Below are 56087 nucleotides of genomic sequence, written 5' to 3' on the forward strand. Positions count from 1 at the left end.
ACTGCCCAGCACCGAGCGCAGCGAGTCGCCGAGCTGTTGCAGTTGGGCAGGAGAAAGCGGAACGGCCGTGGTGACCGTCGCGGTGGTCTCGCCGCGGCGGCGAGCCAGCTCGGCGAGGAAGGCTGATGACATCGCCGGCAGATCGCGGGCGCGACCGTTGGCTGCCACGGTGCCGATGAAGTTGCGCGTCAGTCCGGAAATGCCCGCGGCATCGAGTACGGCGAGCAAAGCCTTGCCCTGCAGGGCGCGCGAGATGACCGGACTGGCGACGAGGCGGTTGAGGTCCGCGCTCTCCTCGAGAAGCCTGCGAAAGGTGGCGAGATCCTGTGCGACCTTGTCGAGGGACTTGGTTTCATCTGCCAGATCAAAAAGAGCACTGGCATAGCGTCCGGCGACGCCAGATACGGCCGAGGATGCGGTGGTCACGTCGAGAGCCTCTCCCCTGCCGCGGAACGCGGCCGGCAAGCCATTGAATTCACACGCTTTTCGCTAGCAGAACGCCCCGCGTCGCTTGCCGCCCCACCCCGGAAAAGCGCGCGTTGCTACCATGCTGCATTTCCCGACGCAACGTCCGCAAAGCACTGTTCTACAGCGGTTTTTCGGCGCGGGGGTCGCGGCGGGGTCTCAAAGGAAGGAATAGGGGTCGACATCGACCTGCAGGCGAACTGAACCCGGCAGCCCGATTTTCTCCAGCCAGGCATGCAGCAAAGGCTGCACGGCGACGTCACGGGCGGCCTTGAGCAGGAAGCGCCGCCGGTGCCGGCCGCGCAGCAGGGCCAATGGTGCGACCGACGGCCCCAGGACCGTGACGCCCTCCTGCTGGGGCACCTGGCGCGCCAGTGCGGCGCAGACATTGTCGACCGCGACGGGGTCCGGCCCGGAAATGATCAGCGAGGCCAGCCGTCCATAGGGAGGCATGCCCGCCGCTGCCCGATCGTGAAGCTCGACCTCGACGAACCGGTCGCGATCCCCCGAGACCAGCGCCTGCATCACCGGATGCTCCGGATTGTGCGTCTGGATCAGCGCCCGGCCCGGCCGGCCGTCGCGTCCGGCGCGACCGGCGACCTGATAGAGCAGTTGGAAGGTCCGTTCGGCCGCGCGCAGATCCCCGCCGTTCAGGCCGAGATCGGCATCGATCACCGCCACCAGGGTCAGATTCGGGAAATGATGCCCTTTTGCCGCCATCTGCGTGCCGATAAGGATGTCGATCTCGCCCTTCTCCATGCGGTCGACGGCCGCCGACGCCTCGTCGCGGTTCATCAGGCTGTCCGAGGTGAAGAGTTCCAGCCGCGCCTCGGGAAAGAGCTCCAGCGCCTCCTCCGCCAGGCGTTCGACGCCGGGACCGCAGGCGACGAACTGGTCGACCGCCCCACAGTGCCGGCAGGTGTGGGCCGGCGGCTCGGAGTAGCCGCAATGATGGCAGACCAGGGTGCGACGAAACCGGTGCTCGACCAGCCAGGCCGAGCATTGCGGACATTCGAGGCCCGAGCCGCAGGCCCGGCAGAGCGTAATCGGCGCATAGCCACGGCGATTGAGGAACAGCAGCGTCTGCTCGCCGGCCGCCAGCGTCTCCTTCATGGCCTCGACGACCGGCTGCGACAGCCAGCGCGCGCGCGGCGGCGGCGTGCGCCGCAGATCGATCGCCGACAGGGTCGCGAGCCGATGCCCGCCGTGGCGGCCCGGCAGGTGCACTTCGCCGTAGCGGCCGCTCTTCACGTTGACGACGCTTTCGAGCGAGGGCGTCGCCGATGCCAGCACGATGGGTGCGGAGGCAAGACGCGCGCGCACCACGGCCATGTCGCGCGCGTTGTAGACGACACCCTCGTCCTGCTTGAACGAGCCGTCGTGCTCCTCGTCGACCACGATCAGGCCGAGTCTGGCGAAGGGCAGGAACAGCGCGGAGCGTGCACCGACCACGACCCCCACCCTTCCCTCGGCGATGGCGCGCCATGTCTCCCGGCGCTCCAGGCTGGTCAGGCCTGAATGCCAGGGCGAAGGCTGCGCGCCGAAACGATCCTCGAAGCGCTTCAGCCACTGCGCCGTGAGCGCAATCTCGGGCAGCAGCACCAGAACCTGCCGGCCGGCGGCCAGACAGGCGGCAATCGCTTCGAAATAGACCTCGGTCTTGCCAGCGCCCGGCACGCCATCGAGCAGGGTCGCCGAGAAGGCGTGAGCCGTCACTTTTCCGACGAGCCCGTCGGCGGCGATCTTCTGGGCCGGCGACAGGGTCGGACCCGCATGCAGCCCGTCCGGCTGCGGAAAGGATCGACGGACGATGCGCTCCTCGGCGTCCAGCAATCCAAGCGATGCCATGCTCTTCACAACCGACGCGCCGACGCCCGCGAGATGCGCCAGTTCCGAAGCGGTCATCGACGGCCCGTCCTTCAACTGCTCCAGCACGCGACGGCGCGCCGCGGTGAGCTTGAGCGCGGTGTCGCCAGTCGGCGCGGCCGGCCGATAGACGAGTTCGGTCTTGGGCGCCTCGAGCGCCGAGGGCACGCTCATCGCCATGCGCAGCACGGCACCTGCAGGCATCAGCGTATAGGCCGACACCCAGTCGACGAAGCGGCGCATCGCGTCGGCCATGGGCAAGGCGGGAAGGACGGCGATCACATCGCGCAACTTCTCCGGCGCGACGTCGCCCGTGCCCGCGCCCCAGACGACGCCGATCGTTTCGCGCTTGCCGAGCGGCACGACGACGAAATGTCCCGGCATCACCGGCATGCCCTCCGGGACTCGATAGTCGTAGGCATCGGCGAGCGGCAGCGGCAGCAGGACCTTGATCGTGTTTTCCACCGGTTCGAGACGCGACGACGCGATCCCCTTGGCTTGTGGCTCCGAAGGGGAATCGCTAGAAATTGTGGTAACAGGCGAGTCCGAACCACTGGCCATTGGGGTAGTTTATATGAAGTTCTTCGTCGATACCGCCGATGTTGCCGATATCACGGATCTCGCGGCCTCCGGCCTGCTCGACGGCGTGACGACCAACCCCTCGCTGATCGCCAAGTCCGGCCGGCAGATGCTCGACGTCATCAAGGAGATCTGCGCCATCGTCCCGGGCCCGGTCAGCGCCGAAACCGTCGCGACGGACCACAAGACGATGCTCGAAGAGGGTCGCAAGCTCGCCAAGCTGGCGAAGAACGTCGCCGTGAAGGTGCCGCTGACGCCGGACGGGCTCAAGACCTGCAAGGTGCTGACCTCCGAAGGCACGATGGTGAACGTCACCCTGTGCTTCTCGGCGGCCCAGGCCCTGCTCGCCGCCAAGGCCGGCGCCACCTTCGTCTCGCCCTTCGTCGGCCGTCTCGACGATATCGGCCAGGACGGCATGCACCTGATCGGCGAGATCATGACGATCTACCGCCAGTATCCACACTTCAAGACCGAGGTGCTGGTGGCCTCGATCCGTCACACCCAGCACGTGATCGCGGCTGCCAAGCTCGGCGCCCATGTCGGCACCCTGCCGCCCAACGTGCTGCGCCAGCTCTTCAAGCACACGCTGACCGACAACGGTCTCAAGGCCTTCCTCGACGACTGGGCCAAGACCGGCCAGTCGATCCTTTGACCCGGAGACGGGCGCATGGCCAATGACGGGACGATTCCGGCGCCCGACGGCTCCGGCCGGCAGGTGAAGCTGATCACCGCCGACGACGTCGTGGCCTATCTCAAGGCCCATCCCGACTTCTTCGACAAGAACGGCGAACTGGCCGCCGAGATGGGCGTGACGCCGCGCGTCCAGGGGCCGGGCGTCATCGACATGCAGCAGGCGATCCTGAAGCGCCTGCGCGGCGAGATCGAGAAGCTCAAGGTCGAGCGCACCGAGATCATCGCCAACTCCAAGCAGAACCAGATCGTCCAGAACCGCATCCAGGCGGCGGTCATCAGCATCATCCAGGCGACGACCTTCGAGAAGATGATCCATGTCGTGACGCACGAGCTGCCCGAGCTGCTCGACGTCGACTTCATCACCCTCGCGATCGAGGCCAATGCCGACGCCCCCAAGCGCGTCCCGGTGCGCGGCGTCTACGTGCTGGCGCCGGGGGCCATCGACGCGGCCATCGGCCCGGACAAACATGCCCGCCTGCGCTCCAGCATCGTGGGCGAGGAGGCGTTCTTCGGCGACGTCGCGCGCTTCGTGAAGTCCGACGTGCTGATGCGCCTGCAGGTCTCGTCGGGCTCGCCCGACGGCGTCATGTGCTTCGGCGCGCGAGATCCCGAAGCCTTCGGGCCCGAGATGGCGACCGAGCTGTTGTTCTTCCTGTCGAAGGTGCTGGAGAACACGATTCGCGCCTGGCTCGACCTGCCCGAGTAGCATCGCCGTGAGGGTCGCAGACGCACTGGCGGCGTGGCGCGACTGGCTGAAGAGCGAGCGCCGGCTCGCCGACCATACGCTCATCGCCTACGAGCACGATGTCGCGACCTTCCTCGGCTTCATGGCGACCTATCTCGGCGAGACGCCGACGCTCGAGGCGCTCGCCCGGCTGAAGCCCGCCGAGTTCCGCGCCTGGCTGGCCGAGCGCTCGCGCCAGGGGATGGCGCGCTCCTCGACGGCCCGCGCCTTCTCCTCGGTGCGCTCCTTCTTCCGCTTCCTCGACAAGAACAAGCTCGCCCACAATGCGAGCATCGCCACCATCCAGACGCCCAAGCTGCCGCGCTCCGTGCCGAAGGCGCTGAGCGAGCGCGACATGGAGGATCTGCTCGCGGCCGAGCCCGAGCAGGAACGCGCGCCGTGGATCGACCTGCGCGACGCCGCCGTGCTGATCCTGCTCTACGGCGCCGGCCTGCGCATCGGCGAGGCGCTGGCGCTCACCAGGGCGGAGGTCGACGAGCTGCTGAAGAGCGGCCGCGATACGCTCGCCGTCACCGGCAAGGGCAACAAGACCCGGTTGGTGCCGCTGCTGCCGCAGGCGCTGCAGGCGCTGAGGAAGTATCGTGACGCCTGCCCGTGGCTCGCAGCGGCGAAACCCTCGGATCGCGTCTTCATGGGCGCCCGTGGCGGCGCGCTCGATCCCGCCATCGTGCAGAAGCGGGTACGCGAGATCCGGCGCGATCTCGGCCTTGCCGAAAGCGTGACGCCGCATGCGCTGCGCCACTCCTTCGCCACCCACCTGCTGGGTGCGGGCGGCGACCTGCGCACCATCCAGGAGCTGCTGGGCCACGCCTCGCTGTCGACGACCCAGCGTTACACCGACGTCGACGCCGCGCGCCTCGCCGCGGTCTATCGCGCCGCCCATCCGCGCGCCAAGGGCTGACCATGCCTCAACACATCGGCATCGTCGCCTGCTCGGCCGAGGGCGCGGCGCTCTGCTACAAGACCATCTGTGTCGAGGGCGCGGGCTTCATGGGTTCGCACGCCCATCCCGAAATCTCGCTGCACACGCATTCCCTGGCCGACTATGTCGAGCGGCTCGACCGCGGCGATCGCGCCGGCGTGGCCGAACTGATGCTGTCGTCGGCGCACAAGCTCGCGCGAGCGGGAGCTGATTTCCTGATCTGCCCCGACAACACCATCCACCACGCGATGAGCCACGTGCTGCCGCACTCGCCTTTGCCCTGGCTGCACATCGCCGAGGTGGTCGCCGCCGAAGCGTCGGCGCGCGGCTACCGGAAGCTCGGCATCACCGGCACGCGCTGGCTGGTCGACAGCGAGGTCTATCCGGAGAAGATCGACGCGCAAGGGCTTGCGTGGCTGCGGCCGACCGAGCCTGAGCGCGACGCCCTCAACCAGATCATCATGGATGAGCTGGTGCAGAGCCGCTTCACGCCGCAAGCCATCGCCACCTTCCAGCGCGTGATGGACCGCATGAAGGAAGAAGGCTGCGACGCCGTCGTGCTGGGCTGCACGGAAATCCCGCTGATCATGAACGACGGCAACTCGCCGCTGCCGACGCTCGATTCGACGCGGCTTCTGGCGCGTGCAGCGCTGCGACGCGCCGTTACAGGGACTTCCGGAAGATGATCTCGCCGTCGTCCTTGCGCCCGATCTCTTCCCAGCCGTTGGTCCGGTAGAAGCGCTCGGCCCGCGTGCCGGGGCCGGTGGTCAGCGTCGCCGCCGCGAAACCCGCCGCCCGCAGATCCTCGCAGGCCAGCGGCAGCAGGGCGCGGCCAAGACCGCGGCCCTCGAAGTCCGGATGGACGAAGAGCCCGAAGATCGTGCCGTCGCGCGGATCGGCGACGGAGAAGCCCTGCACCGTGCCCGCCTCCTCCCACACCCAGAAGGCCGCGTTCTCGAAAATCCAGTTGGCGGTCGTCTCGACCTTGCTCACGGAGGCCGCACTGAGCTGGTTCTCGCGGACGGCGAGGCGAACCTCCGAAATTCGGGGGCGGTCGGCGCTGGTCGCTTTGCGGATCATGAAGGCCTCGGGAGTCGACGAAGCGCGCGACGTTACACGGCCCGTTGCAGAATTCCAGCGTCGCGCTCCTGCGGCCGAGATGGCGGTTCGCGCTCAAGCACGGAGATCTGCCGGTCGATTTCCGCAACGACCGTCTTCGAGAACGGCCCGAGGTGCAGGTAGAGCATGAGCTGGATCACCACGACCTCGAGGGCGGCGGGATTGTGCCGGGCGATGTCGACGAACGTCCGCCAGAAGTGCCGGGCGAGCAAGGGCCGCACCACGGTCATTCTCCACATCAGCCGCAGCAACGTGTTTCGATCGCGGGGCGTGACGACCGGTCGGGCCGTCACCGGATGGCTGGGCCGTCGCAGGTTGAGGCCCGATCGGCGGACGCGCTCGAAGTAGGCGCCCGGCCGGTAGACGGCTTCGAGAATCGCCTTGTAGTCTTTCAGGATGTCGATGCGAGGCCGTCGGGTCACGAAATTGAGCCCTGCGGTGCATTGATCGCCGAGGCCCTGATCGGCGAAGGGCAGAAGGCGACCCTCCTTCTCCAGCCGGCGGGTCAGCTGCGTGGTGGGCAGGGCGGTCAGCAGGCCGACCATGCAAACCGGAATGTTGGTGGCCTCGATGCACTCGATCATCTCCGCGGCCACGCGAAGCTCCTCGGTGTCGAAGCCGACGATGAATCCTGCGATCACCATCATCCCCGCCGCATGGATCTTGTGTACACTCTCGGCCAGGCTGCGGCGCGTGTTCTGCTTCTTGCGCGTCGAGACGAGCGTTGCGGTATCGGGACTCTCGATGCCGACGAAGATGGCAAAGAAGTTGGCCCGCTTCAGCATGTCGAGGAGCTCGACGTCGTCGGCCAGGTTGATCGAGGCTTCGGTCGAGAACATGAAGGGATAGCCGGTGCTCTTCTGCCAGGCCTCGAGGGCGGGAAGGAACTGCTTCAGTGCCTTCTTGTTGCCGATGAGATTGTCGTCGACGAAGTCGACATGGCCGCGATAACCGGCATCGTGCAGCGCCTGCAGCTCCGCCAGCATCTGCGGCACCGTCTTGGATCGCGGCACGCGGCCGAACAGCTCGATAATGTCGCAGAATTCGCAGTTGAACGGACAGCCGCGCGAGAACTGCACGCCGACGAAGAGATAGTGGCTGAAATCGATCAGGTCGAAGCGCGGGATCGGACTCTTGGTGATGTCGGTCTTGAACTTCTCGGCCTCGAACCGCCCGGTCCTGGCGCCCGACTCCCACGCCTCGACGAACTGTCCGATCACGCCCTCGGCCTCGCCGACGACGAGGAAGTCGGCATGATCAAAGAGTTCGGGACTGGACATGGCGTCCGGCCCTCCGACGACCACCGGCTTGCCCTGCGCCTGAGCCATCCGGATGATCTCGAGCGAATCGACGCGCTGCGGCAACATCCCGCCGGTCATGATCAGGTCGGCCCAGGCGAGGTCGGCCGGGTCGAGCGCCTCGGCATTGCGGTTCACCAGCTTGATGTTCCAGTCGCGCGGCAGCAACGCGGCCAGGGTGATGAGACCGAGCGGCGGCGCCGGGCACCGCACCCCGTGGAGATCACACGCCGCCTGCAGGCTCCAGAAGGAGTTCGGATTGAAGCGCGGGAAGATCATGAGAACATTCGGTGTCGTCACGGCCGCTCCTTCGCCTGGGATCAGGGAAAAGCATCAGCAATCGTCGATCGAATGGCGGTTCGTCAGCTTGCTTACATAAGTCGTAGCGTCGAACTCTCCGGAATTTGAACACACGGGGGCCAACGGCACAATCGCCGCGTCCGCCTGCCCTTACAGTCGTTACGAGGCGTTATCGGGCCGCTTCGTAGACGACATGCAGCGCGCCGCCGCTGCGCGGCTCGCAGGACTTCAAGGTCAGCTTGAGTTCCGGCGTGCCCGGCGCGATGAGCGGGATGCCGTTGCCCAGCACGATCGGCACGATCGCCATCTCCAGCACGTCCAGCTTGCCGGCCGCGATCATGCCGCGGATCACCTGTGCGCCACCTTCGACCCATACCCGGGCATAACCACGCGCTTCCAGCTCGGCCGCCACGACCGCGAGATCGCCCGAGCGCGCCTCGACGGCGCCCGGCGCCTCGACCAGCGGACGATGGGTCATGACGATCGTCGGCTTTTCGCCGTACGGCCACTCGCCGAAGCCGCGCATGACCTCGTAGGTGTCGCGTCCCATCAGGATCGCATCGATGCCCGCCATCAGGGAGTCGAAGCCGAAGTCCTGCGGCGGGTAACTCTCCAGCCAGTCGAAGGAGCCATCGGCGCGCGCGATCTTGCCGTCGAGCGACATCGCGATATGACAGTGCCAGATCGTCCTTCCCATGTGCCCTCTCAAACTAGAGTCTTTCCGAGCGGGATGGAACATACCCCACAGCCTCATGCTGAGGAGCGCTCCAATAGGAGCGCGTCTCGAAGCATGGGCACGAGCACCGCGTCCGCTGCCCGCCCTTCGAGACGGCCGCGATGCGGCCTCCTCAGGGTGAGGTAAGGGGGGACAACATGAGACGGAAAGACTCTAGAACAGCACCGTCAGGCGCAGCGAGAAGACCGCCGCCATCTGCTGCGTCGGCGCCAGGGCCGGCTGGAAGTAGAGCTGCACGTCGGGCGTGATCAAGAGGTGTCTCACCGACCACGACCAGTAGAGTTCGACCATCGTCTCGCTGGGGTTCACATAGGTGTCGGCATAGAGCGTCTGGTTGACCCTGTTCCACGCGATCCCCAGACCGATCTGGTCGAGCGGCGCGCGGCCCAGCGGGTTGTTGTAGACCGCACCGCCGGCGATCGACGACTGAATGGGCTGGCTGGAATTCCAGACGGTGTTGGCGCGCAGAAACACGCCCCACTTTTCGCCGAAGGGCTGGGCGGCGCTGAAGGAAAGCCCCGAGCTGGCCTGTGGCTGCATCTCGACACTGGGCAGGTTGTAGTAGAGCAGCGAGTAGCTGCCCTGGCCGAGCTTGCCGGCAGTCGGCGACCAGGCGCCGTAGAGAAACCAGGAATACTGGCCCTGCCCCACCGTGTTGAACTGGATGTAGTTGGAGGCCAGGACGTTGTTGGCGTCCTGGAAGCCCACGGCAAAGGTCAGCTCCTCCGTCGGGTTGACCTGGATGTAGGCGCCGAGACTGCCCTGCGAGTAGTTCTGGCTGCCGTTCTGGGCGAGCGAGTAACCGATGAAGTTGACCTGCTCGTTGTTGGAATAGGCATTGCTGTCGAAATTCGAGAAGGGATACTGACCCACCGTCACCGACACGAAATCGCCCGGGAAATCATGCGTGTAGCTCACCTGTGCGAAGGTGAGCTGGTTGTCCGGATAGTCGTTGACCTGACTGTTGAGGTTCAGCCGGTTCTGCAGGCTGGTGCCGGTCTGACCCGACCAGTATTGCGTCGCGAGGTAGGCGAACTGGAAGGAACCGGCGCCGATCCCGGGATCGTCAAACGCCTTCCAGTTCACCGCCGGTGCAAACTGGGCCTGCACCGCGCCATAGTTTCTGCCCGGCGCACCCCACTGGCTCAGCACCGACGAGGTCATCGAATAGAAGATGCCGGTCGTATCCTGGATCTGCTGCTTCGCACGGGCGTAGCGACGGGCGGCGTCGTCGAAGGGCTGTTCCAGGAAGTACTGCTCGCGCGCCTCGGCCGCGCGCAGCCTGTTGTGGATCTTGCCGACGTGGCGCACGCCGTCGTCGTCATCGTCGTCGGCCGCCTCCTGGGCATCGGCTGCCGCAAATGGCAGGACCAGGGCGACCAGACCACCAATCCAAATCGTCGAACGCATGCCGCTCCTGCCGGCCCGCTCTTACGGCGTCAACGCCTTCTCCAGGAACGCTTTCACGTCGACCACGAACTGCTTCCAGGCCGGTTCGTGCGCGCCGTAGTGCGCCCCGCAGCAACCGCCGGGCTTGCTGCGGTTGCCAACGCCGTCGAGATAGCGGACCGGCAGGCCCAATGCGTCGAAGCTGTGATGAGCGTTTTCGTAAACTTTTGTTTCGACCAGCTCCCGGCCACGCACGACACGCTCCAGCACCGCACGGCACTGCGAGACCGGCGTCCAGTCGTCGAGCGCGCCCATGGCGAAGAGCGTGGGCTGGCGCACCGCGAGGCGCGGCCCCAGCGCATCGGCCAGCGCGCAGTCGGGATAGACCAGCACGACGGCGCGCGCAGCGGCCGGCGTCGGATCCTCGGGCCGGCCCGACATTGCGCGCAGCATCGCCACGCCGCCGCCGTAGGAATAGCCCATGTAGGCGAGGCGCCGCGGATCGATGCCCGGCTGCTTCGCGAGCCAGGCGAGCGTCGCGTCGATGTCGCCGGCCCGCGCCTCGGCGGCGGCCTGCGTCGGCCAGTTGCGGCCGCAGACATCCTTGAGGCCGCGCGCCGAGAAACTGTCGACCACCAGCGCGGCATAGCCCCAGGAGGCGAGCAGCCCCGCCATGCGCGCCGTGTTCTGTCCCGGCCCGCCGCAGCCATGGAACAGCGCGACCGCGGGAACCGCCGCCGTCGCCTGGGCCGGACGGAAGAGCTGCGCCGACAACTGGACCGTGCGCCCCCCTTGCTCTACGGGAACGCGGACGTTCTGCTGCGCCAGCGCGGGCGATGCGCCCAGTATGGCCAGCAGGATCATCAGCCTTGCGATCATCGACCGGACCGTAAACCAAGCAAGAGCGGAGACAACAGGTGGATTGCACGTGAGCGAGACGATCTACACCATCTCCACCTGGGTGATCCCGGCCCTCCTCGCCATTACGCTGCACGAGGCCGCGCACGGGTTCGTGGCCTTGCGCTGCGGCGACAAGACCGCGTGGCAGCTCGGCCGCGTGACCCTCAATCCCTTCAAGCACATCGACCCGGTCGGCACGATCCTCCTGCCCGGCCTGCTGATCTTCCTGCGTGCACCCTTCCTGTTCGGCTACGCCAAGCCGGTGCCGGTGAACTTCGGCGCGTTGAACAATCCGCGCCGCGACATGGTGTGGGTCGCCGCCGCGGGCCCCGCCACCAACGTCCTGATGGCCCTGGCGGCGGGCCTGCTGGCGCATCTCGCCATCCTCCTGCCGCCCGACGCCGCCGCCTGGGCGATCCGGAACATCGAGAATGCAATCCTGATCAATGTCCTGCTCGCGGTGTTCAACATGGTGCCTCTGCCGCCGCTGGATGGCGGGCGCGTCGCCGTCGGGCTGCTGCCCGACAGCCTCGCGCTGCCGCTCGCCCGCCTGGAGCCCTACGGCATGCCGATCCTGCTCGGCCTGATCTTCATCCTGCCGCTGATCGGCAACCAGCTCGGCATCGACCTCAACGTCATCGGCTGGCTGCTGAGCGAGCCCGTCGGCTGGCTGGTCAACCTCGTGATACGCGTCACCGGCAACGGCTGAGCGCGCCGCCCGGGCCACAGACGGAAAAAAAGAACTCCGCGCGGAATAATCGGCCCGTCCCTGGCGTCTCTCCCCTGCAGACCAACAGCTGCATGGGAGTTGAAGATGTTGAAATCGATCGTCGCCACCGCCGCCGCCCTCGCGATCTTTGCCGCCGGTAGCGCCTTCGCCGCCGAGCCTGCCTCGGCCACGCCGCCGGCGATGAAGAACGGCATGTTCGTCACCGCGAGCGGCATGACGCTCTACACGTTCGACAAGGACGCCACGCCGGGCAAGTCGGTATGCAATGGCCCGTGTGCGACGAACTGGCCGCCGGCCCTCGTTGCCGACGGCGCCAAGGCCTCGGGCGACTGGACGATCATCACCCGCGACGACGGGCTGAAGCAGTGGGCCTACAAGGGCAAGCCGCTCTACGCCTTCGCCAAGGACACCAAGGCCGGCGACAAGACGGGCGACGGCTTCCTGAACGGCGCCTGGCACGTCGCCAAGTAAGGCCGCGCGTAACACCGGTGGTGTGGCGCCGTCCCCGGTTCGGCCGGCGCCACTCCTTCCTGTAGAGTAAGCCCATGGCCGATGCGGAAGCCCTGCTCGAACCGCTGATCCCGGCGCTGCGCCGTTACGCCTACGCGCTGGTGCGCGACCACGATGCGGCCGACGACCTGGTGCAGGACACGCTGGAACGCGCGCTGTCGCGCTGGACGCTGCGGCGGAGCGATTGCGATCTCCGGGCCTGGCTCTTCACCATCCAGCGCAATCTCCATGTGTCGGCGCTGCGGCAGGACCGCCGGCGCGGACCGCATGTCGAGCTCGACGAGTGGACGACACCCAAGGCCGTGGCGACGCAGGAAAGCGGCAGCGAGGTGCAGGATATTCTGGCGGCGCTCGATCAGTTGCCGGAGGAGCAGAAGTCTCTGCTGCTGCTGGTCGGCGTCGAGGATCTTTCCTACGACGACGCGGCGAAGGTCATGGGCGTGCCGATCGGTACGGTGATGTCGCGGCTGTCGCGCGGCCGGCAGCGGCTGCGCGCGCTGCTCGAGACGGGGCGTGCCACGCTCCTGCGGAGAGTGAAATGACGGACAAGGCGTTTTCGATCGGCGAGGACGAGCTGCAGGCCTTCATCGACGACCGGCTGGAGGGTGATCGCCGCGCCGCCGTGGAAGCGCATCTGGCCGCCCATCCCGAACTCGCCGAGCGCATCGCCGCCGAGCGGCGCCAGCGGGCGATCCTGCGCAGCCGCCTCGAGGCCAAGTTCGCCGAGCCCGTTCCCGCGCGCCTCCGCATCGCCAACCTGCGCGCCGCGCGTCGCAGCTTCCGGGCCCGCAGTTGGACCAGCGCCGCCGCCGCGGTCGCCCTCTTCGTGGCCGGCGCGACGGCCGGCTGGTTCGCCAACACGATCGCACCCGCACCGCTGGCGCCGACCCCGACCGCCAGCGTGGCGCAGGGCGCGCACGCGGCCTATCGGACCTTCGTCGTCGAGGTCGCCCATCCGGTCGAGGTCGGCGTGCAGCAGGAAGCGCACCTGCTGCAGTGGCTCTCCAAGAGGCTCGGCCGCAAGCTGGCCGCGCCCGACCTCTCGCCTTTCGGCTACAGGTTGATGGGCGGCCGCCTGCTGCCCGGCGGTAACGGCGCGGCGGCCCAGCTCATGTACGACGATGCGAGCGGCCGGCGGCTCACCATCTACGTGCGCGCGACGGAAGGTAAAGAGACGGCTTTCCGTTTCCAGAAGGAAGGCGAGGCCGCAACCTTCGCCTGGATCGACCAGGGCTTCGGCTTCGCGGTGACGGCGACCGCGACCCGCGACGAGCTGCTGCCGATCGCGGAGGCGGTCTATCGCGGCTTCGAGGGCAAGAGTTGAAGCCTCTTCCGCTCGCGAAGTTTCACGCTGAACTTCAGCAAACAACCTCATCCTGAGGAGCGAACGCAGTGAGCGTCTCGAAGGATGGGCACGAGCACCACGTCTGTTGCCATCCTTCGAGACGGTCGCTTCGCGACCTCCTCAGGATGAGGTGGTGTAGTTAACTCAAGAAGAAAAGATCCTATCCCTCACTTCGACGGGTCGGTGTGATCTTCGAATTTCTTGAGGTGGCGCGGCGCCCATTTGTGGTCACGCGCCTTCACGATCCATTCGTCGAGCTTGGGCCAGCGCCGGCGTGCCGACGTCACCCATCGACGGCCGGTCTCGAATTCGGTCGCCAGCAGGTAAAGCGCCAGCACGAAGAAGATCCAGCCCTGCAGGATCGGAATGAACCCGCCCACCACCGACATCACGAGGCAGGCAGCGATCGCAAGCGCCATCAGGGGCTGGCGCATGGGAAGCTAGAGGTGGATCGGCTTGTCCCAGGCGGCGAGGGCAGCTTCCTTGAGCGCCTCGTTGACCGTGGGATGGGCATGACAGACGCGGCCGATATCCTCGGCCGAAGCGGAGAACTCCATCGCCATCGCGGCCTCCGCGATCATCGTCCCGGCCTCGGCGCCGAAGATGTGGACGCCCAGCACCTTGTCGCTCGCCTTGTCGGCTAGAACCTTCACGAAGCCCTCCGTGGCGCCGTTCGCACGACTGCGCGGGTCGGCGGTGAACGGATACTTGCCGACCTTGTAGGCAACGCCGGCCGCTTTCAGTTGTTCCTCGGTCCTGCCGACCCACGCCACCTCGGGCTGGGTGTAGATGATCGAGGGAACGAGGTCCCAGTTCACATGCCCCTTCTGGCCCGCAAGGGTCTCGACGCAGGCGACGCCGTCCTCGCTCGCCTTGTGCGCGAGCATCGGCCCGTCGATCACGTCGCCGATCGCGTAAATGCCCGGCACCGAGGTCTGGAAGTGGCCATCGACGGCGATGCGGCCGCGCTCCGTCATCTTCACGCCCGCCTTCTCGAGGCCGAGGCCCGCGACATAGGGACGGCGGCCGATCGACACCAGCACGACGTCGGCTTCCAGGGTCTCGGCGGCACCGCCCTTCGCCGGCTCGACCGTGAGCGTCACGCCGGCGTCCGTCGTCTCCGCCTTGGTGACCTTGGCGCCCAGCTTGAACTTGAGGCCCTGCTTGGCGAGCGTGCGCTGGAGGAACTTGGTGACCTCGTCGTCGACACCGGGCGTGATGCGATCGAGGAATTCGACCACCGTCACCTCGGCGCCGAGGCGGCGCCACACCGAGCCCAGCTCGAGCCCGATGATGCCGGCGCCGACCACCACCAGGCGCTTCGGCACTTCGGAAAGCTCCAGCGCGCCGGTCGAGGAGACGATCCTCTTCTCGTCGATCGCGACGCCGGGCAGCGGCGTCACTTCCGAGCCGGTGGCGATCAGGATGTTCTTTGCGGCGAGCGTTTCCTTGACCGCGCCATCGTCGCCGACAACCGCGACGGAACCCGCCGCTTCGATGCGACCCGCGCCGGTATAGGAAGCGATCTTGTTCTTCTTGAACAGGAAGGCGACGCCCTTGGTGGTGGCTTCGACGACCTCGTTCTTGCGCTTCATGAGCTGGGCGAAATCGAGCGTCGGGGCCGCCACGACGACACCGTGCGCGCCGAGATCGTGGCCCGCCTCCTCGAACAGGTGCGAGGACTGCAGGAGCGCCTTGGAGGGAATGCAGCCGACGTTGAGGCAGGTGCCGCCCAGCGTCGCGCGCTTCTCGACCACGGCGACCTTCAGGCCGAGCTGTGACGCGCGGATCGCGGCGACGTAGCCGCCCGGGCCGGCGCCGATCACGACCAGATCGAAGGATTCGTTTGCCATGAGCGCACCGTGATTATCGAGAAATCGGTGTCATCCCGAGCGCAGCGAGGGACCCTTGGTCGGGACTGCGAAAGGTCCCTCGCTGCGCTCGGGATGACAGGTTGTTGAAACTAGACGCCGAGCAGCAGCCGCTCGGGATCCTCGATGCATTCCTTGACCTTGACCAGGAACAGCACGGCCTCGCGGCCGTCGATGATGCGATGGTCGTAGGACAGGGCCAGGTACATCATCGGCCGCGCCTTGATCTCGCCGCCGACCACCATCGGCCGCTGCTGGATCTTGTGCATGCCGAGGATGGCCGACTGCGGCGGATTGAGGATCGGCGTCGACATCAGCGAGCCGTAGACGCCGCCGTTGGAGATGGTGAAGGTGCCGCCCGTCAGGTCGGCGATCGACAGCTTGCCGTCGCGCGCCTTGCGACCGAGATCGCCGATGCCCTTCTCGATACCCGCGAAGTCCAGCGCGTCAGCGTCGCGCAGCACCGGCACGACCAGACCCTGCGGCGAGCCGACGGCGACACCGATGTCGTAGTAGTTCTTGTAGACGATCTCCTCGCCCTCGATCTCGGCATTGACCGCCGGCAGCTCCTTGAGCCCCGCGATGCAGGCCTTCGCGAAGAACGACATGAAGCCCAGCCGCGCGCCGTGCTTCTTCTCGAAATCGTCCTTCAGCCGCTCGCGCAGGGACATCACCGCGGTCATGTCCACCTCGTTGAAGGTGGTGAGCATGGCGGCGGTGTTCTGCGCCTCCTTGAGGCGGTTGGCGATGGTGCGCCGCAGGCGCGTCATCTTCACCCGCTCCTCGCGGGCGGCCTTCGGGCGCGGGCCGGCCGGCACGGCGGGCTTCGCCGCGGCGGGCGCCGGGGCCGCGGAGATCGACGAGATCGCGGCCAGCACGTCTTCCTTGGTGGCGCGGCCGTCCTTGCCGGTCGGCTGGATGGCAGCCGCCGGCACGCCCTTCTCCTCGGCGAGCTTGCGTGCGGCCGGACCGGAGGCAGCGAGATTGGCGCCCGACGGGGCCGCGGCCGGCGCCGGCGCGGCGGCAGGTGCCGGAGCCGGCTTGGGCGCCGCCGGGGCAGCAGCCTTCGGCGCGGTAGCGCCGGCAGCTCCCGCCTCGATGTGACAGAGCACGCCGCCCACCTGGACGGACGCGCCTTCCTCCACGGCGAGGCCGGCGATGGTGCCGGCCACACTGGCATTCACCTCGACGGTGACCTTGTCGGTTTCGAGCTCGCACAGGGGCTGGTCGACGGCGACCGCGTCGCCGGCCTTCACCAGCCACTTGGCGACGGTTGCCTCGGTGACCGATTCACCCAGAGCCGGAACCTTGATCTCGACGGCCATGACTACAATTCCTCTTCTCTACCCGCGCTCAACCGACAGTGAGAGCGCGGTCGACCAGATCGGCCTGTTCCTTGAGATGCGTGCGCGCCGATCCGGTGGCGGGCGACGCGGCTTCGGCGCGGCCGACATAGAGCGGCCGCTTGGCCTTGCCCTCGATGCTCGCCAGCGCGCGCTCGATGCGACGATCGACGAAGTGCCAGGCGCCCATGTTCTCGGGCTCCTCCTGGCACCATACGACCTCGGCATTGGGATACTGCGCGAGCCGTATCCCGAGCCGCGTGAACGGAAACGGGTAGAGCTGCTCGATGCGCAGGATGGCGATGTCGTCGATCTTGCGCTTGCGACGCTCGGCGACGAGATCGAAGTACACCTTGCCCGAGCACAGCACGACGCGGCGCACATTGGTGCCGTCGACCAGCTGGTCGGTCTCGGCGAGGATGCGGCGGAACGAGCTGCCCGGCCCGAAATCGGCCAGGGTCGATACGCAATCCTTGTGACGCAGCAGCGACTTCGGCGTCATCACCACCAGGGGCTTGCGGAACGTGCGACGCATCTGCCGGCGCAGCGCATGGAAGTAGTTGGCCGGGGTCGTCGGATTGATGACCTGCCAGTTGTCCTCGGCGGAGAGCTGCAGGTAGCGCTCGAGGCGTGCGGAGCTGTGCTCCGGGCCCTGGCCCTCGTAGCCGTGCGGCAGCAGCATCACCAGGCCCGACATGCGCAGCCACTTGCTCTCGGCCGAGCAGATGAACTGGTCGATGATGACCTGCGCGCCGTTGGCGAAGTCGCCGAACTGCGCTTCCCACAGGACCAGCGCGTTGGGCTCGGCCAGCGAGTAGCCGTATTCGAAGCCCAGCACGCCCGCCTCGTTCAGCGGGCTGTCGATCACCTCGAAGCGGGCCTGACCGTCCGCCACATGGTTGAGCGGGATGTACTTGGCCTCGGTCGCCTGGTCGACCAGCACGGAATGGCGCTGGGAGAAGGTGCCGCGGCCGGAATCCTGGCCGCTGAGGCGCACCGGCGTGCCTTCCGCCAGGAGCGTACCGAAGGCCAGCGCCTCGCCGGTCGCCCAGTCGATGCTCTCGCCGGTATCGATGGTCTTGCGCTTCTCCTGGAGCTGGCGCGTGATCTTGCGGTTGAGTTCGAAGTTCTTCGGCGGCTCGGAGATCGCGTGACCGACCGCCTTCAGCCTGTCGAGTTCGACGGCGGTGACGCCCTTGCGATCCTCCTCGCCCGGCGCGACCGTGATGCCCGCCCACTTGCCTTCGAGCCAGTCGGCCTTGTTGGGCTTGTAGTTGCCCGCCGCCTCGAGCGCCTTGTCGAGCTTTTCGCGCAGCGCGTTATCCATGGCGGCGACTTCCTCCGCCGTCACCACGCCCTCGGCTTCGAGCTTCGCCGCGTAGACTTCCTTCACCGAACGATGCGCGCCGATCTCCTTGTACATCAGCGGCTGGGTGAACATCGGCTCGTCACCCTCGTTGTGACCGTGCCGGCGGTAGCAGAACATGTCGATGACGATGTCGCGCTTGAAGTGCTGGCGGAACTCGGTCGCGATGCGCGCGACGTGGACAACCGCCTCGGGATCGTCGCCGTTCACGTGGAGGATCGGCGCCTGCACGATCTTCGCGACTTCCGTGCAGTAGGGGCCGGAGCGCGATTCCGTCGGCAGGGTCGTGAAGCCGATCTGGTTGTTCACGATGAAATGGATGGTGCCGCCGATGCGGTAGCCCGCGAGGTCGGACAGGTCGAGGCTCTCGGCCACCAGGCCCTGGCCCGCGAAGGCGGCGTCGCCGTGCATCAGGATGCACATGACCTGGCTGCGGTCGGTGTCGCCGCGCTGGTCTTCCTTGGCGCGCGCCTTGCCGAGGATGACCGGGTTCACCGCCTCGAGATGCGAGGGGTTGGGCGACAGCGAAAGATGGATCACGTTGCCGTCGAACTCGCGATCGGCCGAAGCACCCAGATGGTACTTCACGTCACCCGAGCCGCGCATCTCCTCGGGCTGCGAGGAGCGGCCCTGGAACTCGGAGAACAGCGCGGTGTAGCTCTTGTGCATCACATGCACGAGCGTGTTGAGGCGGCCGCGATGCGGCATGCCGAGCATCACTTCCTTCACGCCGAGCTGACCGCCGCGCTTCAGGATCTGCTCGATGCCGGGAATCAGCGATTCGCCGCCGTCGAGACCGAAACGCTTGGTGCCGACGAACTTCACATGCAGGTAGCGCTCCAGCCCCTCGGCCTCGCCGACCCGCTCGAGGATCATCTTGCGGCCGGTGACCGTGAACTCGGTGTGGTTCTCGATGTGCTCGATGCGCTCCTGGATCCACGCCTTCTGGTCGGGATCGGAGATGTGCATGAACTCGACGCCGATCTTGCCGCAGTAGGTCTTGCGCAGGCGTTCCATGATCTGGCGCAGCGAGGCGGACTCGCCCAGCGCCAGCGACCCGAAGATCAGGATCGGACGGTCCCAGTCGGCCTCGGTGAAGCCGTAGGTCGCCGGATCGAGCTCGCGATGCGGCGCCTGGCGCACGAGGCCGAGCGGATCGAGGTCGGCCTCGAGATGGCCGCGGATGCGATAGGCGCGGATCAGCATCAGCGCCCGCGCCGTGTCCTGGGCGGCGGCGCGGATCTCTTCCTGGGTCTTGCCGGCGATCGCCGGCGCAGCCGGCGCCGGCCCGGCAGTCGCCTGGCCGCCCTTGACGTTGCGGTTGGCCGCAGCCGGGACGGCATCGGGATCGACGGCGCCGATCACCCGGGCGCCGTTGGGTGCCCAGGAGGCGCCGCGCACCTCCGCCGGCACGTCGCCCTTCTGCTCGGCGAGGGCACCGAAGAAGGTCTGCCATTCCGCGTCGACCGAATTGGGGTCGGCCAGGAAGCGCGCATAGAGTTCCTCGATGAATGGCGCGTTTGCACCGAACAGGAACGACGTCTGTTCTGCTCTCATGGCCCGATTCTCCCTGGCCTGTCTTTGCTGGCCGCCCGGCAGAGGCTGGGCGGCAAATCCGCTCGTCAGCCCTTCATGGCCTTAAGCATTTCCTCGCCCAAAGCGGCAGGCGACTCCGCAACCCTGATGCCGGCCGCCCGCATGGCGTCGACCTTGAACGCCGCGGTGTCGTTGCCGCCCGAGATCACCGCGCCGGCATGCCCCATGCGGCGGCCCGGAGGAGCGGTGCGACCGGCGATGAACCCGACGACCGGCTTCTTCGTTCCCGAGGCCTTGAGGAATTCCGCGCCCTTGACCTCGGCGTCGCCGCCGATCTCGCCGATCATCACGATGCCCTCGGTCTCGGGATCGCGGATGAACATGTCGAGGCACTCGACGAAGTTGGTGCCGTTCACCGGATCGCCGCCGATGCCGATGCAGGTGGTCTGGCCGAGGCCGGCCGCCGTGGTCTGCGCCACCGCCTCGTAGGTCAGGGTCCCCGAGCGGGAGACGATGCCGATCCTGCCGCGCTTGTGGATGTGGCCCGGCATGATGCCGATCTTGCACTCGCCCGGGGTGATGACGCCGGGGCAATTGGGTCCGATCAGCCGCGACTTCGATGCGGTGAGCGCCCGCTTCACCTTGACCATGTCGATCACCGGGATGCCCTCGGTGATGCAGACGCTCAGCGGGATCTCGGCGTCGATCGCCTCGAGGATCGAGTCGGCCGCGAACGGCGGCGGCACGTAGATCACCGAGGCGTTGCAGCCGGTCTTCTCGACCGCCTCGGCGACGGTGTCGAACACCGGCAGGTCGAGATGCTTGGTGCCGCCTTTGCCCGGCGTCACGCCGCCCACCATCTTGGTGCCGTAGGCGATCGCCTGCTCGGAGTGGAAGGTGCCCTGCGAGCCGGTGATGCCCTGGCAGATGACCTTGGTGTTCTTGTCGACCAGGACGGCCATCAGTTGTTCTCCTTGACGGCCTTGACGATCTTCTCGGCGGCGTCCGCGAGGTTCTCCGCCGAGGTGATCTTGAGGCCCGATTCCTTGAGGATCTTCTTGCCGAGGTCGACGTTCGTGCCTTCCAGCCGGACGACCAGCGGCACGTGCAGGTTGACCTCGCGCGCAGCCGCCACGACGCCTTCCGCGATCACGTCGCAGCGCATGATGCCGCCGAAGATGTTGACCAGGATGCCCTCGACGTTGGGATCCTTGAGGATGATCTTGAACGCCGCCGTCACCCGCTCCTTGGTGGCGCCGCCGCCGACGTCGAGGAAATTCGCGGGCTCCGATCCGTAGAGCTTGATGATGTCCATGGTGGCCATCGCGAGGCCCGCGCCGTTCACCATGCAGCCGATCTGGCCGTCGAGCTTCACGTAGTTCAGCGCGTACTTGGCGGCCTCGGTCTCGGCCGGGTCCTCCTCGTCGATATCGCGCAGTTCCTCGATGTCCTTGTGCCGGTAGAGCGCGTTGTCGTCGAAGTTCATCTTGGCATCGAGGGCCACGATGTCGCCGGCGCCGGTCACGACCAGAGGGTTGATCTCGATCAGCGTGGCATCGAGATCGACATAGGCGCGGTAGAGGTTGCCGAGCATCGTCGTGAAGGCGCCGACCTGCTTGCCGGTGAGGCCGAGCGCAAACGCGATCTTGCGGCCCTGGTAGGGCTGGTAACCGGCGGCAGGATCGATCGCCTGCGTCACGATCTTCTCCGGCGTCTCGTGCGCCACGGTCTCGATGTCCATGCCGCCCTCGGTCGAGGCGACGACGGCGATGCGGCCGACCGCGCGGTCCACCAGCATCGAGAGATACAGCTCGCGTTTGATGTCGCAGCCGTCCTCGACGTAGAGCCGTTTCACGGTGCGGCCCGTCTCGCCCGTCTGCTTGGTCACGAGATCCTGGCCCAGCATCGCCGCCGCGTGCGCGCCGACATCGTCGGCGGACTTGGCGATACGGACCCCGCCCTTGCCGCCGGGATCATTCTTGAAATGACCCTTGCCGCGTCCACCGGCATGGATCTGCGCCTTCACCACCGTGACGGGGCCACCCAGCTTGCGGGCGACGTCCATCGCCTCGTCTTTGGTGTAAGCGACGCCACCCTTCAAAATCGGGATGGCGAATTTGGCCAGGAGGGCCTTGGCCTGATACTCGTGGATATTCATGGGGTCCTATCGTTCGGGACGGCGTGCGAGAAACGCGGCCCCTCAGTTTTCAAACGCAACTGACCAAGGGATGCGGCACTTTATGAGCGCCGCAGGCCCTTGGCAACGATGGATCGATGAACGTTTGCGGTCGCTCGACTAAAGTCGAAAGACCCTACATTTTCAACGGCCAACGATCTTGTTGGTGGCGTCGATCAGTGACTGCACGGCGGCGACCGACTTGTCGAACATCGCCTTTTCCTCGGCGTTGAATTCGACCTCGACGATGCGCTCGACACCCTTGGCGCCGATCACGACCGGCACGCCGATGTAGAGGCCCTTCACGCCGTACTCGCCATTCAGCCTGGCGGCGCAGGGAATGACGCGCTTCTTGTCCCTGAGGTAGGACTCGGCCATGGCGATGGCCGACGCGGCCGGGGCGTAGAAGGCCGAGCCGGTCTTGAGGTGGGCCACGATCTCGGCGCCGCCGTCGCGGGTGCGCTGGACGATCTGCTCGAGACGTTCCTTGGTGGTCCAGCCCATGTCGACCAGATCGTGCAGCGAAATACCGCCGACCGTCGAGTAGCGCAGGAGCGGCACCATCGTGTCGCCATGGCCACCCAGCACGAAGGCCGTGACGTCCTCGACCGAGACGTTGAATTCCTCGGCGAGGAACAGGCGGAAGCGGGCGCTGTCGAGAACGCCGGCCATGCCGACGACCTTCTCGGGGGCGAAGCCGGTGACTTCCTGCATCAGGCCCACCATCGCGTCGAGCGGGTTGGTGATGACGATGACGAAGGCGTTCGGCGCGTGCTGCTTGATGCCCTTGCCGACCGAGTCGATGACCTTGGCGTTGATCCCGACCAGGTCGTCGCGGGTCATGCCGGGCTTGCGCGGCACGCCGGCGGTGACGATGACGACGTCCGCGCCCTCGATGTCCTTGTAGTCCGAGGAGCCGCTGTACCGGGCGTCGAAACCCTCGACCGGGCTCAGTTGGGCGATGTCGAGCGCCTTGCCCTTGGCAGTGCCTTCGGCGGCGGGAATGTCGAACAGGACGATGTCGCCCAGTTCCTTCTGGCCGGCGAGCAGCGCGAGCGTGCCGCCAATCTGTCCGGCGCCGATCAGCGCGATCTTCTTGCGAGCCATGCGAAAAACTCCCGTTCTTAAAGGCGCCGCGTGGTAGCGCGATTCGCCCTGGGCAGCAAGACAGACGGGTTCAGACCGGGTGTTTCGCCAGGTGCGCCAGCAGGAGATCGGTGGCCTTGGCCGGTGCCTGGTCCATCACGAAGTGGCCGACACCGGGCAGCACTTGCATCGCGAAGGAAGGCTTCACGAAGTCCGCCGTGCCGTAGGCCGCGTCGGGCCCCACCGTCGCATCGGCATCGCCCCAGATATAGAGCGTCGGCACGGTGATGGCCCCGATATCCGCCGCCAGCCCCTTGTTGGACCGATACCAGGCGAGAGCGGCTTCGAGGGCCTCGGGATGGCCCAGCACCGACAGGTGATCCTCCAGCGCCTGCGAGGGCACGCCCTGGCCGAACAGCCCGTCGCGCAGGCGCTTGGCATCGTCGGCCAGCAGCAGCTTGCCGGTCTCCGGTTCGAGGAAGGCGCGATGGTGGCGCGAGCGATGCTTCTGGTCGCCGTCTTCCTTCAGCAGCGCCTGACGGAACGACTGCGGATGCGGCCGCGACAGGATCGTGAGCGACGCCAGGCGATCGGGATGGGCGCCGGCGACACCCCACGAAACCTGCCCACCCCAATCGTGACCCACGAGATGGAAGCGCTTGCCGTCGTAGCCGGCCGCCGCCGCGATCTCGATCGCATCGCCGATCAGGCGGTCGAACGCATAGTTCGACAGATCGGCCGGATCGGGCCGCGCACCCGGCGAATAGCCGCGCTGGTCGGGCGCGACAGCGCGATAGCCGTGCGCCGCCAACTGCGGAAGGGCGGCCCGCCAGCTGTGCCGCGATTCGGGAAACCCGTGCAGCATCAGCACCAGCGGTCCGCCGACCGGGCCGTCGACATCCGTGGTGAATGCGAGGCCCGACCGGGTCTTGAGGTTTATCGTCTCAGCCATACGCCCATCAGACACCGTTGGCTTTGAACCAGGCAAGCGCCTTCTTCCACGCATCCTCCGCCTGCTCCTTGCGGTAGGACGGGCGGTAGTCGGCGTTGAAGGCGTGCGGCGTGTCCGGATAGGTGTCGATCTGCGACTTCTGGGCGGCCGGGCTGCCGGCCTTCAGGGCCGCGCGCATGCGGTCGACGGTGTCGTTCGGAATGCCGGTGTCGGCGCCGCCATAGAGGCCGAGCACCGGCGCCTTGAGATCCTTGGCGATGTCGACCGGATGCTTGGGCGTCGTCGGTGTCGAATCGCCGACGACCCGGCCATACCAGGCGACGCCCGCCTTGAGCGCCGCGCTGTGGGCGGCATAGAGCCAGACGATGCGGCCGCCCCAGCAGAAGCCGGTGATGCCGAGCTTGGCGGTGTCGGCCTTGCCCTCGCCCTTGGCGAAGGCGGCGGTCGCGTCGAGATCGTTCATGACCTGCTCGTCCGGCACCTTCGAGACGATCTCGCGCAGCAGCGCCTGCACGTCGCTGATGGCCTTGGGATCGCCCTGGCGGAAGTAGAGTTCCGGCGCGATGGCGTAGTAGCCGGCCTTGGCGAAGCGGCGGCAGAGATCGGCGATATGCGCGTGCACGCCGAAGATCTCCTGCACGACCAGGATCGTGGCGAAGCCCTGGCCCGAGGCCGGCATGGCGCGATAGGCGTCCATGTCCTTGCCGTCCCTGGTCTTGACCTTGACGACGCCCGCCGTGAGACCGTCCGCCGGCGTGGTGATCATCGTCTGCGCCTGGAGGGGCTGCACCGACAAAGCGAAGGTGGTGCCGAGCGCCGCGCCGGTCGCCGTCGCCTTCAAGGCGTTGCGGCGCGACAGGCCACCTTCGTTCAGGGAAATCATGCGATCGCCGTCCATGTCCTGCCTCCCGAAAAATCTCTGAAAAACGCCGCAGAGCCTATGCTGCGGGCGAACGGGCCCACAATCACAATTAGGCGATGTGATCGAGGTTCAGATACTCCGGGCTCTGCATTTCCATCAGCCGCGAGACGGTGCGCTGGAATTCGAAGGAGCCGTCGCCCTCCGGGTAGAGACCGCCCGGATTTGCCGCCGCCGAACAGATGAACTTCACCTTCCTCTCGTAGAAGGTATCGATCATCGTCACGAAGCGAACCGCCTTGTCGCGGCTGTCCGGTCCCATCCTGGGAATCTCGGCCACGATGACGGTGTGGAAATTGTCGGCGATGCAGAGGAAGTCGGCCGCGCCCATCGGCCGCGCGCACCAGTCCATGAAATGCGCCATGGCGACACCGGGGGCAGCACGCGGCACCTCGACGTTGCGGCCCTGCGTGCGCAGCACGCGCGCCTCGCCGTCGGCGCCATTGCTGAGCGCACGGAACGCCTCATCGAGCTTCTTCGTCGCCCAGGCACCGAGCGGCGTCAGGTAGAGATCGAGCTCGCGCAGCCGGCCCATCCGGTAGTCCTGCGAGCCGCCCAGCTCCAGAACTTCGAGACGCTGCTTCACCAGCTCGATGAACGGCAGGAAGCGGTCGCGCTGCAGGCCGTTCCTGTAGAGATCGTCGGGCGCGCGGTTGGAGGTGGCGATCACCGTGATCCCCTCCTCGAACAGCGTCTCGAACAGGCGGCCGAGGATCATCGCATCGGCGATGTTGGTCACCTGGAATTCGTCGAAGCAGAGCAGGCGAGCCTCGGCAGCGATCTCCCGGGCGATCGGCACGATGGTGTCGGATTCCGGCGGGGCGCCCTTCGCTGCGAGCTCCTCGCGCCGACGATGCAGGCGGGCCTGCACCTCGAGCATGAATTCGTGGAAGTGGACGCGGCGCTTCTTCGTCACCGGCGCATCGGCAAAGAACAGGTCCATCAGCATGGACTTGCCGCGACCGACCGAGCCCCAGATGTAGAGGCCGTGCGGCCCCTCCGGCGGTTTGGGCGCGTGACCGAGGCCGAGGCGCGCCAGGAATCCCGTCTTGGCCGGCGGGGCGCTGGCCATCGTCGCGAGCTGCTCATGGATCGCCTGCAATCGCAGAACGACTTTTTCCTGCACGGGATCGGCGTGGATCTCGCCGGCGGCGCGGCGCGCAGCGAGGTTGGCGAGCGGGCCCTTGCCGGTCGAGGGGGTACTGGCTTCCATTGCGGCGGCATACCTAGCTCACCGCCGCGCGGCTGCCTATAAGGTGCGGCGATGAAGATTGCGTTCCTCGGCACCTCAGCCTTCGCCGTGCCAGCGCTCGCCGCGCTGGCCGAAGCCGGCCACGACGTCGCGTGCGTCTACACGAGGGCCCCCAAGCCCGCGGGCCGGGGCCAGCAGGAGCGCAAGACACCCGTCCATCAGCTCGCCGACGAACTCGGTCTGCCGGTCCGCACGCCGCGCACCCTGAAAAGCGACGAGGAGGCCCAGGCCTTCAAGGCGCTCGATCTCGATGCCGCGGTGGTGGTCTCCTATGGACACATCCTGCCCAGGAGCTTCCTCGACGCCCCGGTCCTCGGCTGCATCAACATCCATGGCTCCCTGCTGCCGCGCTGGCGCGGCGCCGCCCCCATCCATCGCGCCATCCTCGCGGGCGATGCCGAGACCGGCGTCACCATCATGCGCATGGACGAGGGCCTCGACACCGGCCCGATGCTGCTGGCGGAAAGCACGCCGATCTCCGCCGCCGATACCGCCGAGAGCGTGCACGACCGCCTGGCCGATCTCGGCGCGCGGCTGATCGTGTCGACCCTCGACGGCCTGCTAAGGCGGAGCATCGAGCCGGTGGACCAGCCGGCCGAGGGCGTCACCTACGCCCACAAGCTCGGCAAGGGGGAAGGCGTGCTCGACTGGCGCCGGCCGGCCGCCGAGCTGGAGCGCAAGGTGCGCGCCTTCCACCCGTGGCCCGGCACGTCGTTCGAGGCCCCCAAGGACAATGGCAAGGAAGCGGGTATCGAACGCATCAAGGTCCTGGCGGCGGCGCTCACGCTGGCGGGCGGCCCCCCGGGCAGCGTGACCATCGCGCGCGACGGCTTTCCGGTCGTGACCTGCGGTATCGGCGGGCTGAAGCTGCTCAAGCTGCAGCGGCCCGGCAAGTCGGCGCAGTCGGCGGACGCCTTCCTGCGCGGCTTCGCGCTGGAGGCGGGCACCGTGCTGGCGTCCCCCGCCGTGACGTCCCTGCCGACCTGACATCGTGCCGCGCTACAAACTCTCGGTCGAATATGACGGCGAGCCGTTCGTCGGATGGCAGCGCCAGCCGAATGGCCCTTCGGTCCAGGTCGCGCTCGAAGAGGCCGTGTTCGCCTTCTCCGGCGAGCGCCCGCCCGTCCAGGCTGCCGGCCGCACCGACACCGGGGTGCATGCGCGCGGCCAGGTCGTGCATCTCGACCTTACCCGCGAGTGGCCGGTCGAGACCATTCGCTCGGCGATCAACTTCCACCTGAAGCCTCAACCGGTCTCCGTCCTGGTCGCCGAACTCGCCCCTCCCGGTTTCCATGCACGCTTCTCCGCGACATGGCGGCGCTACCGCTACCGCATCATCAATCGACGCGCCCCGCCCGCGCTCGATCGCGGCCAGCTCTGGCACGTGCCGGGTTCGCTCGACGTCGACCTGATGGCAGATGCCGCGACGGTGCTGGTGGGAAGACACGACTTCAACAGTTTCCGCTCGACCTCCTGCCAGTCGCCATCGGCGCTGAAGACACTCGACCTGCTGAAGGTCTCCCGCCTCGGCGAGGAGATCCACGTCGATGTCGGCTCGCGCTCCTTCCTGCACAACCAGGTGCGCATCATCGTGGGCACGCTGCATCTCGTCGGACGCTGCCAGTGGACCCGCGGCGATGTCGAAGCAGCACTCGCGGCCCGCGATCGTGCCCGCGCCGGGCCGACCGCGCCGCCGCACGGGCTCTGCCTGATGGAAGTGCGCTACGAGCTAGGCCCCGACCGCGACGGCGACTCCGAGGAAGCGATCGACGATCAGTGAGATGAAGATTGACGGCACCCAGTTGACGATCAACAGGAGGGCAGCGACCGGCCAGGTGGCGCCGAGCACCATCCGGGTCGTCACCAGGAACCAGTAGAAGAAGAGCGCCTGCAGCCCGATGCGCATGAGCTCGCCCGGCACCGGCGGCAGCAGCGAGGCCAGCACCACGCCGATCACTGCCGCGATCATCGCCGGCAGGTTGACCCAGTTCAGGGCCGAGATGTAACGCGGAAAGCGGTTCAGCCAGTTCCGCCGCCGCGCGATCTCGTAGAACAGGACGGGAAACAGCGTCCATTCGACGGCGTAGCGCAGCGTCTCCACCAGCACGATCTCGAGGTCGTCGGCCGTCGAAGTCACGAAGGCATACCGCAACAGCATCAGGGCGGCGTGCAGCGGTGCGACCAGAATCATCACCTGGAACGACCGCACGCAGGCTTCGCGCGTATTGTCGAAGTAGGACGGTGCGACCGGATCGCGCTTCAGAAGCCCGATCGCACCCTGTATCCCCCGGGCGATTTCGCCAGCGCTGAGCACGCCCTCAGACCGCGAAGTAACGGTCGAGAACCGTTTCGTAGACGCGGGCCAGCATCTTGAGGTCGGCAACCGCGCTCTTCTCGTCGACCTTGTGCATGCTCTCTCCGACCAGCCCGAATTCGAGGACCGGGCAGTAGTTGCGGATGAAGCGCGCGTCCGACGTCCCGCCGGTCGTCGACAGTTCCGTCTCCACTCCGGCTATGTCGCGGACCGCCCCGGCGACGAGGTCGCTCAGCGGTCCCGGCGGCGTATAGAAGGACTCGCCGGAAACCTGGACGCTGTATTCGACGGTGCCATTGCCGCCCAGCGCTTCGTTGGCGCGCTCGATGCGCTCCTTGAGGTGAGCCAGCAGCGTCTTCGAGGTCCAGAGGTCGTTGAACCGGGTGTTGAAGCGCGCCTTGGCGGTGCCCGGCGCGATATTGGTCGCCGGGTTGCCGACATCGACGGTCGTGAACTGCAGCGAGGTCGGCTGAAAATGCGTGCTGCCCTTGTCGATCGGCTCGCGCACCAGCGCCTCGATGATCGCCGACAGGCGATGGACGGCATTGTCGAGCCGCTCGGGATAGGCCACGTGCCCCTGGACGCCGCGCACGACCAGGTCGACGGTCATGCTGCCGCGGCGACCGATCTTCATCATGTCGCCGAAGCGCTTCGAGCTGGTGGGCTCGCCGACGATGCAGGCATCGATCGTCTCGCCGCGCTCGGCCAGCCGTTGCAACATCTTCACGGTGCCGTTGATCGCCGGGCCTTCCTCGTCGCCGGTGATCAGCAGGCTGATCGAGCCGCCGAAATCCCGGCCACGCCGGGCGAGAAAGCGCGCTGCGGCATCGGTGAAGGCCGCGATCGCGCCCTTCATGTCGGCGGCCCCACGGCCGAACAGATAGCCGCCGGACAGTTCGGCTGCGAACGGCCCGATCGTCCAGGAAGAGAGATCGCCGACCGGGACCACGTCGGAATGGCCGGCAAAGCAGAAGTGCTTCCCGCCGCTGCCGATGCGGGCATAGAGGTTGGCCACGTCGTCGGTGCCGGCTTGGGTAAAATCCATGCGCTCGCACGCGAAGCCGAGGGGCGCCAGCGTCTGTTCCAGCAGCTGCAAGGCACCTGCTTCGCGCGGCGTCACACTTTCGCAGCGAACGAGCGTGCGCGTCAGTTCGATGACATCGGTAACGTTGGGACTGAGCGTATCGGGCATGGGCCGGACACTACAGGCCCGCTCCTCCCCTGAGAAGGGCGGCCCCCGGAAGCGCGGCAAAGAAAAGGGCGCCGTCAGGCCAGCCGGCGCCCAGTTTTTTGAGAGGAAGATAGTCTTGCTTGTTTAGGCTGACGCCGTCGTAAGGGCCTAGGCCACCATGCGGTCGGCCTCCTGGAGGTTGACGGAGACGAGCTGGGAGACCCCCCGCTCGGCCATGGTCACGCCGTAGAGGCGATCCATGCGCGCCATCGTGACGCGATGATGGGTGATGATCAGGAAGCGCGTGTCGGTGCGGCCGGCGATGTCCTTCACCAGGCCGCAGAACCGCTCCACGTTCAGGTCGTCCAGCGGCGCGTCCACCTCGTCCAGCACGCAGATCGGCGCCGGGTTCGTCATGAACACTGCAAACAGCAGCGACAACGCCGTCAGCGCCTGCTCGCCGCCCGACAGCAGGGACATGACCTGCAGCTTCTTGCCCGGCGGACTGGCATGGATCTCGAGGCCGGCCTCGAGAGGATCCTCCGACTCGGTGAGCCGCAACTCGGCCTTGCCGCCGCCGAACAGCTTGGTGAAGAGCTGCTGGAAGTGGCCGCTGACCTGCTCGAAGGCGACGAGGAAACGCTCGCGGCCCTCGCGGTTCAGACTCTGGATGCCCTGGCGCAGGCGGCCGATGGCGGCGACGAGGTCGTCACGCTCGCTCGTCATGGCGGTGATCTGCTGCTCGAGTTCGTTGGCCTCTTCCTCGGCCCGCAGGTTCACGGCGCCCATCGTCTCGCGCTCGTGCACCAGCCGCTCGAGCTTGTGCTCGGCCTTCTCGAGATCCGGCAGCTCGTCGAGCGACTGCACCTCGGCCAACGCCATCACGCCGTCGGGCTCGCAGCGCAGGCGCTCGGCAATGCGCTCGACCACCGACTCGCGATCCTTCGTGGCCTGCTCGACCTGACCTTCGCGGCGGACGCGGGTCTCTCGCGCCTGGCCCATTTCGGTCTCGGCCTGGCGCAGCGCCTTGTCGGCCTCGGCCAGACGAGTCTCGCCGATCGCCAGGCGGTCGGCCGCTTCCTGGCGGTTGGCCTCGGCCTTGTCGATCTCCTCGCCGAGCACGAACCGCTTCTCCTCGATCTCCGCCGGCTTGGCCGCCAGTTCGGCAATCGCGGCCGCGGTCTGCTCGCGCCGTGCGTCGAGTTCGACGATCTGGCCGTCCGCCTCGCGCAGTCGCTTGCTCCAGCCTTCGTGGTCCTGTGCGATCTGCGCCAGCCGCTCGACCCGCATCTTCGACTCGCGTGCGAGACGGTCGCACTGGCCCTCGGCCTCGACGAGCGCCGCCCGCAGCTCGGCGATGCGCACGCGCAGCGCACCGGCCTCGGCACGATCGGCCTGGGTGTCGGCGATAGACGACAGGCGCGCCTCGCGGAAGGTGCGCCGCATCTCGACCTCGGCGATGTCGCCCTGCACTTCGGCGACCACCGTCGCGATGCCGGCGAGACGCGTGCGCAGCTGGTCGGTGCGACGGGCAATCTCGACGTGACGGTCGCGGGCCTGCGTGGCCAGGCGCTCGGCGGTGCCGATGGCCGACTGGGCGGCGCGCTCGGCGGCCCGCGTGGCCTCGCCGGCCTCCTGCGTCTTGCGACGTGCGGCCTCGGCCACGCTGCGCTCGTAGGCGCGCGCCTGGTCGACGCAGGTCTTCTCGGCATCACGGGCCGCGGCGAGCCACGTCTTCTCGGCATCGACGCGCGCCTGCTCGACCGTCTGCTCGGCGACGATGCCGTCGATCTGAAAGCGAATCTCGGCCAGGCGGTTGCGCTGGCTCAGCCGCACGGCAGCGGTCGACGGCGCACCGGCCCGCATCGTGTAGCCGTCCCAGCGCCAGACCGCGCCCTCGCGGGTGACCAGCTGCTGGCCGGGCTTGAGGGCGGCCTGCAGCGCCGCGCCGGTCTCGTCGTTGGCCACGATGCCGATGAAGGACAGACGACGGGCCAATTCCGGCAGGGCGCCGACATGCGCGCCGAGCGGCGTCGCGCCTTCGGGAAGGGCCGGCGTCTCGGCCAGCGCCTCGAGCGGCAGCCAGTGCACCGGCGCGCCGCGATCCGACGAAGCCTCGAGCTCGTCGCCGAAGGCCGCGCCCAAGGCCTTCTCGAAGCCCGGCTCGACGGAGAGGGCGTCGAGCAGCGGCGGCCACAGCGAATTGGCCGCGGACTTCAACGCAGCGGCGACGCCCGCTTCCTCGGCGCGCAGCTTGGTCAGACGCGCATTGGTCTTCTGCAGGGCCTCGACGGCGGTGGCATGGCTGGCTTCCGCTGCCTCGCGTTCGGCCGAACGGGCCTTTTCCATCTCGAGCCGTTCCGCTTCGGCCCTGGCGACCGCCTGACGCGCGGCATCCGACTCGTAGCGCTCGGCCTCGCGGGCGGCTTCGATCGCCTCCTGGCCGCTGAACCGCGCTTCTTCCAGCGCGGCCCGGGCGGCTTCGAGTTCGGCCTCGACTTCCGGCAGCGCCGGCAGGTTGGACAGTTCGGTCTCGAGCTGCCGTTGCTGTGCCGAGACTTCATCACGGCGCGACGACAGGCGGCGCAGACGATCCTGAAGTTCCGCGATCTCGCGCGAAACGCTCTGACGCAGGGCTTCGTCGTCAGCGATCTGGCGGGTCAGGCGGTCGAACTCGACCTCGGCCACGCTGGTCTCGCTGCGCGCGGTGTCGCGCGCTTCCTCGGCGGCGGCAGCACGATCCTCTTCGCCGAAACGCTCCTCTTCGAGACGTTCGCGCTGGGCGCCAAGGTCGGAAATGGCGGCGGCGGCGTCGTTCTTGCGGCCCTGCTCGCGCGCCAGATCCTGCTCGGTCTGCTGGAGGCGCCTCTCGGCTTCGGATTGCGCGGCGGCGACCCGCTCGGCCTCCGCGGTCAGCGCATCGTGCGCCACGCGCAGGCGCTGCAATCCGGCAGCGGCGGCGGCTTCGTCGTTGCGCAACGGCGGCAGCGCCGTCGCGGCTTCGGCCTGCGCGGTGGTGGCGAGGCCGACCAGACGCGTCAGGTCGGCGACCTGCGCCTCGGCTTCCTTCAGCCGCTCGGCGGATACGGCCAGATCGCGCTCGGCATTGGCGAGCTTCAGCGCCAGCACGGCGGCTTCGGCGCGACGGATATGGTCGGAGAGGTTGCGATAGCGGCTGGCCTGACGGGCCTGGCGCTTCAGGCCCTTGTGCTGCTCCTCGAGGGCCACCAGCACGTCCTGGACGCGGGCGAGGTTCTGCTCGGCGGCGCGCAGGCGCAGCTCGGCCTCGTGACGGCGGGCGTAAAGACCGGTAATGCCGGCCGCCTCGTCGATCACCGAACGGCGATCGGCCGGCTTGGCGTTGATGAGCGCGCCGATGCGGCCCTGGCTGACGAGCGCCGTGGAGCGCGACCCCGTGGCCGCGTCGGCGAACAGCGTCTGCACGTCACGGGCGCGAATCTCGCGACCGTTCACCGAATAAGCCGAGCCGTGACCGCGCTCGATGCGACGCACGACGTCGAGCTGGTCCGTATCGTTCACCGCGGCGGGCGCGGTGCGCGTCCTGTTGTCCAGCGACAGCATGACCTCGGCGATGTTGCGCGCCGGCCGCTGGCCGGAGCCGGCGAAGATGACATCCTCCATCTCGGAGCCGCGCATCTGCTTGGCGGAGGTCTCGCCCATCACCCACTTCAGCGCTTCGACGAGGTTCGACTTGCCACAGCCATTCGGTCCCACGATTCCGGTCATGCCGGACTCGATCACGAGTTCCGTCGGGTCGACGAAAGACTTGAAACCGGAGAGCCGGAGCTTGTCGAACTGGACCATTACACCACGCCTGTCTGGTTACTTGCCCGAATGCCTACTTGGCGAGCTTGGAGAACACGCCGTCGAGTTCCTCGACGGAGCGCGACCCGCGATAGAGCTGGCCGTTGATGAACAGCGTCGGCGTCGAGGTGACGCCCATCGCCTCGCCAGCCTTGTAGTCGTTGATCACCGCGTTGCTCATCGCATCGTTGGCGAGGCACGCCTTGATCTCGTTCTCGCCCATGCCGGCGATCCGCAGCGGCTTGGCGAGCTCAGCCAGCGGATCGGCCGCCGCCGCCCACTGCGGCTGGCCGCGGAAGATGATGTCGACCACGCCGAAATACTTGTCGTTGCCGGCGCACTCGGCGATCTGCGCCGCCTTGGCGGCGACCTGGTCCAGCGGGAAGTCGCGATAGACCAGCTTGACCTTGCCGGTATCGATCCACTTCTTCTTGATCTCGGGCAGGACCTGCGTATGGAAGTGCGCACAGTGCGAGCAGGTAAGTGATGCATACTCGATCACGGTGATCGGCGCTTTGGGGTCGCCCAGCACATGGTCGCCGGGCTGAACACTCTCCAGGGCGGCCTTGTTGGGCGCCGAAACGGCCGCGACCGGCGCGGGCGACGAGGGCGCACGGGTGCCGAAATAGACGCCGGCCGCAATCGCAGCCACCGCCACGACCCCGCCGGCGACGATCAAGATATTCCGCATTTTGTTCAACCCTCTCCACTACATCTTGGGAATTACGCCTGTGGGGAGTCAAACGTTAACGGCCCACCTGTCGTAAAATTGCTGCGATGGCGTCCATTCCGCCCGGATTGCCGTACCCCTGCTCGTTGATGAAGACGGTCGGGGTTGAATTGACGCCCAGCGCCTGACCGGATTGCACGTCGGCGATGACTTTGTCCAAAAGCCGGTCGTTGGCGACGCAGGCCTGCGCCGCGGCCTCGGTCACCCCCTGCCCCGCCAGCACCGTCATCAGTTCCGCCGCCGGGTCGGGCGCGGTCATCCACTGGACCTGCGTGCGGAACAGCGTGTCGACGGCGGCGAAGAACCCGTCCGGACCGGCGCACTCCGCCAGCAGGCTGGCGCGCGTGGCGAGGGCATCCGATGGAAAGTGGCGATGCACCAGCTTCAGCTTGCCGGTGTCGATCCAGTCCCGCTTCAGGGCGGGCATGACCGCGTTGTTGAAGGTGGCGCAGTGCGGACAGGTGAACGAGGCGTAGTCGATCAGCACATTGGGGGCGTCGGGACGGCCCAGCACGTGATCGTCGGGCAACGGATCGAGGAACCTGGCCGCTGCTTTCGGCTGTGCATGCAGCTCGTCCCCGAGACAGAGCGCGCCCAGGCTGCCGAGCAGGAAGCCGCGGCGCCCGCTGGCGATGCGGGCCCCCAGCCGGGTCAAAGCCGCGCGCAGATCGGGATCCTCGACGGCCGCCGTGCGGCTGGCCACTGCCTGCTCGACCACGGGATCGGGACGCGGCGTCCGGCGTGCCGGGGGTGGCCCCGGGATGATGCCCTGCACGATCCGCACGTCGTCGATCACCCTGTGCCCGAAATAGGCATTTACCCGTTCCACGATCTGGCTGCTCCTGTGCTGGACCTCGAGGGCGGCGGCGCCGGACACCTTCAGCCGCAAGGCTTTGCCGGCCCGCGCGCCGCGCCCGGCCAGCAGCGCATCGGGCCGCGTCGTGCGCGCCAGTTCCGGCCCGACGACCGCCGGCCAGTCGGCCTTCAGTCGAACGAGGGCAGCGCCGCGGCCCCCTTTTGCCCCATCGCGGGCGATGCCCGACGTGAGCTTCTGGGCCAGCCCGCCGATCGCACGGAAGCCGTTTTCGCGCATGGACCCTTTCAAACTCCGCTCCGTATGGTAGGCCACGCCCCTTCGACTGACCATGACACACGCCGACCGACTGCTCGCCTGGTATGATCGACATCGTCGCACCCTCCCCTGGCGCGCAGCCCCGGGAGAACGCACGGCGCCTTACCGTGTCTGGCTGTCGGAGATCATGCTGCAGCAGACCACGGTCGCCACGGTGGGTGAGTATTTCCGCCGCTTCGTCGAGCGCTGGCCCACCGTCGAGGCCCTGGCCGCCGCGCCGCTCGACGAGGTGCTCTCGGCGTGGGCGGGCCTCGGCTACTATGCCCGCGCCCGCAACCTGCATGCCTGCGCCCAGGCCGTCGCCAACCACCATGGCGGCCGCTTTCCCGAGGACGAGGCCGGCCTGCGCGCCCTGCCCGGCGTCGGCCCCTATACGGCCGCGGCCATCCAGGCCATCGCCTTCGATCGTCCGGCCTCGGCGGTCGATGGCAACGTGGAGCGGGTGATCGCCCGCCTCTACGCCATCGAGACTCCGTTGCCCGACGCCAAGCCCGACATCCAGGTCCGCGCCGCGCGGTTGGTGCCGCAGCAGCGCGCCGGCGATTATGCCCAGGCGATGATGGATCTCGGCGCCACCGTCTGCATCCCGCGCACCCCGCGCTGCGTCATCTGCCCGCTGATGCAGGGCTGCAAGGGCCGCCGGCAGGGCATCGCCGAAGAGCTGCCGCGCCGCGCACCCAAGGCCGGGAAGCCGACGCGCCGCGGCCTCGCCTTCGTGCTTTTGCGCAAGGACGGCGCGGTGCTGCTACGCAAGCGGCCGGCAAAAGGGCTTCTGGGCGGCATGGACGAGGTACCGTCGAGCGCCTGGCGCGAGGGCCCGTTCGTGGAAGCCACGGCGCTCGCCGAAGCCCCGGTGCCGGCGCGCTGGGTGGTAATGGACGGCCTGGTGCGTCACACCTTCACGCACTTCCACCTGGAACTCACCATTGCCCGCGCCATGGCGACGACAGGCCGGCTGGCGGCGCTGGCGCCGGGCACGAGCTGGTCCGCGCTCGACCGGCTGGACGAACGCGCTTTGCCCACGGTCATGCGCAAGGTCATCGAGCACGCGGTGAAGGCGCAGGAACCCAGTCAACGGTACCAGGGTACCTAATTCAGGGGTGCGGTTCTCGCTTCGACTGATTCGTTTATTTCGTTTGTTTCGTTTATTTACCAAGGCTTGGCCTGATTCACCGGCCTGTTAGAGCCCGGCGCGGACCTGCTGGCGGAGGTGGTCGATGGGGCGTCGCGCTCCCGCGACGTCGATATGCCAGAAGGTCCAGCCGTTGCAGGCCGGCGCGCCCTGCACCGCCGCCCCCACCTTGTGGATCGAGCCACGATGGTCGCCCAGAGCATTGGAGGCGGACAGTGAGCCGTCGGCGCGAACGCGTGCGTGCAACTGGCCACTGGGATCGCTCAGCACGGCGCCAGGCTGAAGCAGGCCGGCCTCGATCAGCACGCCGAACGGAATCCGCGGCTCGGCCCGCTTGCTGGGCTTGGGCGTCACGTCCTCAGGCGCCAGCGGCGTGATCTCGGCGATGCGCTTGCGCGCGATCGCAGCATAGTCGGGATCGCGCTCGAGGCCGATGAAGCGGCGGCCGAGGCGGCGCGCGACCGCGCCGGTCGTGCCGGTGCCGAAGAACGGATCGAGGATGACGTCGCCCGGATTGGACGCCGACATGATGCAGCGGAACAGGAGCGCCTCCGGCTTCTGCGTCGGATGGGCCTTCTTGCCGTCCTCGCCCTTCAGCCGTTCGCCGCCGGTGCAGAGCGGCAGCAGCCAGTCGGAGCGCATCTGGACGCCCTCGTTCAGCTCCTTCATCGAATCGTAGTTGAAGGTGTACTTCTTGTTGGCGCGATCGCGCGCCGCCCAGATCAGCGTTTCGTGGGCGTTGGTGAAGCGCTTGCCGCGGAAGTTCGGCATCGGGTTCGATTTGCGCCAGACGATGTCGTTCAGCAGCCAGAAGCCCTGGTCCTGCAGCGCCGTGCCGATGCGGAAGATGTTGTGGTAGCTGCCGATCACCCACAGCGTCCCGCCGGGCTTCAGCGCCCGCCGCGCCGCCTTCAGCCAGGCGTTGGTGAACTGGTCGTAAAGCGCGAAACTTGCCCCGACCGAAGCGGAGGGGTCTCCGAACTTGTCCCAGTCGTCATCGACCGCGTCGACCTTGCTGTGGTCGGGCCGCAGCAGCTCGCCGCCCAGCTGGAGATTATAGGGAGGGTCGGCAAAGACCATGTCGACGGAAGCTTCGGGCAGGGTCTGCATCAATTCGATACAGTCGCCAACGAGCACGCGATCAATTTTATCCACAGGCATCCGGGGAAGATGAGTCCACAGGCACTTCCGGTCAAGAATCTAATTGAATCAATTGCTTAGACACTAGATCGAGTCGCAAAACTCACACCAGACCACTATAACTGGGGACGCGACGGGCGGGCAGCATGAGCGGGACACCATCGTTCGGGGACACTGACGGCAGGGGCGGGCTGAAGCGCCGCGAGGCGATTGGCGCCGCGGTGGCGGGCGGGATTGCGCTTTCCGGTCTTTCGTCGCCCGCGAAGGCGGCCAGCGGCGTGCGCACGCTGACGTCGCCCGAGCAGCTCCGTGGGGCTTACGACCATGTCATCGTGGGCGCGGGATCGGCGGGCTGCGTTCTCGCGCACCGGCTCGGGCAGGCCGGGCGGCGGGTACTCCTGATCGAGGCCGGTGTGCGCGCAGACCTGTCGGCCGTCGTGAACCCTCCGGCCTGGCCCAGCCTCCAGGAGAGCGCGCTGGACTGGCGTTACGAGACGACGCCGCAACCGGGGTTGGGCGGCCGCACGATCACCTGCCCGCGGGGCAAGGTGGTGGGCGGATCGAGCATCATCAATGCGCTGGCCTACCAGCGCGGTCACCCGGCGGCCTACGACCGCTGGCCGGCAGGCTGGCGTCACGCCGACCTCCTGCCCTACTTCAGGCGCGCCGAGACCTTCTCGGGTGGCGCCAATGCCTGGCGGGGCGGTGCCGGCCCCCTGCATGTCCTGTCGCTGGCCGACGTCACGGATCGCACGCCGGTCGCAGAGGCCTTCATGGCCGCGGCGCAGCAGTCGGGCTTCCCGGTGACGCCCGACCTCGGCGGCGAATTAACGACCGGCGTGGGCTGGAACCAACTCAGCATCAGGGGCCACCGCCGCGACGACGCGGCGACGGCTTATCTCGACAGTCTGGAGAGCGGTCCCGCTGACGCACCGGTCGACCTGCTCGTCGACACGCAGGTGCTCGGCCTCGAGATCGAGAGCGGGCGGTGCCTCGGTGTGCGTCTGGCCGGAAGAGTCGTGCGGCCCGCGGGCGACGTGCTGCTCTGCGCCGGGGCGATCGATTCACCACGCCTGCTGATGCTGTCGGGCATTGGCCCGGCCGACGAACTGCGCGCGCTGGGTATCGCAAGCGCCGCCGATCTGCCCGACGTCGGCCGCCATCTGGAAGATCATCTGCTGCTCGCGGGCGTGGCCTACCAGGCGCGGCGCCCGGTCCCGGCCTCCCACTACAATCACGCGGATTCCCTCCTCTACGTGCCGCACGCGACGCCAGGCGAGAGCCCCGACATTCTCGTCATGTGCCTGTCGGTACCGTTCGTGCGGCCGACCGTCGGCCCCCTGGCCGCGCCGGCCTATGTCCTGGTGCCCTGCCACCTGCGGCCGCGCAGCCGCGGCACCGTCAGCCTCGCCTCCAGCGATCCACGGGCGCCGGCAATCATCGACCCGAATTATCTGGGCGAAGCCGACGATCTCGCGGTGCTGGCGAAGGGCGTCGAGATCGCGCGCGAGATCGGCGCGGCAAAGGCATTCGACGACTGGCGGGCGAAGGAGGTCTATCCCGGACCGGACTGGACAAGCGAAGCGGCCCGCCACGACTTCATCCGCCGGGCCACGGATTCGTTCCATCATCCCACCGGCACCTGCCGCCTCGGCGAGGTGGTTGACGAGGCTTTGCGCGTGAAGGGCGTCGCGGGGTTGCGCGTCATCGACGCCTCGGTCCTGCCCGGCCTCCCGGCGGCGATGATCAACGCCGCCGTGACGGCAGTTGCCGAAAAAGCGAGCGACCTCGTGCTCGCCGGATAGAAAGCGTCGGTGTCCCGTCGTGTCAGGCGCGGTTGCGCCGGAACAGCAGCGCGACGATGACCCCGCCCAGCACCGAGGCGAGGACCATGAGCGCGAAGAAGCCCACGGCGCCCCAGATCGCGTAGGTCATGGCCTTGTGGCCGGCTTCATCGACCCTCCGATCGACGAGCGCCCGCAGTTCGCCGACCTGCGCGGCCATATCGTCCCGCAGCGCCTTGAGTTCAGGGCCCATCGCCCGCGCACGCTCCGCAGCGGACTCCTTGCCTTTCTCGATCGCGTCTCGCGCCGACGGCGGCGTCTGGACCTGCGCCTGCTGGGCGACGTTCACACCCGCATCGAAGGCCTCTCGATCCACCGGCCTTGCCGATGCGGCACCAGCCGCCATGAGGCCGAGAAGCAGAATCAGTGACGGAACAAGTCTGGACATCGCGCAACCTCATCGAGTTGGCCCCTGCATGAACACGGGCCGGGCAAACTTTCATTCAACGACGGGCCGCGCGCAACGGACCAATTGTTATGTTCTCGTTCACTTCCGCTCGTAGATGATCGAACCCTTGATGGCCGACTTTTCGTGGAGGACTGCCGGATCACCCGCGACGCCATCAATAATAATGATCGAGCCGCAACACGTCTCTGCCCTGTCGCCCGGGACGGGCGCGCCCTGGCGAGTGGTATTCAGCGGAACGCCAGACGGGGGGACCGCCGGCGCGGGCGTGATGACAGGCGCTCGCGGCGCCGCGACGGGAGCCTGCGGGGCGGGGGCGATGCGAGGCTGAGGCGCCATGGGCGCTCCCGTCGAGCCTTGCGACAGGGCCGGCAGTGCCCCGAGGAGAATGCTTGCCGCGGCCAGCGTCGACAGTTTCAGACTGATGAACCGCATCGGCAACTCCAGTCCGCCAGACATGATCAAGATCCATGTCGCCCTGTGGAGCGGCGGTGGGGCGATTATAAGTTTCCCCGCGCTCATTGCAATCACCCCAGGAATCTTGCAGCGCTGCAAGGAAGGGAGCCCTCAGGCGGTTTCCTCGGCGACCGCCTTCCTCACCGCCAGCCGTTCCAACATGCGCTTGCGGTGATCGACCACGCGCGGGAGGCGCGCGAGGTCGACGCCGTCCTTCTCCAGCCACTGCGCGAGCGTGAACAGATAGGCGTCGCAGACCGTGTAGTGCTCGCCCATCACCCACGGCCCCTTCAGCATCCCGTGCTCGATCAGCTCGAAGCCGGCGCCGACCGATTCCGGCACCTTGCGCTGCATCGCGGCGATCGCCGCCTTGTCGTCGGCATCGACCCAGCGATGGCCGCGCATGCGGTGGGCATGCGCCACGTGCACGTGCGAGCAGAGATAGGAATTGAACGACTGGATCTCGGCGAAGAAGAAGGGATCGTCCATCGGCGCGAGCCGCGCCTGCGGGAAGCTCTGCGCGACATAGACCAGCATCGCCGGCGTTTCGGTGAGGATGCCCCTGTCTGTCACCAGCGCCGGCACGCGGCCCTTGGGATTGACCTTCAGATATTCGGCCGACTTCTGCTGCTCCGCCCCGAAGTCGATGCGCACCGTCGAATAGTCGGCGCCGACCTCCTCCAGCACGATGTGGGTGGCGAGCGAGCAGGTACTGGCGGTGTAATAAAGCTTGAGCACTTGTGTTTCTCCTGCCGTCAGACTTCGGCGTAGATTTCGATGACGTTGCCGTCTGGGTCGCGAAAGAAGATCGCGCGATGACCCCAGGAGGGAATCTCGCGCGGCGGACCCATCAACTCGACGCCCTTGGCCGCGAGCTCGGTTTGGCATTCGTCGATCTCGGGCGGCGAGACGCGAAAGGCGATCTGGACCGACGCAGACCCCGTCGGACCGCCCGGCCCGTCCTGGAAGACGCCCTCGAGAGTGCGCGGCCGCAGGCAGAGGAGACCCGAACCGACATGGAAGCTCACCCATCGCGGCGTCTCGCGCTCCAGGCGGAACTGCATCACGTCGAGATAGAACTGCCTCGCGCGTGCCAGGTCCTCACAGAGCAGCACCACGTAGTCGAGGTTGCGGATCGATCCAATGCCCATGGTGTCAGACCAGCCGCGTGACGGGCGCGAAGCTGCGCCGGTGGTGCGGGGTCGGACCGAGCAGCGACAGCGCCTCGAGATGTTGCTGGCTGCCGTAGCCGCGATTGGTCTCCCACCCGTAGCCCGGATAGGTCAAGGCGAGCGCATGCATGTAACGGTCGCGCGTCACCTTGGCGAAGATCGAGGCGGCGGCGATCGAGTAGGAATGCGCATCGCCGCCGACGATGGTCTCGGCGCGGCAGCCCAGTTGCGGCGGCACGCGGTTGCCATCGACCAGCACGACTTCGGGCTGCTCGGCCAGCGCCTGCACGGCGCGACGCATGGCGAGATATGTCGCCTGCAGGATGTTGATCCTGTCGATCTCCTCGACGCTCGCCTCGGCCACCGCGAACTGCACGACGCCCGAGGCGATCATGGCCTCGTAGGCCTCCTCGCGCTGTTCCAAGGTCAGCTTCTTGGAATCGTCGATCATGCGCAGGAGCTTGCGCGCGGCCCGTGTCCTGTCGATGACGGCCGCCGCCGCATAGACCGGTCCGGCCAGCGGCCCGCGTCCGGCCTCGTCGATGCCGGCAACACGCCCCTCGCAACGCAGTTCGAATCGAAAGCTTGGCATTATCCCCATCGAGGCCGGCTAGACTGAGCCATGTCCCTCATCGCCCGCATCATCGCAGAAGACGCCCTCGCGATGGAACAGCTACGTGCGGTGCGCGAACTCGCTCTGCCGGACTGGTGCATTGCCGCGGGATTCGTGCGCAATCGAGTCTGGGACCATCTGCACGGCATCGTGCCGGCGCGGCTGCCTGTGGATATCGACGTCCTCTATTTCGACGCGGGAGATGTTTCGCGCGAGAGCGAGGCGGCGTTCGAGCGCCGGCTCGAAGCGCTGCTGCCTGGCCTGCCATGGCAGGTGCGCAACCAGGCGCGCATGCATGTCTGGAAGGACCTGCCGCCGCACCTGAACACCGCCGACTCGATGATCTACTGGCTGGAAACGGTGACCGGCGTCGGCGTACGCCTCGAGGCCGACGACACGCTCACCGTGATCGCGCCGCTCGGGACCGACGATCTCCTGAACCTGCGCTGCCGTCCCACGCCCTACGGCCGCACCCGCCGCCATGAATACGACGCCCGGGTCGAGGCCAAGCGCTGGCGCGACCTGTGGCCCGGGGTCGCGTTCCTCGACTAGACTCCGGCCCCGATGATCGCTGCTTTCCTGCCTCTCGCCGCCATCGCCCTGCTGGGCGCCCTGCTCCGCCACTTCATTCCCGGCATGGAGCAGACGCGCCAGTCGATGAACAGACTGGTGCTCTACGTCTTCCTGCCGGCGCTGGTGTTCCGGACGGTCATGGACGGCACGATCAGCCGCCTGTTCCTCGAAATCCCCGCTTTGGCCGCCATCGGCACGCTCTCCTGCCTGGCCGTGGGCTTCCTGGTGTTCCACTTCCTGCCGATCCCTGGCCCGACCAAGGGCGCGATGATGCTGGGCGCGGCGTTCGGCAACGTCACCTATCTTGGCCTGCCGGTGCTGCTCGGCGTGTTTCCCGGTCAGGCCGACCAGGTTTCCGAAGTCTCGGTCCTGTTCGAGGTCACCAAGTCGTCGCTCAACCTGACGCTCGGCGCCATGATCGCCATCGCCTATGGCAGCCAGGAGCCGATCACCTTCCGCCGGACCGCGTTGGAAGCGCTCAAGCTGCCGCCGATCTGGGCGTTGGTGGTCGCCATCCTCTGGAAGGTTTCGGGCGTGCCCTGCCCGGCCATGGTCATGGATGCCGCCTCGATCCTCGCCGTGGCGGTCAGCGGCATCATGATGCTGTCGCTCGGCATGGCGCTGCGCTTCTCGGCCACCAGGCTGATGGCGCTGGCGCTGCCGGTCGCGGCCATCAAGCTGGCCTTCGCGCCGCTGGTCGTCTTCAGCGCCGTGGGCCCGCTCGGGCTGACCGGCGTCTACGCCAACGCCGCCATCCTGGAGGCGGCGATGCCGAGCCAGCTCCTGTCCTTCATCATCGCCGGCAAGTTCAAGCTCGACGAGGAAACGCTGGCCTTCGTCATCATGGTCGACACGGTGCTGGCCTTCGTGACCCTGCCGCTGGTGCGGATGCTGCTGCTGTCGTGAGCATTGCCCTCATCCTGAGAGTCTGACTCGAAATGAAAGCAGCTAAAACAAGAGGCTATGAACGGGCCCGATAACCTCACCCTGAGGAGCATCGCGCAGCGATGCGTCTCGAAGGGTGGGAACGAGCACCCCGTCCGTTGCCCATCCTTCGAGACGCGCCGCGGGGCGGCGCTCCTCAGGATGAGGTAAGTGCTTGAATCGATTCAGTTCATTCCCGGTCAGCCTCTCAGGACGAGGTGGATGGGTCGAGACGGAGAGACTCTAAGCCCGCCACGCGGCGGCCTCGGCGGGTGTGGCGTTGCAAGCGGCGGCGACCAGCACGGCCGTCAGCAGGGTCGCTTGCCGCAGTTCGCTTTGCGCGACCTTGTCGCGCGTGTCGGCGGGGGTGAGCACGACGCGCAGATGCGCGTTGGGATCGTCGAAGCCCGCCACCAGTCGGATCGCCGGGATGCCGCCCGCAGCGAAATTCGCGTGGTCGGAATTGGTCATCAGCGGCCGCACGGTGCGCAGGGATTGGCCATTGGCCTCGGCAACGCCCAGCAGGAACGGCTCGACGCCGGCATAGCCGCTGGTGAGCGCGGCGAGGTTCGGACTGCCCGCCACCGAGTCGAGGTTGACGTTGAGCGCGATCTTCGCTCGCTCGGTCTCGCTCAGCGCTTGGACATACTGCGCCGAGCCGGTCAGCGCCCACTCCTCGACGCTAAAGAACATCACCCGCAGGCCGCGCCGCCACTTCGCCACTTCCGGCGACAGCGCCCGCGTCACCGCCAGCACCGCCGCAAGGCCCGTGCCGTTGTCCATGGCGCTCTCGGCCAGGTCGTGGCCGTCGACATGCGCCGACAGCACCACCCATTCGTCGGTCTGTCCGGGATAGTCGAACACCAGCGTCTCGGTCTCGGCCGGCCCCTCCGCGGTCTCGATGGCGATCGTGACGGACGGGAAGCCCGTCGAACGCCGCGCCAGCTTCGCGGCCGTCTCGGGTGAAATGCCGAGCGCGGGAATGCCCTCGCCCGAGTCGCGCCCCGAGGAGCCCGCCACCACGTGGCCCGCGAGCGGACCGCCGATCAGGAACCCCACGGCGCCATGGGCGCGCGCCATGTCGTACTTGCGCCGGCGATGGATCGTACCGGCCGCGAACATCAGCTCGTGCCGCACCAGCACGATGCGGCCGGCGATCTCCGCCTTGTGGGCCTCGAACTCGTCGGGGGTGCCACGTCCGAGATCGATGACCTCGGCGGTGAGGCCAGGCGTCGCGATGGTGCGGACCAGCGGATGGCAGGCCGCAAATGCCCCACCCGGCAGCTTCAGTGTCGCCGACTTGGCCTGCCAGCCATTATAGGGGACCGGGATCGAGCGTCCCGAGTTGGCCGGCGAGACCGCGCGCACCCGCTCACGCAGCAACGCAAACGCCTTCTTCTCGCTCTCGGTGCCCGAGAGACGGCCACCGCAATCGCAGATGTCGTTGAAGTCGCGCCACAGCGCCTCGTCGGCTGCGAGGCAGCCCATCAGGTTGGCGTCGAGACGCATCAATCACCCTTTCAGTTTGTCGTCGAGCATGTCGAGGAACGCCGTCGCCAGCACCGAAGGCTCGCGGTCGCGGCGATGGAAGGCGCCGATCTCGTAGGTGACGGCCGGTTCGAACGGCCGCGCTACGAGACCGAGATGCTCGAAGCTGCGCGCCGACAGCGGATCGACGATCGACCATCCGGCGCCCGCCGCCACCAGGCCGCAGAGAGTGGCGAAGAACTCGGCCTCGACCACGGCATTGATCGATACGCCCGCCGCCGAGAAGACGCCGCGGATACGGTTGGGCACCTGATGCGAACGCGCCGGCATCACCATCGGGTGCGGCCCGAGCAGTTCCGGCGTCAGCAGCTTGCGCGAGGCGAGCGCATGGCGCGGCGGCAGGATGGCGACGCACCGCATGCCGTACCGCCGGACCTCGACCTGGCTCTCGTCGATCGGCAGCTCGGCGATGCCGATGTCGAAGCTCTCGGTCGGCAGAAGCTTGCTCACCACGTCGGAATGACGCGAGATCAGCCGTACCGATACGCCCGGCCGCTCGGCCAGGAACTGCGCCACCAGATTGGGCAACAGGGAGATGGCGGCGGAGGGGTGGCTGGCGATCGCCAGACGCCCCGACTGACCCTCCCGGATCTGCGCCGTCGCGGCCTGCAGCCGGTCGACCTCGCCCAGCACGCGGCTTGCTTCGGCATAGAACAGGATGCCCTCGGCCGTCGGCTTAAGCCGGCCATTGGCGCGCTCGAACAGGGAGAAACCTACCGTCTCCTCCAGGCGCGCGATCTGGGTGCTGACCGCGGGTTGGGTCACGCCCATGGCGCCCGCGGCGGCGGTCATGGAGCGGTGATCGACCACCGCCCGGAAGGCTTCGAGAAGCTTGACGTCCATACTCTATAAACAGCCGTTATCGGTGATTCTTACAATTGCTCCGGCCTCTACTAGCAAAACTCCTGCCGATCCGGCAGTCTGCAAGAGAGCGGCATAGGAATTGCTTATGGAGTGACATGAGCAGCACGAGCCCCCTCATCCTCGCGGACGGCATCACCAAGCGCTTTGGTGCCAACCAGGTGCTGACCCGCGTGTCTCTGGAAGTCCTGGAGCGCGACGTCGTCTGCGTCGTGGGCCCGTCGGGCTCGGGCAAGACCACGCTGCTGCGCTGCCTTGCGCTGCTGGAAGAGCCGAGCGAGGGCCGCGTGGTCATGGAAGGCGTGCCCATTTCGACGCCTTCGCCGGACAAGCAGGTCAAGGCCGCCGCCCGCGACGTGCGCTCCGAAATCGGAATGGTCTTCCAGCACTTCAACCTGTGGCCACACATGTCGGTGCTCCAGAATCTGATCGAAGCGCCGATCCGGGTGAAGAAGATGCCCAGGGACAAGGCCGTCGCCATCGCCGAGTCGCTGCTTAAGAAGGTCGACCTGTTCGAGAAGCGCGACGCCTATCCGGCGCGCCTGTCCGGCGGCCAGCAGCAGCGCGTGGCGATTGCCCGCGCTTTGGCCATGTCGCCCAAGGTCCTGCTGTTCGACGAGGCAACCAGCGCGCTCGATCCCGAGCTGCGCCGCGAAGTGCTCGCCGTCATGCGCCAGCTCGCGCGCGAGGGCATGACCATGCTGGTCGTCACGCACGAGATGGGCTTCGCGCGCCATGTCGGCACGCGCACCGTGTTCATGGATCGAGGCGAGATCGTCGAGGCGGCGCCGGGTTCGGCCTTCTTCGATGCGCCGCAGACGGAGCGCGCCCAGCGCTTCCTGCAGCAGTTCGCGGACGAGTGATGGGGAAGGTCAACAAGGGAGACCGATGATGGGTGTAGCAAGGATATTGGGTGCGCTCGCGCTGGCCGGCACGGTTGGCGCGTTTTCGATCACGGGCGCGGAAGCCCAGCAGACGCAGTCGCGTCTCTACGAGGTGACCAAGAGCAAGAAGCTCAGGGTCTGCCAGTTCCCGCTCTACTATTCGATCTCGTTCCGCAATTCCAAGACCGGCGAGATCGAGGGCATCGACGCCGACCTGGCGAAGGAATTCGCAAAGGAGCTGGACGCCAAGCTGGAGATCGTCGAATCGAGCTTCGGTTCGTTCATCGCCGACCTGCAGGCCGGCAAGTGCGAGATCGGCATGTTCGGCGTCGGCGCCACGATGAAGCGCGGCCAGGCCGTCGAGTTCTCCAAGCCCTACCTGCTGACCAACCTCTACGCGGTCACGCGCAAGGACAGCAAGATCAAGAAGTGGGAAGACATCGACCAGAAGGGCGTGAAGGCTGCCGTCTCTCTGGGCAGCTACATGGAGCCCTTCATGAAGGGCTATGTGAAGAACGCCCAGGTCGTCTCGGTGGCGCCGCCCAACACGCGTGAAGCCGAGCTGGTCGCGCAGCGCGTCGACGTCATCATCACCGACTTCCCGACCGCGATCAAAGTGACCGACGAGTTCGACTGGGCGACCTACATCCTGCCCAACGAGAAGCTCGCCATCACGCCCTACGCCTATGTCGTGCCGCAGGGCGACCAGATCTGGCTGAACTACGTCAACCTGTTCGTCGACACGATCAAGCTCGACGGAAGGCTGCTGAAGTACGCCAAGAAGCACAAGCTCGACCCGATCGTCGCGCCGTAGTCAAGCTTGCCTCCCCCGTCCGCGGGGGAGGTGTCAGCGTCTTACGCTGACGGAGGGGTCATGACCCCTCCGTCGCCGCCAAGCGGCGCCACCTCCCCATTTGAATGGGGAGGAAGAGTGAGGGTGGATGTTCAAGTACCAATTCCGCTGGGACACGGTCTGGGGAAGCTTCGACTTCCTGATGGGCGGCCTGCAGATGACGCTGGTCATCTCGGCCATCACGCTGGTGCTGGCGATGGTCGGCGGGTTGGTCATCGCGCTGCTCGACATGTCGCGCTTCCGGGTGCTGCGCTGGATCGGCATCTCGATCGGCGAAGTCGTGCGCAACACGCCGATCCTCGTACAGCTTCTGTGGGTCTACTATGTGCTCCCGATCGTGTTCGGCGTGCGCATCGAGGCGCTGGTTGCCCTGATCATCGGCCTCGCCCTCTATCAGGCGTCCTTCATCTCGGAGGTGTACCGCTCGGGTATCCAGAGCGTGCCCAAGGGCCATCGCGAGGCCGCCCAGGTGCTGGGCCTGACGCCATTGCAATCGTTCAACCGCATCGTGCTGCCGCAGGCGATCCGCATGACCCTGCCGCCGCTCGCCTCGAACTTCGTGCAGCTCATCAAGTTCTCCTCGCTGGGCGCCGTCATCTCGGTGAGCGAGATCACAAGGCGCGGCATGGAGCTCTCGGCCACCAACTTCCGGCCGCTCGAGACCTTCACCTTCATCGCCGTGGTCTACTTCTTCATCTGCTGGCCGCTCGCCATGGCCATCCGCTTCTGGGAACGCAGGCTGCAGGCTCGCTGATGTCCTCGAAAATCCGCTCCGAACTGACGCGCCGCGTCGAGGGCTCGCTCGACCGTCTCATCGCCGTCACACAGCGGCTGGTGGCCGTGGCCTCGCCCAACCCGCCGAGCGACACGTTCGACGTCGCCGCCGTGGCCGAAGCGCTGCTGCGCGAGATTCCCGGCATCGAGATCGAACGTGTCGAGCCGGAGCCACGAATCGTCTCCCTGATCGGCCGGATCCGCGGCCGCGCCCCCGGGCGCCGCCTGATCTTCAACGGGCATCTCGACACCTTCCCGCTGCTCGAGAAGCTGCCCTGGACCGTGCCGCCGCTGGGCGGCGTGCTGAAGGACGGCAAGCTCTATGGCCGCGGGGTCTGCGACATGAAGGGCGGCATCGCCTGCTCGCTGCTGGCCGCCCTGCTATTGGCCGAGCTCCGCGACACCTGGGACGGAGAGATCGTGCTGACCCTGGCGGGAGACGAGGAGAATATGGGTTCGCTGGGCTCCGGCTATCTCCTCCAGAATTTTCCCCACGCTGCCGGCGACGCAAACATCTGCGGCGATGTCGGTTCGCCCAAGGTCGTGCGCTTCGGCGAGAAGGGCCTGATGTGGGTCGAGATCGAGACCACGGGATCGCCCGCCCACGGCGCCCATGTCCACAAGGGGACCAACGCCATTGATCGGCTGCGTACCGCGCTCGACTATCTGAAACAACTCGAGGACGTGCCCTTCCAGCCGCCGCCGGTCGTCACCTCGGCGATCGGCAAGGCCAAGCCCATCTCCGAGCCCCTGTCGGGCACCGGCGAAGCCGACACGCTGTCGAGGGTCACGGTGAACATCGGCACCATCGAGGGCGGGACCTCGCCCAACCTGGTGCCGACATACGCCCTCGCCCGAGCCGATATCCGCCTGCCTGTCGGGATCACGACGGATGTGCTGGCCGCCAAGCTCGATGAGTGGCTAGCGCCCTTGGAGGGAGTGAGCTGGAAAGCGATCCGCCGCTTCGAGCCGTCCTTCACCGATCCCGGCCACGAGATCGTGACCCGCACCGCCTCGGTCGCCGCCGAAGTGCTGGGCGAGACGCCCGCCATCAACATGAGGGTCGGCGGTTCGGATTCGCGTTGGTATCGCATGTTCAATGTGCCGACCGTGGTGCTGGGGCTCACGCCCTTCAACATGGGCGGCGCCGACGAGCATGTTCTGGTGGACGAGCTGCTGGCCGTCGCCAAGATCCATACCCTGGTCGCCTACGACTTCCTCTCCGCGGAGCCCTGACATGGACCGTCTGTCCGACGACGAGCTGTTCACCCTGCCGATGACCTTCATGGGCGTGCCCTATGGCCGGCCGGGGCCGGCCAACAAGGCCGCGATCCTCGGCATTCCGTTCGATTGCGGCACCAACATGCGCATCGGCGCGCGTGGCGGCCCCGATTCGGTGCGCCAGCAGTCGCAGCTCATGCGGCGCTTCAATCCGACCAATGCCGACTTCGATCCGGCCCTGGCGCTGGGTCTGGTCGACTGCGGCAACGTCAAGCTCACGCCCTCGAAGATCGTCGATGCGTTCGAGCGGATCGAACAGGCGGCCGACCGCATCGTCGAGGCGGGCGCCGTGCCGATCACGATCGGCGGCGACGGCTCGGTCACCGTTCCCGTCGCCCGCGCCGTCGGCAAGAAGTACCCCAAAATGGCGGCGCTCCACATCGATTCGCACACCGATTCGTACCCGTACGGCTCGGAGGAAAAATACAACTCCGCCACCCAGTTCACCCATGTCGCCGAGGAAGGCCTCGTCGATCCCGAATTCTCCTGGCATGTCGGCATCCGCAGCACGACCTATGCGCAGGGCGTCGTGCCGCGCGCCATGAGTCTGGGCTACAAGGTCGTCTCGATCGACGAGCTGATCCGCGGCGGCTTCGCCCAACGCATGGCCGAGTTCCGCGACAAGGTCGGCAAGCGGCCGGTCTATCTCTGCTTCGACATGGACGTGTTCGACCCGTCCTGCGCACCGGGCGTCTGCACCCCTTCCTGGGGCGGCCTCAGCGCGCGCGAAGGTATCGACCTGCTGCGCTGCCTAACCGACCTCAACATCGTCGCCGTCGACGTGAACACGGTGAGCCCGCCGCAGGACGTCAACGGCATGGCCGCCCACCTCTGCTCGCACGTGATCTACGAGACGCTCGTGCTGCTGTGCCGGCAGATGGGGCTGGCGGAGGCTCATTAGTAGATGCGCACGACCTCATCCTGAGAGGCTGACCGGAAATGAACTGAATCGATTCAAGCACTTACCTCATCCTGAGGAGCGCCGCCCCGCGGCGCGTCTCGAAGGATGGGCCGCAGACTCGGTGCTCGTTCCCACCCTTCGAGACGGCCGCTGCGCGGCCTCCTCAGGATGGGGTTATTGGCGGGGAGACGCAGCCCGCTACCGTAGATACTTCGCGAAGAACGCCTTCGTCCGCGCCTCGGCATCTGGCGCGGCAACCGTATCGTAAGCCAGGTGATGCTGCTTGCCGGCGGCGCCAGGCACGGTGCGGTCGGCGGCTTTCGAATCGAAGCTGTGATAGGCATTGGGATAGTAGACGGCCTCGACGAGGTCGCTGCGCTTCAGGCCCGAGACCAGGCTCCGGCAGCGGTCGGCCGGCGTCCAGTCGTCCTTGTCGCCGGCCAGCAGCAGGACCGGAATGTCGACTCCGACATCGAACTTCAGATTGCAGCCGGGATAGTAGGCGACGCCTGCCGCCAGGCCGCGCTGCGCCAGACCGAAGCTCTTCTGCGCCGAGCGGATCACCGTCGAGCCGCCATGGCTGTGGCCGATGATGCCGACCTTGCCCTTCACCACATCAGACCGCGTCGCCAGAAAGTCGAGCGCGCCCGCGATGTCGGCCACGCGCATGTTGGGTGTCACCACGTTGGGGGTCGTGCACACAGCCTTGGTGCCGCGCGGGACAAAAGAGTCCGGCGCCAGCACGAGATAACCCCAGCTCACCAGCAACTTGCCCCACCTGTCGGTGTGCGCGTTCGCACCGGCACAGCTATGCGCCAGGATGATCGCCGGGAACGGCCCGTCGCCCGACGGCTTGTAGATCCAGCCCTTCACCTCGGGTCCCGCCTGGCTGCTGCCGACGGTGACGCTGGGGAAGTTGACGGACTGTGCGGCAGCGGAACCGGCGAACAGCAGGACGACCAGGATCGCCAACCAACGTGTCATGGCACACCATAGATCGAGATCGGCGCGGCGAGGCCACGCAGCTCGTGCTCGCCCAGCGACTCGAGCGGCCGGTCGAGCAGGCGCATCACGGGTTCGGTGACGACGATGGAACGGCCCAGCGTCTTGCTGAGCGCCTCGACGCGACTGGCGGCGTTGACGGCCCGGCCAATGACCGTGAAATCCAGCCGTTCGGGCGCACCGACATTGCCGAAGAACACCTCGCCGTCGTGCAGGGCGATCCCGGTGCGCAAGGGCCGCCAGCCGGGGATATCCGCGAAAGCCCGCGGATCTTCATTGACGCGTTCGATCGCTTCGAGCGCGCCCTGCGCCGCCGCCAGTGCCGCCGCGGCTACGGCTTTTTCATCGGCGAAGGCCGAATAGGGAAACACCGCCAGCAGCCCGTCACCGATGAACTTCAGCACCTCGCCATCATGCGCCAGGACCGCACCGGCGAGGCACTCGAAGTAGCCGTTCAGCAGGGCGATCATGTCGGGGCCGTCGAGACGGTCGGCGAGATCGGTGAAGCCGCGCAGGTCCGATGCCCAGATGATGGCGCGGATCGGCTCCCCGGCACCGCGCTTGATCGAGCCGCGCAGCACACGTCCGCCGGCGGCCGCGCCGAGATAGGTGTCCAGGACGTTGGCGGCGATCCTGAGGGCGATGTGGCGCTCGACATGAAGCGCGGCGAGCCGCAGAAGCCGCGTGAGGTCGCCGAACTGGGCTTCCGGGAAGCCGCCGGGGCGCTTCGTCGCCACTGTCGCGGCGTTGTGATAGGCGCCGCCCGCACGCAAGGGAAGGGCGGCGTATTCGACGTAACCCTGACGCGCGAGTTCGGCCATCAGCGGGAAGCGCGGCGCCGCCTCGCCGGTCCGGCCCCTGAAGGCCTCGCCCTTCTCGATCACGTGGAACAGCGGATTGCGCCGGTAGGCATCGTCGGCCAGCGCCGCCTCGGCCACCCTGACCTCGTCGCAGAGTCCGTCGACACGGTTCCAGTTCCAGGCAAATCCGAAGAGCTGGGGATGCAGCGTCCCGACATGCAGGCTGGCCCGGTCGAGCGGCAGACCTGCCGCGACGAGGCGCCAGCACAGCTGCTCGAAGAAGGGCAGGACATCCTCTTCGCCGAGCGCATCGGTCAGCAGCCAGCTCTCGACATCGGCGATCGACGCCGTTTCCGCCGCCACGGCCGGGCCGCCGTCGGCCCTGCGGTGCAGCGAGACCGCCGCAGGATAGGTCCGCGGCGCGGGATCGGGACGGGCCACCGGCATGGTCCGCCATCTTCCCACCGGTCCGGCCGGCCCGCCATCGGGAAGATGGCGCGCGCCCTGCCCGCTAGGCCGTGAGCATCGAGGATGCTTGATCGGGCGAGACCGGCGACTCGTCGAGCAGCGCCGAGATCGCGGCCTCCTCCCAGTCGCCGCCATCGGCGGCGAGCTTGGGGCGGTCCGAAAGGCGATGCTCCAGAACGAAGCGGGCCATCAGCATGCGCCTTGCATCGCCGCCGGCCGCGGCGAGACGGGCGCCTTCGTGGGCCATCAGCACCGCGGTGGTGACGTGATAGAGCGCGCTGGCCGCGACCCGGCTGAAGCGCTCCTTCGACGGCGTATCGGCAACCTCTTCGGCAAAGCGGAGGGCCTGGGCCAGCGTCGTCTCGAGCCGCGTACGGAACTGGCCGGGAAGACCCCGCGTATCGGCCAGCCGCTCGCCCAGCGCCTGGCCCAGCTGGACATGCGCGCGTTCCTTGCCGACCGCCCGCTGGATGACGTCGAGGGCGTTGACGCTCGACGTGCCGTCCCAGATCACGCCGAGATGAGCGTCCCGGACCAGCCGGGCGTTCGGCCAGTCCTCGATGTAGCCATTGCCGCCCCGCGCCTCCATCGCCGCCGTGGCGACGGCGATGTTGTCGCGTGAGGCGCGGTACTTGCCGATGGGCGTGAGGATGCGCACCACCTTCGCGGCAACCGGATCGTCGACCCGGCCCATCATGGTGGTGGTCAGCATGAGGGCCGACAGCGCCTGCTCGGTCTTGATCAGCATCTTCACGAGCTGGCGTCGCATCAGCGGGTGGTCGATCACCCGCCGCCCGAAGGCATTGCGGTGACGCGCCACCTGCATCGATTCGTTGAGGCAGCGCCGCATCATGCCGGCGGCGCGCGTCAGGTGCGAAACGCGGCTGGGATTGACCATCTCCAGCATCTGCTTCATGCCGCGATCGATCTCTCCGAGCGGGTAGGCGACGGCACCCTCGAAGACGATCTCGCCGCTCGGCATCGACTTGCTGCCGAGCTTGTCCTTCAGCCGCACGATCCGATAGTCGTTCCGGGAGCCGTCGGGCAGCGTCCGCGGCATCAGGAAGAGACCGAGGCCGCGGCTTCCCTCCCGCGCCCCCTCGGGACGGGCCAGCAATACCGCGACATCGCCGTCGGCGTTGGAACAGAACCACTTCTCGCCGTAGAGGCGCCACTGCTCGCCGTCGCGCACGGCCGTCAGCTCGGCGGCGCCGGCGTCGGAGCCGCCGATCTTCTCAGTCATGAACTGCGCGCCGTAGAGCAGCCGGTCCATGTCCTGGGTCAGCATGCGGTCGAGATAGCGCGCCTTGAGCGCCTCGCTACCGTACCGTTCGAGCAGGTCGGACGTGCAGTCGGTCAGGTTCACGGGGCAGAGCACGCCGAACTCGGCCTGGGAGAACAGATAGAAGAAGGCCTGCTTGGCGAGGATCGGCATCTTGTCGTGCCAGCCCAACACGCCGGGCCGGTGCGTCATGGCATGCATGCCGAAGCGGGCGAAGGCGATGCGGCGGATCTCGTCGTAGGCAGGATGGACCTCGATCCATTCCTCGTCGCGGCCGAACCGGTCGCGTCGGTGCAGCACCGGCGGATGCTTGTCGGCGAGGTCCGCGAGCCGGTTCAGGCGCCCGCCCGCAAGCTCGCCCAGCTCGTTCAGGTGCTTCGTCAGATGAGCCAGCAGCGGCCCCTCCATGTAGAGACCGAGCAGATCCCGGAGGCTGTGGTCGATCGCGAAGAAGTTCAGCCCGCTGCAATCGGGCGCGATGTGCTCGGAGCGTTGGGCGACGGCCGACCGTCCGGCGAGCGAGGCCGGAACCGTCAGGGTGGAGGTGATGGGAGAAAGGTCATTCATGGAGGTGAGGATGCGTGGAGTCCTGCGCACTCTCAAACGATTACTTTTCCAAGCATTTTGAGTAATACTCAACACTATGAGCACCCGCCGTCTCCCGCCCCTGCATGCGGTGCGGGCCTTCGAGGCCGCCGCGCGGCACTTGTCGATCACCCACGCCGCGCGCGAGCTGAACGTCACGCCCGGCGCCGTCAGCCGGCACGTTCGGACGCTCGAGGAGAACCTGAAGGCCTCCCTGTTCGTGCGACGCGCCACCGGGCTCGAATTGACGCCGGTCGGCCGCTCATTGGCCGACGGGACACGCGAAGCACTCGACCGGCTGGAAGAAGCCACCGCCGGCGTCCGGCTTCGCCACTACCGGCAGCTCTCCATCGGTGTTTATGGCCATTTCCTGTCGCGCGCGCTGCTGCCGCTCCTGGCGCGTCTGCGCCGCGATCTCCCCGAGTTGGAGGTCGACTTCCATGCGAGCACCAACCCGCTCGACCTGCTGCCCAGCCGCTTCGATGCGGTGATCGCGGTCTCCGGCATCGGTCGACAGTCGGGTCTCGTCGTGCGGCCCCTGATGCCGATCACGACCGTGGCGGTCGCGGCGACACCGCGCCTGCGAAAGGGTACGGTCGACTTCGCACGCGTGCCGCTGCTCCACACCCGGCCGCGCTCCGAGGACTGGCGGCGCTGGCTGGACCATGCCGGCTTCCTTGCCGTGCCGGTGCGCGGCGGCAGCACCTTCGAAAGCGCCAGCCAGACACTCGAGGCGGTCGTTGCCGACCTCGGGCTGGGCATCGCCATCGAAGGGCTGCTCGGGCCCGATCTGAAGGCCGGTCGCATCGCCATTGCCCACCCGGCCCGGCGCCCGACGCGCCGGCACTTCACGTTGCAGTACGACGTCCGCTTCGCCGGCGATCCGTCGCTCGTGGCTTTCGCCGGCTGGCTATGCGGGGCGCTCGAGTCCGGACGGCACTATTCGAGCTGAGCACCCTGGTCCTCTTGATCACTCCGGCTGGATGCCCGCCAGCTTGGCGACCTCGCCCCAGCTCGCCAGCTCCCTCTTGATCCGCTGGGCAAAGGCGTCGGGCGCCTCGCCGCCCGGCAGGCTCGACAGGTCGCGGATCTTGGCCTTCACCTCGGGCTCGGCGAGGACCGCGACCACGTCATCGCGCAGGCGGCTCGCCAGCGCCGGCGGCATCTTGCCCGGGCCGAACATCGCGAACCAGGCGGTCGTATCGACGCCCGGCACGCCCGCCTCGGCGATGGTCGGAACGTCCTCGAGGCCTGGCAGACGCTTGGTGCCGCTTACCGCCAGCATGCGCAGCGTGCCCGCCCGGTGCTGCGACATCAC

Annotated in this window: 54 protein-coding genes (2 of these 54 running past the window's edge); 20 read left to right on the forward strand and 34 right to left on the reverse strand. The window is 67.4% G+C overall.

Translation table 11 applies throughout. The annotated features are described in order from the left end of the window. A protein-coding gene (locus Q7V45_RS10600; RefSeq protein ID WP_304851300.1) for a F0F1 ATP synthase subunit delta crosses the window boundary here: on the reverse strand, nt 1–426 show its 5' portion. Its footprint begins 138 nt before the window's first position; the window shows 426 of its 564 coding nt (coding positions 1–426); the start codon lies at nt 424–426; its stop codon lies off the left edge, out of view. Nucleotides 427–624: 198 nt separating this feature from the next. Then, a complete protein-coding gene (locus Q7V45_RS10605) occupies nt 625–2796 on the reverse strand; it encodes a primosomal protein N' (protein WP_304851302.1) in 2172 nt (723 codons plus the stop codon). A gap of 109 nt (nt 2797–2905) precedes the next feature. Here Q7V45_RS10605 and fsa point away from each other — a divergent pair, with 109 nt between their 5' ends. Genes fsa through Q7V45_RS10625 form a run of 4 tightly spaced genes read left to right on the forward strand, consistent with a single transcriptional unit; the run spans nt 2906 to nt 5956 of the window. Next, the gene (gene fsa, locus Q7V45_RS10610) at nt 2906–3562 is read left to right on the forward strand and encodes a fructose-6-phosphate aldolase (protein ID WP_304851304.1); all 657 of its coding nucleotides are present in this window, start codon (nt 2906–2908) and stop codon (nt 3560–3562) included. A 15-nt stretch (nt 3563–3577) separates the two neighbouring features. Continuing rightward, nucleotides 3578–4309 carry a DUF484 family protein gene (locus Q7V45_RS10615; protein ID WP_304851307.1) on the forward strand — a complete coding sequence of 244 codons (732 nt, stop codon included), beginning with the start codon at nt 3578–3580 and terminating at the stop codon, nt 4307–4309. A 7-nt stretch (nt 4310–4316) separates the two neighbouring features. Next, nucleotides 4317–5249 (forward strand): tyrosine recombinase XerC, encoded by a 933-nt coding sequence (locus Q7V45_RS10620; RefSeq protein ID WP_304851310.1) that lies wholly within the window; start codon nt 4317–4319, stop codon nt 5247–5249. A 2-nt stretch (nt 5250–5251) separates the two neighbouring features. Then, nucleotides 5252–5956 carry an aspartate/glutamate racemase family protein gene (locus Q7V45_RS10625; RefSeq protein WP_304851313.1) on the forward strand — a complete coding sequence of 235 codons (705 nt, stop codon included), beginning with the start codon at nt 5252–5254 and terminating at the stop codon, nt 5954–5956. On the opposite strand, the gene Q7V45_RS10630 is transcribed toward Q7V45_RS10625, so the two are convergent. From Q7V45_RS10630 to Q7V45_RS10650, 5 genes are all read right to left on the reverse strand, one after another. Then, a complete protein-coding gene (locus Q7V45_RS10630) occupies nt 5934–6350 on the reverse strand; it encodes a GNAT family N-acetyltransferase (RefSeq protein ID WP_304851316.1) in 417 nt (138 codons plus the stop codon). The two genes, Q7V45_RS10625 and Q7V45_RS10630, sit on opposite strands and share 23 nt — an antisense overlap. Nucleotides 6351–6382: 32 nt before the next feature. Then, complete coding sequence (locus Q7V45_RS10635) at nt 6383–7966, reverse strand: B12-binding domain-containing radical SAM protein (protein ID WP_304851479.1); 1584 nt, start codon at nt 7964–7966, stop codon at nt 6383–6385. Nucleotides 7967–8156: 190 nt separating this feature from the next. After that, entirely contained in the window at nt 8157–8684 is a 528-nt protein-coding gene (locus Q7V45_RS10640) for a dihydrofolate reductase family protein (protein WP_304851319.1), read from the reverse strand. A gap of 192 nt (nt 8685–8876) precedes the next feature. Further along, nucleotides 8877–10133 carry a carbohydrate porin gene (locus Q7V45_RS10645; RefSeq protein WP_304851322.1) on the reverse strand — a complete coding sequence of 419 codons (1257 nt, stop codon included), beginning with the start codon at nt 10131–10133 and terminating at the stop codon, nt 8877–8879. Between the two features lie 21 nt (nt 10134–10154). Then, the gene (locus tag Q7V45_RS10650; protein WP_304851325.1) at nt 10155–10991 is read right to left on the reverse strand and encodes a dienelactone hydrolase family protein; all 837 of its coding nucleotides are present in this window, start codon (nt 10989–10991) and stop codon (nt 10155–10157) included. 49 nt (nt 10992–11040) lie between these two features. On the opposite strand from Q7V45_RS10650, the gene Q7V45_RS10655 reads away from it, so the two are divergent. The 4 genes from Q7V45_RS10655 to Q7V45_RS10670 all read left to right on the forward strand — a co-directional run bounded on the left by Q7V45_RS10655 (nt 11041) and on the right by Q7V45_RS10670 (nt 13576). Beyond that, a complete protein-coding gene (locus Q7V45_RS10655) occupies nt 11041–11721 on the forward strand; it encodes a site-2 protease family protein (protein ID WP_304851328.1) in 681 nt (226 codons plus the stop codon). A gap of 105 nt (nt 11722–11826) precedes the next feature. Beyond that, nucleotides 11827–12213: a hypothetical protein gene (locus Q7V45_RS10660; protein WP_304851331.1), complete on the forward strand. Its 387-nt coding sequence runs from the start codon at nt 11827–11829 to the stop codon at nt 12211–12213. A gap of 74 nt (nt 12214–12287) precedes the next feature. Further along, nucleotides 12288–12794 carry a sigma-70 family RNA polymerase sigma factor gene (locus tag Q7V45_RS10665; protein ID WP_304851334.1) on the forward strand — a complete coding sequence of 169 codons (507 nt, stop codon included), beginning with the start codon at nt 12288–12290 and terminating at the stop codon, nt 12792–12794. Beyond that, nucleotides 12791–13576, forward strand: coding sequence for an anti-sigma factor (locus Q7V45_RS10670; RefSeq protein WP_304851337.1), 786 nt, complete (start codon nt 12791–12793; stop codon nt 13574–13576). The genes Q7V45_RS10665 and Q7V45_RS10670 overlap by 4 nt, the downstream gene beginning before the upstream one ends. 188 nt (nt 13577–13764) lie before the next feature. Here Q7V45_RS10670 and Q7V45_RS10675 read toward each other — a convergent pair whose 3' ends face one another. From Q7V45_RS10675 to zapE, 10 genes are all read right to left on the reverse strand, one after another. Then, on the reverse strand, nt 13765–14031 hold the full coding sequence (locus Q7V45_RS10675; protein ID WP_304851340.1) for a hypothetical protein: 267 nt from the start codon (nt 14029–14031) through the stop codon (nt 13765–13767). Between the two features lie 6 nt (nt 14032–14037). Continuing rightward, complete coding sequence (gene lpdA, locus Q7V45_RS10680) at nt 14038–15450, reverse strand: dihydrolipoyl dehydrogenase (RefSeq protein WP_304851343.1); 1413 nt, start codon at nt 15448–15450, stop codon at nt 14038–14040. A 110-nt stretch (nt 15451–15560) separates the two neighbouring features. Then, nucleotides 15561–16793 (reverse strand): 2-oxoglutarate dehydrogenase complex dihydrolipoyllysine-residue succinyltransferase, encoded by a 1233-nt coding sequence (gene odhB / locus Q7V45_RS10685; protein WP_304851346.1) that lies wholly within the window; start codon nt 16791–16793, stop codon nt 15561–15563. Nucleotides 16794–16821: 28 nt separating this feature from the next. Beyond that, nucleotides 16822–19734, reverse strand: coding sequence for a 2-oxoglutarate dehydrogenase E1 component (locus tag Q7V45_RS10690; protein WP_304851349.1), 2913 nt, complete (start codon nt 19732–19734; stop codon nt 16822–16824). A gap of 65 nt (nt 19735–19799) precedes the next feature. Beyond that, nucleotides 19800–20675: a succinate--CoA ligase subunit alpha gene (gene sucD / locus Q7V45_RS10695; RefSeq protein ID WP_304851352.1), complete on the reverse strand. Its 876-nt coding sequence runs from the start codon at nt 20673–20675 to the stop codon at nt 19800–19802. Continuing rightward, the gene (gene sucC, locus Q7V45_RS10700) at nt 20675–21871 is read right to left on the reverse strand and encodes an ADP-forming succinate--CoA ligase subunit beta (protein WP_304851355.1); all 1197 of its coding nucleotides are present in this window, start codon (nt 21869–21871) and stop codon (nt 20675–20677) included. Before sucC ends, sucD begins: the two co-directional genes overlap by 1 nt. 162 nt (nt 21872–22033) lie before the next feature. Beyond that, nucleotides 22034–22996, reverse strand: coding sequence for a malate dehydrogenase (mdh, locus tag Q7V45_RS10705; protein ID WP_304851358.1), 963 nt, complete (start codon nt 22994–22996; stop codon nt 22034–22036). Nucleotides 22997–23066: 70 nt separating this feature from the next. Further along, complete coding sequence (locus tag Q7V45_RS10710) at nt 23067–23927, reverse strand: alpha/beta fold hydrolase (RefSeq protein ID WP_304851361.1); 861 nt, start codon at nt 23925–23927, stop codon at nt 23067–23069. Between the two features lie 7 nt (nt 23928–23934). Beyond that, nucleotides 23935–24825: a dienelactone hydrolase family protein gene (locus tag Q7V45_RS10715; protein WP_304851364.1), complete on the reverse strand. Its 891-nt coding sequence runs from the start codon at nt 24823–24825 to the stop codon at nt 23935–23937. Nucleotides 24826–24898: 73 nt separating this feature from the next. After that, nucleotides 24899–26059: a cell division protein ZapE gene (gene zapE / locus Q7V45_RS10720; protein ID WP_304851367.1), complete on the reverse strand. Its 1161-nt coding sequence runs from the start codon at nt 26057–26059 to the stop codon at nt 24899–24901. A gap of 51 nt (nt 26060–26110) precedes the next feature. On the opposite strand from zapE, the gene fmt reads away from it, so the two are divergent. Continuing rightward, a complete protein-coding gene (fmt, locus tag Q7V45_RS10725) occupies nt 26111–27085 on the forward strand; it encodes a methionyl-tRNA formyltransferase (protein WP_304851370.1) in 975 nt (324 codons plus the stop codon). Between the two features lie 4 nt (nt 27086–27089). Next, nucleotides 27090–27878 carry a tRNA pseudouridine(38-40) synthase TruA gene (truA, locus tag Q7V45_RS10730; protein WP_304851373.1) on the forward strand — a complete coding sequence of 263 codons (789 nt, stop codon included), beginning with the start codon at nt 27090–27092 and terminating at the stop codon, nt 27876–27878. Here the strand turns inward: truA and Q7V45_RS10735 are convergent. From Q7V45_RS10735 to Q7V45_RS10755, 5 genes are all read right to left on the reverse strand, one after another. Continuing rightward, nucleotides 27828–28412: a hypothetical protein gene (locus Q7V45_RS10735; protein WP_304851375.1), complete on the reverse strand. Its 585-nt coding sequence runs from the start codon at nt 28410–28412 to the stop codon at nt 27828–27830. The genes truA and Q7V45_RS10735 overlap by 51 nt on opposite strands. A gap of 4 nt (nt 28413–28416) precedes the next feature. After that, on the reverse strand, nt 28417–29604 hold the full coding sequence (gene dapE / locus Q7V45_RS10740) for a succinyl-diaminopimelate desuccinylase (RefSeq protein ID WP_304851378.1): 1188 nt from the start codon (nt 29602–29604) through the stop codon (nt 28417–28419). A 147-nt stretch (nt 29605–29751) separates the two neighbouring features. Continuing rightward, nucleotides 29752–33408, reverse strand: coding sequence for a chromosome segregation SMC family protein (locus Q7V45_RS10745; RefSeq protein ID WP_304851381.1), 3657 nt, complete (start codon nt 33406–33408; stop codon nt 29752–29754). A gap of 34 nt (nt 33409–33442) precedes the next feature. Further along, nucleotides 33443–34099, reverse strand: a complete 657-nt coding sequence (locus tag Q7V45_RS10750; RefSeq protein ID WP_304851384.1) for a DsbA family protein — start codon at nt 34097–34099, stop codon at nt 33443–33445. 55 nt (nt 34100–34154) lie between these two features. Next, nucleotides 34155–35231 carry a DciA family protein gene (locus Q7V45_RS10755; RefSeq protein ID WP_304851387.1) on the reverse strand — a complete coding sequence of 359 codons (1077 nt, stop codon included), beginning with the start codon at nt 35229–35231 and terminating at the stop codon, nt 34155–34157. A gap of 52 nt (nt 35232–35283) precedes the next feature. Here Q7V45_RS10755 and mutY point away from each other — a divergent pair, with 52 nt between their 5' ends. After that, nucleotides 35284–36363 carry an A/G-specific adenine glycosylase gene (gene mutY / locus Q7V45_RS10760; RefSeq protein ID WP_304851390.1) on the forward strand — a complete coding sequence of 360 codons (1080 nt, stop codon included), beginning with the start codon at nt 35284–35286 and terminating at the stop codon, nt 36361–36363. 87 nt (nt 36364–36450) lie between these two features. Here the strand turns inward: mutY and Q7V45_RS10765 are convergent, their stop codons facing one another. Further along, on the reverse strand, nt 36451–37512 hold the full coding sequence (locus Q7V45_RS10765; protein WP_370692589.1) for a site-specific DNA-methyltransferase: 1062 nt from the start codon (nt 37510–37512) through the stop codon (nt 36451–36453). Nucleotides 37513–37688: 176 nt separating this feature from the next. Between Q7V45_RS10765 and Q7V45_RS10770 the strand changes: the two genes are divergently transcribed. Next, nucleotides 37689–39347 carry a GMC family oxidoreductase gene (locus Q7V45_RS10770; RefSeq protein WP_304851397.1) on the forward strand — a complete coding sequence of 553 codons (1659 nt, stop codon included), beginning with the start codon at nt 37689–37691 and terminating at the stop codon, nt 39345–39347. Between the two features lie 22 nt (nt 39348–39369). Here the strand turns inward: Q7V45_RS10770 and Q7V45_RS10775 are convergent, their stop codons facing one another. From Q7V45_RS10775 to Q7V45_RS10795, 5 genes are all read right to left on the reverse strand, one after another. Then, nucleotides 39370–39774 carry a hypothetical protein gene (locus tag Q7V45_RS10775; RefSeq protein WP_304851401.1) on the reverse strand — a complete coding sequence of 135 codons (405 nt, stop codon included), beginning with the start codon at nt 39772–39774 and terminating at the stop codon, nt 39370–39372. A 99-nt stretch (nt 39775–39873) separates the two neighbouring features. Continuing rightward, complete coding sequence (locus Q7V45_RS10780; protein WP_304851404.1) at nt 39874–40227, reverse strand: hypothetical protein; 354 nt, start codon at nt 40225–40227, stop codon at nt 39874–39876. A 132-nt stretch (nt 40228–40359) separates the two neighbouring features. Continuing rightward, nucleotides 40360–40986: a glutathione S-transferase family protein gene (locus Q7V45_RS10785; RefSeq protein ID WP_304851407.1), complete on the reverse strand. Its 627-nt coding sequence runs from the start codon at nt 40984–40986 to the stop codon at nt 40360–40362. A 17-nt stretch (nt 40987–41003) separates the two neighbouring features. Next, nucleotides 41004–41399 carry a VOC family protein gene (locus tag Q7V45_RS10790; protein WP_304851410.1) on the reverse strand — a complete coding sequence of 132 codons (396 nt, stop codon included), beginning with the start codon at nt 41397–41399 and terminating at the stop codon, nt 41004–41006. Between the two features lie 4 nt (nt 41400–41403). After that, nucleotides 41404–42012 (reverse strand): ribonuclease HII, encoded by a 609-nt coding sequence (locus Q7V45_RS10795; RefSeq protein WP_304851413.1) that lies wholly within the window; start codon nt 42010–42012, stop codon nt 41404–41406. Between the two features lie 30 nt (nt 42013–42042). Here Q7V45_RS10795 and Q7V45_RS10800 point away from each other — a divergent pair, with 30 nt between their 5' ends. Both Q7V45_RS10800 and Q7V45_RS10805 read left to right on the forward strand, forming a co-directional pair. Continuing rightward, a complete protein-coding gene (locus Q7V45_RS10800) occupies nt 42043–42585 on the forward strand; it encodes a nucleotidyltransferase family protein (RefSeq protein WP_304851415.1) in 543 nt (180 codons plus the stop codon). Nucleotides 42586–42597: 12 nt separating this feature from the next. Next, nucleotides 42598–43512 (forward strand): AEC family transporter, encoded by a 915-nt coding sequence (locus Q7V45_RS10805; RefSeq protein WP_304851418.1) that lies wholly within the window; start codon nt 42598–42600, stop codon nt 43510–43512. A gap of 261 nt (nt 43513–43773) precedes the next feature. Here Q7V45_RS10805 and Q7V45_RS10810 read toward each other — a convergent pair whose 3' ends face one another. Both Q7V45_RS10810 and Q7V45_RS10815 read right to left on the reverse strand, forming a co-directional pair. Then, complete coding sequence (locus Q7V45_RS10810) at nt 43774–45039, reverse strand: M28 family peptidase (RefSeq protein WP_304851421.1); 1266 nt, start codon at nt 45037–45039, stop codon at nt 43774–43776. Nucleotides 45040–45042: 3 nt separating this feature from the next. Continuing rightward, nucleotides 45043–45921 (reverse strand): LysR family transcriptional regulator, encoded by an 879-nt coding sequence (locus Q7V45_RS10815; protein ID WP_304851424.1) that lies wholly within the window; start codon nt 45919–45921, stop codon nt 45043–45045. Nucleotides 45922–46037: 116 nt separating this feature from the next. Between Q7V45_RS10815 and Q7V45_RS10820 the strand changes: the two genes are divergently transcribed. From Q7V45_RS10820 to Q7V45_RS10840, 5 genes are all read left to right on the forward strand, one after another. After that, nucleotides 46038–46802 carry an amino acid ABC transporter ATP-binding protein gene (locus Q7V45_RS10820; protein WP_304851428.1) on the forward strand — a complete coding sequence of 255 codons (765 nt, stop codon included), beginning with the start codon at nt 46038–46040 and terminating at the stop codon, nt 46800–46802. 25 nt (nt 46803–46827) lie between these two features. After that, nucleotides 46828–47637: an ABC transporter substrate-binding protein gene (locus Q7V45_RS10825; protein WP_304851431.1), complete on the forward strand. Its 810-nt coding sequence runs from the start codon at nt 46828–46830 to the stop codon at nt 47635–47637. A gap of 127 nt (nt 47638–47764) precedes the next feature. Beyond that, nucleotides 47765–48430 carry an amino acid ABC transporter permease gene (locus Q7V45_RS10830; protein ID WP_304851434.1) on the forward strand — a complete coding sequence of 222 codons (666 nt, stop codon included), beginning with the start codon at nt 47765–47767 and terminating at the stop codon, nt 48428–48430. After that, complete coding sequence (locus tag Q7V45_RS10835) at nt 48430–49686, forward strand: M20/M25/M40 family metallo-hydrolase (RefSeq protein WP_304851437.1); 1257 nt, start codon at nt 48430–48432, stop codon at nt 49684–49686. Before Q7V45_RS10830 ends, Q7V45_RS10835 begins: the two co-directional genes overlap by 1 nt. Nucleotide 49687: 1 nt before the next feature. Further along, nucleotides 49688–50632: an arginase family protein gene (locus Q7V45_RS10840; protein ID WP_304851440.1), complete on the forward strand. Its 945-nt coding sequence runs from the start codon at nt 49688–49690 to the stop codon at nt 50630–50632. Nucleotides 50633–50830: 198 nt separating this feature from the next. Here Q7V45_RS10840 and Q7V45_RS10845 read toward each other — a convergent pair whose 3' ends face one another. The 3 genes from Q7V45_RS10845 to Q7V45_RS10855 all read right to left on the reverse strand — a co-directional run bounded on the left by Q7V45_RS10845 (nt 50831) and on the right by Q7V45_RS10855 (nt 54751). Beyond that, complete coding sequence (locus Q7V45_RS10845; RefSeq protein ID WP_304851443.1) at nt 50831–51616, reverse strand: dienelactone hydrolase family protein; 786 nt, start codon at nt 51614–51616, stop codon at nt 50831–50833. Beyond that, complete coding sequence (locus Q7V45_RS10850) at nt 51613–52881, reverse strand: adenylate/guanylate cyclase domain-containing protein (protein ID WP_304851446.1); 1269 nt, start codon at nt 52879–52881, stop codon at nt 51613–51615. The genes Q7V45_RS10845 and Q7V45_RS10850 overlap by 4 nt, the downstream gene beginning before the upstream one ends. A gap of 64 nt (nt 52882–52945) precedes the next feature. Continuing rightward, a complete protein-coding gene (locus tag Q7V45_RS10855) occupies nt 52946–54751 on the reverse strand; it encodes an acyl-CoA dehydrogenase family protein (RefSeq protein WP_304851449.1) in 1806 nt (601 codons plus the stop codon). A 76-nt stretch (nt 54752–54827) separates the two neighbouring features. On the opposite strand from Q7V45_RS10855, the gene Q7V45_RS10860 reads away from it, so the two are divergent. Further along, nucleotides 54828–55721, forward strand: coding sequence for a LysR substrate-binding domain-containing protein (locus Q7V45_RS10860; RefSeq protein WP_304851452.1), 894 nt, complete (start codon nt 54828–54830; stop codon nt 55719–55721). An 18-nt stretch (nt 55722–55739) separates the two neighbouring features. Here Q7V45_RS10860 and Q7V45_RS10865 read toward each other — a convergent pair whose 3' ends face one another. Next, nucleotides 55740–56087 carry the final stretch of a tripartite tricarboxylate transporter substrate binding protein gene (locus Q7V45_RS10865; RefSeq protein ID WP_304851455.1) on the reverse strand. It continues 630 nt past the right edge of the window, so the window shows 348 of its 978 coding nt (coding positions 631–978); the start codon falls outside the window, past its right edge — the gene reads right to left on this strand; the stop codon is at nt 55740–55742.

This window comes from Reyranella sp. (assembly GCF_030651995.1).
Classification (GTDB): domain Bacteria; phylum Pseudomonadota; class Alphaproteobacteria; order Reyranellales; family Reyranellaceae; genus Reyranella.

Coding starts and splice junctions, on each gene's coding strand:
- mdh (WP_304851358.1), bottom strand. CDS start 22,996: ATGGCTCGCAAGAAGATCGCGCTGATCGGCGCCGGACAGATTGGCGGC.
- Q7V45_RS10850 (WP_304851446.1), bottom strand. CDS start 52,881: ATGCCGGTGGCCCGTCCCGATCCCGCGCCGCGGACCTATCCTGCGGCG.
- Q7V45_RS10675 (WP_304851340.1), bottom strand. CDS start 14,031: ATGCGCCAGCCCCTGATGGCGCTTGCGATCGCTGCCTGCCTCGTGATG.
- Q7V45_RS10860 (WP_304851452.1), top strand. CDS start 54,828: ATGAGCACCCGCCGTCTCCCGCCCCTGCATGCGGTGCGGGCCTTCGAG.
- sucD (WP_304851352.1), bottom strand. CDS start 20,675: ATGGCCGTCCTGGTCGACAAGAACACCAAGGTCATCTGCCAGGGCATC.
- Q7V45_RS10770 (WP_304851397.1), top strand. CDS start 37,689: ATGAGCGGGACACCATCGTTCGGGGACACTGACGGCAGGGGCGGGCTG.
- Q7V45_RS10805 (WP_304851418.1), top strand. CDS start 42,598: ATGATCGCTGCTTTCCTGCCTCTCGCCGCCATCGCCCTGCTGGGCGCC.
- Q7V45_RS10765 (WP_370692589.1), bottom strand. CDS start 37,512: ATGCAGACCCTGCCCGAAGCTTCCGTCGACATGGTCTTTGCCGACCCT.
- Q7V45_RS10775 (WP_304851401.1), bottom strand. CDS start 39,774: ATGTCCAGACTTGTTCCGTCACTGATTCTGCTTCTCGGCCTCATGGCG.
- Q7V45_RS10670 (WP_304851337.1), top strand. CDS start 12,791: ATGACGGACAAGGCGTTTTCGATCGGCGAGGACGAGCTGCAGGCCTTC.
- sucC (WP_304851355.1), bottom strand. CDS start 21,871: ATGAATATCCACGAGTATCAGGCCAAGGCCCTCCTGGCCAAATTCGCC.
- Q7V45_RS10630 (WP_304851316.1), bottom strand. CDS start 6,350: ATGATCCGCAAAGCGACCAGCGCCGACCGCCCCCGAATTTCGGAGGTT.
- Q7V45_RS10835 (WP_304851437.1), top strand. CDS start 48,430: ATGTCCTCGAAAATCCGCTCCGAACTGACGCGCCGCGTCGAGGGCTCG.
- Q7V45_RS10750 (WP_304851384.1), bottom strand. CDS start 34,099: ATGCGGAATATCTTGATCGTCGCCGGCGGGGTCGTGGCGGTGGCTGCG.
- Q7V45_RS10645 (WP_304851322.1), bottom strand. CDS start 10,133: ATGCGTTCGACGATTTGGATTGGTGGTCTGGTCGCCCTGGTCCTGCCA.
- Q7V45_RS10710 (WP_304851361.1), bottom strand. CDS start 23,927: ATGGCTGAGACGATAAACCTCAAGACCCGGTCGGGCCTCGCATTCACC.
- Q7V45_RS10660 (WP_304851331.1), top strand. CDS start 11,827: ATGTTGAAATCGATCGTCGCCACCGCCGCCGCCCTCGCGATCTTTGCC.
- Q7V45_RS10840 (WP_304851440.1), top strand. CDS start 49,688: ATGGACCGTCTGTCCGACGACGAGCTGTTCACCCTGCCGATGACCTTC.
- Q7V45_RS10855 (WP_304851449.1), bottom strand. CDS start 54,751: ATGAATGACCTTTCTCCCATCACCTCCACCCTGACGGTTCCGGCCTCG.
- Q7V45_RS10745 (WP_304851381.1), bottom strand. CDS start 33,408: ATGGTCCAGTTCGACAAGCTCCGGCTCTCCGGTTTCAAGTCTTTCGTC.
- Q7V45_RS10650 (WP_304851325.1), bottom strand. CDS start 10,991: ATGATCGCAAGGCTGATGATCCTGCTGGCCATACTGGGCGCATCGCCC.
- Q7V45_RS10665 (WP_304851334.1), top strand. CDS start 12,288: ATGGCCGATGCGGAAGCCCTGCTCGAACCGCTGATCCCGGCGCTGCGC.
- mutY (WP_304851390.1), top strand. CDS start 35,284: ATGACACACGCCGACCGACTGCTCGCCTGGTATGATCGACATCGTCGC.
- odhB (WP_304851346.1), bottom strand. CDS start 16,793: ATGGCCGTCGAGATCAAGGTTCCGGCTCTGGGTGAATCGGTCACCGAG.
- zapE (WP_304851367.1), bottom strand. CDS start 26,059: ATGGAAGCCAGTACCCCCTCGACCGGCAAGGGCCCGCTCGCCAACCTC.
- Q7V45_RS10815 (WP_304851424.1), bottom strand. CDS start 45,921: ATGGACGTCAAGCTTCTCGAAGCCTTCCGGGCGGTGGTCGATCACCGC.
- Q7V45_RS10795 (WP_304851413.1), bottom strand. CDS start 42,012: ATGCCAAGCTTTCGATTCGAACTGCGTTGCGAGGGGCGTGTTGCCGGC.
- Q7V45_RS10820 (WP_304851428.1), top strand. CDS start 46,038: ATGAGCAGCACGAGCCCCCTCATCCTCGCGGACGGCATCACCAAGCGC.
- Q7V45_RS10755 (WP_304851387.1), bottom strand. CDS start 35,231: ATGCGCGAAAACGGCTTCCGTGCGATCGGCGGGCTGGCCCAGAAGCTC.
- Q7V45_RS10830 (WP_304851434.1), top strand. CDS start 47,765: ATGTTCAAGTACCAATTCCGCTGGGACACGGTCTGGGGAAGCTTCGAC.
- Q7V45_RS10780 (WP_304851404.1), bottom strand. CDS start 40,227: ATGCGGTTCATCAGTCTGAAACTGTCGACGCTGGCCGCGGCAAGCATT.
- Q7V45_RS10635 (WP_304851479.1), bottom strand. CDS start 7,966: ATGATCTTCCCGCGCTTCAATCCGAACTCCTTCTGGAGCCTGCAGGCG.
- Q7V45_RS10615 (WP_304851307.1), top strand. CDS start 3,578: ATGGCCAATGACGGGACGATTCCGGCGCCCGACGGCTCCGGCCGGCAG.
- Q7V45_RS10800 (WP_304851415.1), top strand. CDS start 42,043: ATGTCCCTCATCGCCCGCATCATCGCAGAAGACGCCCTCGCGATGGAA.
- Q7V45_RS10790 (WP_304851410.1), bottom strand. CDS start 41,399: ATGGGCATTGGATCGATCCGCAACCTCGACTACGTGGTGCTGCTCTGT.
- lpdA (WP_304851343.1), bottom strand. CDS start 15,450: ATGGCAAACGAATCCTTCGATCTGGTCGTGATCGGCGCCGGCCCGGGC.
- Q7V45_RS10825 (WP_304851431.1), top strand. CDS start 46,828: ATGATGGGTGTAGCAAGGATATTGGGTGCGCTCGCGCTGGCCGGCACG.
- Q7V45_RS10640 (WP_304851319.1), bottom strand. CDS start 8,684: ATGGGAAGGACGATCTGGCACTGTCATATCGCGATGTCGCTCGACGGC.
- Q7V45_RS10845 (WP_304851443.1), bottom strand. CDS start 51,616: ATGACACGTTGGTTGGCGATCCTGGTCGTCCTGCTGTTCGCCGGTTCC.
- Q7V45_RS10715 (WP_304851364.1), bottom strand. CDS start 24,825: ATGGACGGCGATCGCATGATTTCCCTGAACGAAGGTGGCCTGTCGCGC.
- Q7V45_RS10690 (WP_304851349.1), bottom strand. CDS start 19,734: ATGAGAGCAGAACAGACGTCGTTCCTGTTCGGTGCAAACGCGCCATTC.
- Q7V45_RS10810 (WP_304851421.1), bottom strand. CDS start 45,039: ATGCGTCTCGACGCCAACCTGATGGGCTGCCTCGCAGCCGACGAGGCG.
- fsa (WP_304851304.1), top strand. CDS start 2,906: ATGAAGTTCTTCGTCGATACCGCCGATGTTGCCGATATCACGGATCTC.
- fmt (WP_304851370.1), top strand. CDS start 26,111: ATGAAGATTGCGTTCCTCGGCACCTCAGCCTTCGCCGTGCCAGCGCTC.
- dapE (WP_304851378.1), bottom strand. CDS start 29,604: ATGCCCGATACGCTCAGTCCCAACGTTACCGATGTCATCGAACTGACG.
- Q7V45_RS10625 (WP_304851313.1), top strand. CDS start 5,252: ATGCCTCAACACATCGGCATCGTCGCCTGCTCGGCCGAGGGCGCGGCG.